This window comes from Pontibacter fetidus, assembly GCF_010119545.1.
GTDB lineage: Bacteria > Bacteroidota > Bacteroidia > Cytophagales > Hymenobacteraceae > Pontibacter > Pontibacter fetidus.
Window position 1 is genome coordinate 1 of record NZ_JAAEAA010000027.1, and the last position, 51,385, is coordinate 51,385.

A 51,385-nucleotide genomic window follows, 5' to 3' on the forward strand; every position below is an offset into this window, starting at 1 on the left:
TTAATCTGGTAGAGTCTACAAATGATGGAGAGGAACTGAAAGTAGAAGCACTGGAAAACAGTTATATATTGCTAGGCCACGCACTGCCGTTTAACGAACCTGTAGTATCGCATGGCCCGTTTGTGATGAACACCGAAGAAGAAATTCATGAAGCTTTCCGGGATTACCAACTTGGTAAAATGGGTGTCTGGAAGTAATGGCGCTACTATAGTTTGCGTATCATGGTTCAGACCTTTAACTTCTAAATCCACAAACTCTATAACAAAGAAGGTGCGGCTTTAAGCCACACCTTCTTTGTTATATAAGTTACCTGCCGCGTTTCGGTCCGCCCCCTGTTGTTTTGCGGCTAGCGCCAGGTGCCGAACTGCTTCTGCTGGCACCTGGCCTCGATGACGACGTTGGCCGGCTGGCCCCACGAGCTCCTTTAGCGTTGCCTGCACCACCTCTGGCTGCTTTGCTGTCTTTCGGTTTACTTTTGCCAATGCGGGGCGCACTTCCTGCTTTGGCAATTTTGTTAGTACCAGCTGTTTGCCTGTTATCTTCTTTCTTCGGCGGTCTGCCTCCTGCACTATAGCTGGAACCACGACCTCTGCCGGTTTCTTCTTTCGGAGCTTTGCCTGTGGCTATAGTTCGCAGTAATTCCACTTCAGTGCCGGTTAGCGTGCGCCAGTGGCCGGTAGGTAATTTGGTAAGGTTAATGTTCTCGATGCGGAGGCGCTGCATGTGTACCACTTTGTATCCAAAGCTTTCGCAAACCATTTTTATGTTGTGGTTGGTACCCGGGGTAAGCACAATCCGGAAACGGGTAGAGCCTTCTTTCGAGATAAAGGTCTTTTTCAGTTTTTCGCCTTTCTCGTCTTCGCCGCCACCAATCAGCTTAGCTATAAAATCAGCGGTGATCATCTTATCAACCGTAATAATGTATTCTTTCTCGAAGCGGTTATCGTTGCGTGTGATTTTACGCACCAGTTCCGTATCGTTACTCAGGAAAAGCAAACCTTCGCTGTCGCGGTCTAAGTAACCGGCAGGCTCCAGGGTGGCCGGGTAATTAATAGCCCGCACCACGTTGTCCCGTACGGCAGGGTCAGACTTGGCCGACATGCCAGATGGCTTATTGAATACTAAAAAAACCGGCAGTTCTTCGCGCACACGCACAATCTGGTCATCGATGCGTACTTTATCTTTAGGGGTAACCAACACACCAGGCACTGGTAATTTGCCATTTACCGTTACACGTTCTTCCTCAATCAGTCGGTCGGCTTCGCGTCTGGAGCAAAAACCGCTGTCGCTTATAAATTTATTTAATCTTTTTGGTTCCATGGTCAGTGTTTGGCGTTTGGTATTGGTACTGGTTTAAGCCCACGCCAGTTTAAATCAAAAAGCAAAATTACAGCAAAAGGATGGGTTTACCTTTTTTAATTGCAAATTCCTTTTCACGTCTGTCATTTCGAGCATTCTTGAGACGAGACTCGAAAAGAGACAGCGTAGCTGAGAGGAATCTTAAGTGTCCTATAGTTAGAGTTTATATTTCTTACTTTGTCATTCCGAGGATAGCCGAGGAATCTTATATGTCTTATAGTTGACATTACTTGCTATCTGAACCAAGCTATCCTTTCAAATTCCCTACAATCCTGGGAGCTCTACTTGCCTATAGTTCTATAGTTAGCTTTGGTGCCCTCACGGCCGGGAGGCCCCGTCTTCGGGCATCGCGCTGCTGCCTTCTTGCTATCCTCGTACCTCGGATTGGCTCACGCCACCGCAACAAGTCAAAGGCGCTCACCCCAAAGACTGCGATCTTTCTACAATGTACCGCTTAACTATAGTTTGAAACGGTAAGTTCCGCAATTGATCGTGGTTATAGTTCCGTAGGGACAGGTCGCGACCTGTCCGATCTTGGTCTGTACCTATAGAATTATACCTGCAACTATAGCAGTAGCAAAAAGTCCCCCTTTGAAGGCAGGGCCGTTAAGTTCTAGCAAATTCTCCCCTTGAGGGGAGCGCAGAGGGGTGTTTGTATTAGCGGGTGAATTTAAAACTGGCTAACAATAGGCTTTTTGGTCCTGAATAACACCCCTATAATCACCTCAAAGGGATAGTTCTCGGCAGAACTTAACGGCCCTGCCCCTTTGAAGGGGGCAGGGGGATGACAATCAGCAACTATAAAACTATAGCCCTCACTATAACAACTACAGAATTTCCCCTATTGAGAGGGGCAGGGGGATGTTATTGCAAAGACTAAATTTCCCTTCTCACAAGATCCTTCCAGGATGACAAAAGAAAAAGTAGAAGAAACTCCCTCTCCTGTTTTGGGGGGAGGGGCCCTCTTTAAAAGGAGAGGGTTGGGGTGAGGTAAAACGCTAACTATAGAACTATAAACTAATCCATAGTTAAGGCAAAGCAGACCCGCTAATGTGCATGTACCTCAGAGCGCCTTATGCCAATGCCTGAAATCTTGACTTACCTTCTCTTACCACCACTTCTTCCACCCGCTCTACCACCCGCATTTCCTTTTGATGCACCGCGGGATCCACGGTTGCTGGACGAAGTTTTTGGTTTGTCGCGTTTAGCGGATGAGGAGCTTTTACCACCACTTTTATGAGCACTACCTGAACGGGATGGCTTACCTGAAAAACCAGCTCCACTTCGTACTTTAGGCTTAGAACCAGAAGTAGAAGTGCTTTTGCCTGAGCTATTAGCTTTTTTACCTGATGAACCCTCTTCGGTTTTACTGGAGCTTTCTACCAGGCGCATCATTTCCGCAACTTCTGTTCCGGTCATTTCGCGCCACTGGCCCAGGGGTATTTTGTTAAGCGAGAGGTGCATAATACGGATACGTTGCAGTGTCTGTACCTCGTAGCCCAATGTTTCAGTCATGCGGCGGATCTGGCGGTTCATGCCCTGGGTCAGAATGATCCTGAACTTGTTGGCGCCCAGCTGCTCTACAAAACACTTTTTAGTGTTCACGCCAAGTATAGCTACACCATTGCTCATTTTCTCGACAAACGCCTGGTTTATAGGTTTATCTACCGTAACAATATATTCCTTTTCGTGCTTGTTGCCGGCCCGCAGTATCTTATTTACAATGTCGCCATCGTTGGTAAGTATAATCAGGCCTTCCGAATCCTTATCCAGGCGACCGACCGGGAAGATGCGCTCCGGGTAATTTACAAAACTGATGATGTTATCGCGTTGAGAGCGGTCGGTGGTAGTTTCGATGCCGGCTGGTTTGTTCAGCAGCAGGTATACAGGTTCCACGGCATCTACTTCCAGCAGATTCCCGTCTACGCGAATTTTGTCTTTGGCTGTAACTTTAGCGCCCACTTCGGGCTGTTTTCCATTTACGGTTACGCGGCCCTGTTCTATCAACTTGTCAGCCTCGCGTCGCGAGCAAACCCCGGAGTCACTTATAAATTTATTTAATCTGATGGGTTCCATAGGTTATAGTTTGTTAGAGTGGCACACCGCTTTATAGTATCCTGAATAAAGATCAAAGTTAAAGAAAACAGTTGGTTTACCTGCTTCCGGTAAAAACAGATGCTATAAAAATAAACAAGGCAATACACCAGTCTTAAAACTGATATATTGCCCTGTATGCAATTAAAATGGCTGTGGTTTTACTCGCTGGCCAATACAACTTCGCGGTTTCTGAGGGAAAACAGATACCCGATAAAGCCGCCAACTATAGCCGGAACCAACCAGCCCATACCTAAACTATAAAGTGGAAGATACTCGGCAAAAAGTTTACTGATCTCCAGTTCTAATCCTGCTGCATTCACGCCGTCTACCAGGCTAACGATACCTGCAAACAGCACCGACCAGGGATAAATACTGTTGCGTTTGCCAACTACAGGCGACAGCAACGAGAGTATAATAAGCACGATAACCATTGGGTAAATAGCTACCAGTACAGGCACCGAGAAAGAAATGATCTGGGTAAGGCCGACGTTTGAAATAATGGCGCTAACTATAGTTAACACCAATACATATGTTTTATAAGAGATGCCAGGACGTAACTTGTTGAAATAAGATGCACACGCAACTATAAGCCCTACGCTGGTGGTAAGGCAGGCAAAAATGATGGCAACACCAAGTAACAGGCTGCCAAATACCCCAAACTGTAACTGCGTAACCGTACTTATGATGATACCGCCATTCTCAACATGGCCCAGGGCAGTTACGCTGGTAGCACCCGTGTAAGCCAGCCCTACATAGACCAGTGCCAGTCCGCTTGCTGCTATCAGGCCAGCAGAGAGGCATACTTTGGCAATGCTTTTAGGCGCTTCCACACCTTTTGCCCGAATGGCATTTATAACGATAAGTCCGAAAATAAAGGAACCGATGGTGTCCATGGTAAGATAGCCTTCCTGGAAACCCTTAAAGAACGGTGCATACTCGTAAGCAGTGAGCGGAGCCTGTATGCTACCTAACGGATTCGTAATACTGACAATCAACAATACAAACAAGATTAGCAGCAACACTGGTGTTAAAATTTTGCCGATGCGGTCCACTACTTTTCCCGGGTTAAGAGAAAGCAGGTACGTTACCCCAAAATAGATAACAGAATATACCAATCCACCCAACCCGGAAGCACGCAAACTATCGGTCAGGAGCGGGGCGATACCGATCTCATACGATACTGTACCCGTTCTAGGCACAGCAAACAGGGGGCCTATAGTTAAGTAAATGATAACCGGAAACAGCAAACCGAAAACCGGGTGCACCCTGGCTGATATACTCTGCACATCTTCGTTCTTAGCCATCCCGATGGCAATAACGCCAAGCAGTGGCAAGCCAACACCCGTCAGTAAAAAGCCCAGTATAGCAGGCACAAGCTGGTCGCCGGCAGCCTGGCCAAGCGATAACGGGAAAATAAGATTGCCTGCGCCAAAGAATACAGCGAATAGCATTAAACCAATAAAAAAGGTTTCTTTTGGGGAGATGCCGGTACTTTTCAAAACGATAAAATTGGGTTGTAGATAATATTCTAACCGCAATTAAATACTCATAATATCAAAATACTACTAATCAGGTAATTATTTAATGTAGGTACAATGAATTATTGTTTTTTTGTAACCTATTTAAGTATTAATTATGAAAATAGGAGATAAGGAAGAAGGGGTGTCGTTATCAACTGATTGGTTTCAGTCGCAAAACTATAGTTGTAAGCTGGTCAGTTGGGTTATATTACTTCGGCTGCGCTGTTATAAGTAGCGAACATACTAAAGGGTAGAAAGCATTATTCAGAGTAAGTTCGGTTACAAAAACGGCGTTATTTCAAGTGCGTAGGTAAGGGGATATCGAGTTTCAGAATAGTAAATGGTGCTGAGGTTGTTTTGGGTTGTTGCGGAAAATGATGCCTTCTGTCATGCTTATGTATTGGATAAACCTGCTTTTTAACAGAACGGGCTACCTGAAAAGGTAGCCCGTTCTGTTTGATTATGGCTATAGTTAATCTAAACCACCTTTGCGGGTTGGTTCGCGCTGGGCTGGCCAGGTAGTTTGCTCACCGGTACGCGGGTTTACAGGCAATTTAATTTTTTCGCGGTTAAACAGTTCCGGTTCTTCGCTGGCCTTGTAGGCAAGTATAGCTACCAGTATGGCATTGCTGCGCACATCATCAAACACAATTTTGTCATAGGTGTCGCGGTTGGTGTGCCAGGTATAGTTGCCATACGACCAGCTAAGCGAGCTCAGCATAAAAGCAGGTGCACCCGCTGCCACAAACGAGGCATGGTCGGAGCCGCCGCCGCCTGGGAAGCCCGGAAACTGGGTCTGTATAGAGCTGGTAATTTCCTGTGGCGCAGCGCTTAACCAACGGCCCAGGTAATCATACGCATGTAAAAAGCCCTGGCCCGAAATGTTAGCCACACGGCCTGTTCCGTTATCCTGGTTAAATACTGCCTGCACGTTTTTCACAATTTCCGGGTGATCTGCCACAAACGCGCGGGAACCGTTCAGGCCTTGCTCTTCGCTGCCCCAGTGGCCAACCAATATCGTACGTTTCGGGTTAGGGTACATTTTTTTCAGGATGCGCATAGCTTCCATCATCACAATCGTTCCGGTGCCGTTATCGGTGGCGCCGGTTCCGCCATTCCATGAGTCGAAGTGCGCAGACAGGATCACGTATTCGTTTGGTTTTTCGGTGCCTTTTATTTCTGCAATTGTGTTAAAAGCAGGGGCGTTTTTCAGTTCTTTTGCCTCCGCCTGTATGCGTATCTGTGGTTTTTTACCAGACTCTACCAAACGGTACAGCATGCCATAGTCTTCCAGCTCGATGTCTACGGTAGGTATCTTTTTAGTGTAAGCGCCAAATATCTTGTTCACGCCAAATCCGCCAGACCAGTTAGACATAACCACACCAGCAGCGCCGGCTTTTTCGAGGGCAACAGGTAAGGTACGGCTTGTTTTACCTGTTTTCTGGATGCGTTTGTTCCAGGCTTCAGTGGCAGCAGTCTTTTCGGCTTGCATTTTTTTGAATGATTCTTCAGTAGCAAACTCTTTCCAGTTGTACTCCGGGCGGCCGGTTGGCTGGTTCATCGAGATCATCACCAGTTTGCCTTTAACTGCCGGCAACCACTTCTGGAACGCGATAGAATCTGTAAACTCAGGAAGTATAATAACCTCAGCGGTTACGCCTTTGCCTTTTGTGCCGGGGTTCCAGGCCAGTTGTACGCCATCCAGGGTTTGCAGGCGTGGGTGCACCATGTCGATGTGGGTAATGCCTCGTTGCCAGCCGCGCCACTCGCCCCACTTTTCGTTACGGGCATCAATGCCCCAGCTTTTATACTTAGCTACTGCCCAGTTGTTTGCCTGTTCCATTTCGGGGGTACCAACCAGCCTCGGACCTATGCCGTCTAGCAGTTCATGAGCCAGTTTCTCGAGCTGCGAGTTTTGGGTGGCCTCTTTTACAATGTTTTCTACTACCGGGTCTTTGGGTGCCTGTGCATGGGCAAGGCTACCAGAGAGCGCCAGTAGTACGACGAAGGCTTGTAATTTCTTCTTCATACGGGTTAAAAAGTTATAGTTTGGTTAGCGATATTTTCGGGGTTGGAGTAAATTTAGGCAACAAGGTTTAATATCAGAACCTGAATATTTAATTTTTAGTTTTCTGGCAACAGCGATCACAGCCTGTACGCCAACTATAGTTTGAAACTATTTGCCGGGGCTAGAGCTTATCTTTAAAAAACAGGAAACCGAACCATGCTGGAATATTCGATGTTTGAGCGGCTCCCATTCCGGAGCCAGGCAGAAGCCATAGCGAAAAACGGGACCATACTTGCCCGGCGCAAGTATAATACCTGGCATGTAACGCTCTATGAATTCAATGACACGTTTGTAGAGCTTTGGTCCGGTGATGCTGTTCAGGTATTCAGTACATTTAAAGCATCTGCCAGCAAAGTAGCCATTTTTGAGCCCTATTTGGATAGTGTGGATGTAGGGGAACTGGGCGTGTCGGAACTATAGATTACATCATAAGAAATGCCGCTGCCTTACTCTTTCTGGCAGCGGCATTTTTGTTTCTGTAGTAATGCAAAAACGTACACTATAACTGTTAGGTTAAGTAAACAGCCTTATCATGAACCACACCATTCCACTCTGGCTACCTGTAGTTTATACTTTGTTTTTACTGGTGCTGGTGCCTGTTTACTGGAAGAACTATGGTCCGGCTAATTTCCTGTGGTTTTCCGACATTGCGCTGTTCTCTATATGCATAGTGCTCTGGACCGAAAACCGGTTACTACACAGTATGATGGCTGTAGGTGTGCTGGGGCTGGAACTTGTCTGGAACGTTGACTATTTCGGAAGGCTGCTAACCGGAAAAAAACTGCTGGGGCTGAGCGGTTATATGTTTCAGTCTGAGCTGAGTCTTTTTCTGCGTAGTCTTTCGCTTTTTCATGTGGTGCTGCCGGCTATAGTTATCTGGTTACTTGCTGAGTGGGGATATGATACAAGGGCTTTATACTTCCAGACCGCGCTGGTATGGTGTATACTTATCATTACATATCTGTTTACGGATCCGAAAGAGAATATTAACTGGGTTTTTGGGTTAGGCATTCGGCCACAGCATAAAATAGCTCCTGGTTTATACTTTGCTCTGGTTATGATTTTCTTCCCGGTCTTTATATTTCTGCCTTCTCATTTATTGTTGAATTTGCTATTCAATTAATATCAACTTTGCGTTATATATCTTTAAATTAGCCGCAGAACCATCCTTATAAAACACACATACCGCAACAACGTAAAGCATTAACAATTCATTTATCCAGAACATCTATGAAAAAAGTGATTCTCTCTTTAGCATGTGTGGCGCTGTTAGTGTCCTGCGACTCTAAAAAATCAGAATATGATGCGTACTACACGCAAGAGTATAAAGACTCGATAGCTGCCGTAACACCTGAAAAGCCAACCAACACCCAGACAAAAGTGGGCTCTGATGCAGCTGTAAACGACATGACAGACTCAGGTGCGGTAGCCGCAGCACCTAAAAATGAGTACGAACTGGGTATGACCCTCATCTCGAAATCAGACTGCCTGGCCTGCCACAAAAACGACCAGAAAGTAGTTGGACCTGCCTACACCGATGTTGCTGCCAAGTATGAGTTTAACGACAAGAACGTCGATTACCTGGCCCAAAAAATTATAAAAGGTGGTGCAGGTGTTTGGGGTGAGATACCAATGCCTCCGCACGCTGACCTTGCCGTAAAAGATGCCCAGGAAATGGCCAAATACGTACTATCGCTTAAAAAATAAGGTAGGGTTTGCCTTAAAACTATAGCCGCAATAAATACCAACCGGGGTATTTATTGCGGCCTGTTTTATAGATATTACCAACAAAACAGCTTAGCCCCTGTTACACTTCCGATCATTTATCTAAACCAAACTATAAACTATGAGTCAAGCTAAAGCATATGCCGCCTTCGACCCATCCAGCCCGCTGGGGCCCTGGAATTTTGAGCGCCGCGAAGTAGGAGAGCACGATGTGCAGATCGAAATTAAATACTGTGGCGTGTGCCACTCAGACCTGCACCAGGTGCGCAACGAGTGGGGCGGCGCCATGTACCCGCTGGTGCCCGGCCACGAAATAGTGGGGGTGGTAACCAAAGTAGGAAGCAAAGTAAAAAAGTTTAAAGAAGGCGACCTGGCCGGTGTGGGCTGTTTTGTAGACTCGTGCCGCGAATGCCATAGTTGCAAAGAGGGCCTGGAGCAATACTGCGAAGTGCAGAACGTGGGCACCTATAGCAGCTACGAGCGCGATGGCAAAACAATTACGTATGGGGGCTACTCCTCGCATATTGTTGTGGATGAGAACTATACGCTTAAAGTACCCAAAAAACTGGACCTGGCCCGCACGGCGCCATTGCTTTGCGCAGGTATTACCACCTACTCGCCAATTATGCAGTGGCAGATAGGAAAAGGCCACAGGGTAGGTATAGTTGGCCTGGGCGGATTGGGCCACATGGCCGTTAAAATTGCTGCAGCCAAAGGCGCCGACGTTACGGTGTTAAGCACTTCGCCAAACAAAGAGCAGGATGCCCGCGACTTGGGGGCACATAATTTTGCCGTTACCAAAGACCCGGAAACGTTAAAGCAGCTCCGCAATTCTTTCGATTTTATAATTGATACCGTTTCGGCCCCGCACGACTATAACCTATACTTATCGATGCTGAAGCGCGACGGAACGATGATTTTGCTGGGTGCACCACCAGAGCCATCTCCTGTTGCAGGTTTCAGTCTGATTGCGCGCCGAAAGCGTTTGGCAGGTTCTATGATCGGGGGCATCCCGGAAACACAGGAAATGCTTGATTTCTGCGCCGAGCACAACATCATGTCCGACATAGAACTGATCCCAATCTCAGAGATAAACAATGCCTACGAACGCATGCTGCGCAGTGATGTAAAGTATAGGTTTGTGATTGACATGGCAAGTTTATAACAACTATAAGCTAACTTTGAGGCGGCTTCTGCAACATAGCAGGAGCCGTTTTATTTGATTAATACTTCCAATTATAATTTCAAAAATGAGCCACGTTTTTAAAGGCAAAGTAATGTGGGCGCATCTCGATGCCAACATGCACATGCGCCACTCTGCCTACGCCGATTTTGCTGCCCAGGCCCGTATCGAGATACTTGATGAATTGGGTTTGAGCATGAAGGTTTTCCAGAAGCTGCACATCGGCCCCATCCTGTTCAGGGAAGAAACAACGTACCTGCGCGAAGTAGGCGTAAATGAAACAATAACGGTAACTACCGAGTTGTTAAAAAGCAAAAAAGACGGTTCCCGCTGGGCTATCCGCCACGAACTGTTTAAGGAGGACGGTGTGAAAGCTGCTGTGATTATAGTAGAGGGTGCCTGGATAGATGTACTGAAGCGCAAGCTGGCAACACTGCCTGACGAACTAGCCGACCATTTTATGCACATCCGTAAAAGCGCCGATTTTGAAGAAATAGCGTGAATAAGCATGGCGCGAGTGTCCTCGCTCGTGACGAACTATAGTTGGGCGTCCCGCCCATTAGCATCATTCTAAAGATATATTAGTTCCTAACTATAGTTTGTAAAAAGGGGCCAGAGGCCCCACTATAGTAGACACGAGCGAGGACGCTCGCGCCATGTTCCATATTTTGATTTTATAGTTTCCGCAACACCCAGGTTGTCATACTTCTATCCTGTTCAACTATAGTTGTTTTCAGCGGGTCCAGCCTTTCAGCACCAAGTTGTTTTTCCAGTTCTGCCAGCATCTGTTCGTCAGCTAAAAACCAGATAGGCCCGTGTGCCATGCGGTAAAACCTGGCTTCCAGGTGTTGTAGTTTTCCTTCCAGGCCAATGGTTGTACTGAATCGGCAAAATAACATACCACCTGGTTTTAGCACACGCCATAGTTCAGCAACTATAGTTTTAAAATGCTCCTCGCTTCGGGCAAAGTGTAGCACAGCACTACATACCACTACATCAAAAAGGCCATCCTCAAAAGGCAGGTTATCCAGGTCGGCAACTATAAAATTGCGGACAGGCAGGGTAGGAGCCAGTTCTTTTGCCAACTGTTTTACTTTTTCTACGGCTGTTTCCGATACATCAGCGCCGTATACTTTAACGCCGGCCTGCAGCAGGTAAGAAATATTCCGGCCGTGACCACAACCGGCATCCAGCAAGGACATGCCTTTCTGGATGCGACCTTTCAGCAGTTGGTCGAACAGGTAAATGTCTATGTCGCCGAATTGTGATTTTAGGGAGTTGATGGGCAAATGGAACATAAGCTTATAGTTTGTACTATAGGTATACAGCCTAAATTAAGCATGATTTTGTTATCCTTTTTGCTTTATTTTTAAGAATATTGAAGAAGATTTTACGATAAAGCTAACTATGAATACTGCACCAGAAACAGAAACAATTCAGCGCTCAGGCCTGTCGGTGAGCGAGTTTATCCAGAAATACGCCAACCATCCAACCTATATTCCGCCAACCGGTCCGGAACTGAATGCTAAAAACTGGCAATCGGAGGCGGCGTTGCGCATGTTCCTGAACAACCTGACCGACGAAGTGGCTGAAGACCCTTCGCGTTTGGTGGTATACGGTGGCATAGGGCAGGCGGCGCGCACGGTAAAAGATGCACAGAAAATAATTGAAGTGCTGCTGAACCTGGAAGAAGATGAAAGTTTGCTGGTGCAGTCTGGTAAGCCGGTTGGTAAAGTAAGAACTCATGCTGAAGCGCCGCGCGTACTTATCGCCAACTCAAACCTGGTGCCGCATTGGGCAACCTGGGAGCATTTTAACGAGCTGCGCGAGCGTGGACTGATGATGTACGGCCAGATGACCGCCGGTAGCTGGATCTATATCGGTACGCAGGGCATTTTGCAGGGTACTTACGAGACCTTTGCAGCCTGCGGAAGAATACATTTTAACGGCGACCTGCGCCATAAATTGCTCGTAACGGGTGGTTTAGGCGGTATGGGTGGCGCGCAGCCACTGGCGGCAACTATAGCCGGTGCTACTTTCCTGGGTGTAGACATTGATCCGGAGCGTATCAAAAAACGCCTCGAAACCCGCTACATCGACAAAATGACCTACGACTACGAAGAAGCCAAGCGCTGGGCCCTGGAGGCCAAAGAAAAAGGCGAAGCGATCTCGATAGGTTTAGTTGGTGATATTGGTGATGTGCTGGAAAGACTGATCCAGGATAACATCACCCCAGAGATATTAACAGACCAGACCTCAGCACATGACCCTATAAACGGCTACGTACCAAACGGCCTGACACTGGAAGAAGCCAAGGCACTGCGCGAAAGCGATCCGCAGGCATACAAAGCCCGCTCTCTGAAAAGTATGGCCCGCCACGTTGGCTTTATGCTGGAATTACAGAAACGAGGAAGCCGCACTTTTGATTATGGCAATAACCTGCGCGAGTTTGCACAGCAGGGCGGCGAGAAAAATGCCTTTAACATACCGGGCTTCGTGCCGGAATACATGCGTCCGCTTTTCTGCGAAGGCAAAGGCCCATTCCGTTGGGCAGCCCTTTCCGGCGACCCGGAGGATATAAAAGTAACCGATGCTGCTCTGAAAGAACTGTTCCCGGAAAATACCCACATGATAAACTGGCTGAACGAGGCAGAAGAGAAAGTGGCGTTCCAGGGCTTGCCTTGCCGTATTTGCTGGCTGGGCATGGGTGAGCGCGAAAAAGCCGGCCTGATGTTTAACCAACTGGTGCGCGATGGCAAAGTAAAAGCGCCAATCGTTATCGGCCGCGACCACCTCGACTGCGGTTCTGTAGCGTCTCCGTACCGCGAAACCGAAGGCATGCTGGATGGCTCTGATGCCGTATCTGACTGGCCATTGCTGAACCTGATGTCGAACACTGCCGGTGGCGCAACCTGGGTATCATTCCACCATGGTGGTGGCGTTGGTATTGGTTATTCGCAGCATGCGGGTATGGTTATTCTGGCTGATGGTACCGACCGTGCCGACCGCTGCCTGAGCCGCGTGTTGCACAACGACCCGGCCATGGGCATCTTCCGCCACGCCGACGCCGGCTACGAAACTGCCCAGGAAAATGCAGAAAAGTTTGGTTTAAACATTTAACCTCACCCCAGCCCTCTACTAAAAGGAGAGGGAGTTTTTTTGCTACTGCTATAGTTGAAGTTATAGTTTTATAGTTTCAGACCAGGATAAGGACAGGTTTACCTGTCCCTAAAAAACTATAGCCACGATCAATCTCGAAGCAGGCAGGTTCAAACTATAGATAGTGGTCAATAGTAGAAAGATCACAGTCTTTGGGTTGAGCGCCTCGAGAGGTTCCGGTGCCGCAGGCATTGCGAGGTACGAGCAAAGGAAGCGAAAGCAGCGCGATGCCCAGAGACGGGGCCTCCCGGCCGTGAGGGAGCCAAGCCAACTATAGAACTATAGGGGAGTAAAGCTCCCAGGATTAGAGGAAGTTTGAAAGGATAGCTTGGAGAAAGGAAGTATAGACTGCAACTATATGGCACAGATTTCTCCCGATGGTCGAAATGACAAAAGAGAACTATATACTTCCTCTATAGGACACATAAGCTGCCTCGGCTAACGCTCGGAATGACAATTATTGCAAACGCAACTACAAATCCAATAACACCAGTATATAAAATAGCTTACTGACAACCAAAAACTATGAACCATCACGAAAACTTCACGCTGATCGGCCCTTTTACCCAGATCCTGACAATGACAAACCTACCGGAGGCCGGAGCTATTACCGACGATGAACTGGATGTGCTGGAAGATGGCGGAATTGTGGTGTGTGATGGTGTAATAAAGATGGTAGGTAAGTATAATGTGTTGCTGAAAGTAGCGCAGGAAGAGCATCATAATTTCGAAAAAATAACGGAACCGATGGTATTGCTGCCCGGCCTGGTAGATGCACACACGCATATTTGCTTTGCCGGCTCCCGCGCCAACGATTACGCTATGCGTGTGGCCGGAAAGTCGTACCTGGAAATTGCCAGAAACGGTGGCGGTATACTGGACAGCGTGCGCAAAACCCGCGAAGCAACTATAGTGGAACTGGTAGGATTGCTGAAAAAGCGCTGCGACCGGCACCTGGCCGAAGGCGTAACAACCTGCGAGGTAAAAAGCGGCTATGGCCTGACCGTTGACGATGAGTTGAAAATGCTGGAAGCTATAAAGCTGGTAAACAAACATCACGAGATCGACCTTGTACCAACCTGCCTGGCTGCCCATATGCGTCCGCCGGAATACTCGGATTCTAATGTATACCTGCAGCATGTTTTAGAGGAACTGCTGCCACAGGTAAAGGAACAGGAACTAGCAAACCGTGTGGATATTTTTATAGAAGACACCGCCTTTACCGAACGGGAATCCTTGGAGTATTTGCTGGCTGCCAAAGAGCTGGGTTTTGACATAACTGTACATGCCGACCAGTTTAGTACCGATGGCAGCAAAGTAGCTGCCGAAGTAGGTGCCGTAAGTGCCGACCACCTGGAAGCCAGCGGGGAAGCAGAAATTGCGTTGCTGAAAGAGGCAGGTGTAGTAGCGACGGTGTTACCGGGGGCATCGTTAGGCTTGGGAATGCATTATGCACCTGCCCGTAAAATGCTGGACGGTGGCCTGTGCGTAGCCATTGCTACCGACTGGAATCCCGGTTCTGCACCAATGGGCGATCTGTTGCTGCAGGCAGCTTTGATTGGAGCATCGGAGAAACTAACTATACCTGAAACAATAGCTGCCATTACTACCCGCGCTGCAAAAGCCCTTAACCTGAAAGACCGCGGTTGCCTGGCAAAAGGGCAGGTAGCAGATTTTATAGCTTTCCCTACCTCTAACTATAAGGAAATTTTATACTTCCAGGGAAAACTGAAGCCAACTATAGTCTGGAAACGGGGTGAAAAAGTACAGGTAACTATACCCTAAGTTACGGTTGCTCCAAACTACCGGTAGGCTCAAGAAACAATTTAACAATTCAGCCATTAAACCATTAACCCATGTATAAACCAACGGCACCCGGCACCTGGAAAGGCAGAGTAGATGCCCATGATGGCGAAGAAGGAAAACGCTGGCACCAGGGCATAAAGCTGTTGAACCTGACCGATGAGCCCGAAGCTGCTGTTGCAACACAGGCGATAGCGCTGCTGGGCTTTTGCTGCGACGAAGGCGTGCGCCGTAACCAGGGCAGGGAAGGAGCAGTAGATGGCCCGGCGGCGCTGCGGCAGGCCATGGCGTCGTTTGCGTGGCACCTGGATGAAGATGTGATGCTGTCTGATGCCGGCGATGTGTTTTGCACCAACCAAAACCTGGAAGAAGCGCAGAAACAGCTCGGCAAAAAAGTACATGCGTTACTATCAAATACTTATAAGACGATAGTGCTGGGTGGCGGTCACGAAACTGCTTACGGCCATTTCTTAGGTATAAAACAAGCATTACCGGAAGGCCAGCAACTTGGTATTATCAACTTCGATGCACATTTTGACCTCCGCAGCTACGAAAAGCAATCCAGTTCGGGTACGCCTTTTCTGCAAATAGCCGATGACCTGGCCGCTGCTAGTATCGATTTTAATTACCTGTGCCTGGGCATACAGCAAGCCGGGAATACGCAGAAGCTGTTTAACACCGCAGAGAGTTATGGGGCAGATTATGTGTTTGCACCCGCCTTGCAGGTTTATAACTTCCAGAATTTGCAGGAGAAGCTACAGCAGTTTATAGCTATAGTGGATGTGCTGTATGTAAGTATCGATATGGACGTTTTTGCAGCTGCCTATGCGCCCGGCGTAAGCGCGCCAGCGGCCTTAGGTGTAAACCCTGAGGTTGTATTGCTGCTGTTGCAAGAGATCATCAACAGCGGTAAATTATTAACGATAGATGTAGTAGAACTTAACCCGAAACTGGATATAGATAACCGGACTGCAAAACTGGGAGCAGCGTTGCTGTACCATGTGGTGCAGCAATGGAGCCAGGTATAAGCTGTAAAAACAGCGGCCCTGCACATTAAATGCAGGGCCGCTGTTTTTATGGGACAACTATAGTTATTGCCCTATCTTAAATTTGGTCCAGTAGGTGGTGTCGGAGGTTTTTACTTCAACCAAGTAGGTATCGGGTTTTAGTTTGCCTACGTTGTAGCTCCAGGCTTGCTGCTTTTTGGCTGTGCTTACAGGTTTTTCAAATACTTTCTGCCCTTTTGTATTGGTTATGGCCAGTACAGCGTCTTCTTTCAGTTGCTGCTCAAAATCGAGTTTAAAGGTGCCTTTGGGGGCAGGCGTTAAAAACAAACCGGATAAGGTTTCAGAATCGTTGGTGCAGGCGGTGTGTGGTTCGTGGTCTTTTTCGGTGGCTGCAGGAGTTTTTTCCTGGGTTTGTGCTGTTGCCGGCCATGCCTGCATCATAAACGGAACTGCCGCAACTATAGCCCATGCATACGTTTGTTTCATCTTCATAAATAGCTCACAGTTTAAAGTAAGTGTATAGCAAGTGCTACTACATTTTTGAGGCCAGTTTTATAGTTCGGTACTAATTTTTTTGATGTAGTTACGCAACTATAGCCTGCCTTAAAAAACGAAGGGCAACCAGCACATAAGCCGGTTGCCCCTCATCATGAAAATAGACTCTCTAATAACTAACGGAATAAGCTACTACGCTATTGCCCCGGAAGGTAGGAATGTATAATAATTTTGTTTCGTTGGAGTAAGTAATGTCTGCAGCATTCAGGTTTTTGTCTTTTGTATCCAGCACTTTCCACTTTTTGCCTTTCTGGTTTACGTAATACACTTCGCCGTCCCAGTTCGATATAAAATAACCTTCAGTTCCTGCTTTGGCTATGCCATCTGCATTAGGGATCTTATCGGTCAGGTCCTCAAATTTTTTAGTTTCCGGATCTAAAAAGCGTACCTCGCCGTTGCCCATAAACGCTACCACCAGGCGGTTTCCTTCGTAGTACAGGCCATTAGGTTGTTCATCTTTTGTATTACCAAGCCACTCGGTCATGCGCCCGTTGCGCAGTTGGTAAATTGTGTTTTTACCCATATCCGAAATGTATACATTGCCTTCTGCATCAGCAGCAACATCGTTCAGAAATTCTGCTCCTTCGGCTTTATAACGGCCAAGTATGGCACCTGTCTGGGCTGCTATAGTTATTACCTCATCCACATCCGACACATAAAGCACGTTGTTGTGCAGTGCCATGCCTTTGGGGTTGTTGAGGCTGGTTACCCAGTACAGTTCTTCTATCTGGCCTTGCAGGTTTAGTTTAGAAATAAAGCCATCGCCGTCTTTGGGGTCTTTGCTTTGGTTGATGTTGGAAACGTATAATACGCGTTGTTCGGGGTCGTAAAGTACAGATTCGGGAGTGCGCAAGGTGTTATCAGTTGCCCAGACCTGCTTCAGCTCTACAGGGCCTTTAGGAGTGTTCGCAGCACCACAGCCTTGCAACGCAGCAACTATAAACAGCACAAAAGTATAGCGGAGTATAAGACGCATGATATTATTTGTTTGGTTTACCCGCTAGTACGCTTACTTGCGGCAACTGTTTAGTATAGAACTTAGATAACCTCCAGGCCCAGTTTGCGGAGCGTACGCTGCTTAGAAACCTTACCGGTAGCGGTTTCGGTAAAGGCAGGGCAGTAATAGTATTTTTTAGGGCGCTCAAACTTTTTAAGTAGTGGCTTAATGCGGCTTTTAAGTTCTTTTTCTTCGGCCTCGGTAAATGGCTCGGTTTCCATCACCAGTATTACATGTTCGCCCAGCAGCTCATCGGGTTGCGAGGTTACAAAAAATCGAGGCATGGGGTCCAGATCAGCCAGGGCTTCGGCAACAGCTACTTCCACTACTTCGCTCTGCACTTTTACGCCCCCAGAGTTTATGGTATTATCTACGCGGCCAATCCAGCGGAAGCGGGTAGGCGTAAGCAGCTCAACTAGGTCGTTGGTAACGATAAGTTCGTTGTTTGTAACGTCGCCCTGAATGGTCAGGCAACCACGGTTGTCAAACCCAAGCCTGATGTTTTCCAGTACATCGTAATAGTCGGCTGCATTGGGGCCATTTAGCAGCCGGAGGGCTACATGCGATGCCGTTTCCGTCATGCCATAGGTGTGGTAGGCAGGGGTGGTTAAGCGCTGCAGTTCGCGTTTCAGGGTAAAGTTTACAGGTGCGCCACCAATCAAAATGCCTTTCATGTGGTTTATGCGGGCAGTGTTTTCGGGAGTATCCTGTAGTATCTTCTGCAGCTGCATGGGCACAAACGAGGCAAAATCAAACAGCATTTCCTCCGGAACCAGCTTCAGCGGATTACTGATGGGCTCAACTATAATCATCTGCAACTCTGCCATAAAGCCGCGAGCCAGCATCATCATGCCGGCAATATACTCGGTATTAAGGCACACCAGCATGGTATCGCCGGGCTGTAGTTTAAGTAGTTTTATAGTTTTGCGGGCACTGGCCTCCAGTTGCTGGCGGGTAAGGTGTATGGTTTTGGGCGTGCCCGTTGAGCCGGATGTTTGTATCGGGAATTCCTGCACGCCGTTTAGCCAGTTGCGGCAAAATTCGAGGGTTTTTGCTTCGTAACCGTTCAGTTCTATGCTGTTCCGGAACGAGTATTCCGCTATCTCATCAAAATAGAATTTTTTGCCGTTCAGCAGCAGGTAATTTTCAGGCATTGCTTTTATATTTTGCAGGCATTAGCACATACGCAAATGTACTAGTTGCGCTATACAAAATCGCAAAAAAGTGGTTTTAATGTTGGGTTATGATTGTTGATTGTTAATTGCTGATTGTTGGATGGGCTAAAGTATAAGCAAAATCAGAGACGCAAAAATATTGCGTCTCTACAGAAATCTGCTTTCTAATTTACAAACTCTTAAACTATCTAATTCCCAAACTCTTTAACTTAATACAGCCAGTCGCGTTTTGGTTTGCGAATCAGGTGATCGACAGAGAAACGGCCGGAACCAAAAATCAGAAAAGCGATCAGCACGATCAGCACAATGATGGAAGACCAAAGCTCGGTGTTCTCAGAATAAAAGCCGTGTTCGGGGTTAATAAAGAAAACGGCGCCCAGCAATATCGGGATCTGGAACAGGATGGCCACCCGCGTAATCAGGCCAATGGCAATAAATAAGCCGCCCACCAGGTGCGCAAAAGCCACATAATGTGCCAACCCAATCGATACCCACGGAAACTGGCTTTTCTGCATAATACTGAACAGGGCATCTGTATTTTGTACAAACATAATCCCTTTCATCAGCAGGAATATACCTAATCCTATTCTAATAAAGTCGAGCCAGATGGGGTGGTGGGTATCAGCCCAATGCTCAACGCGATGCATGTCGTGTGTTAAGTTCATGGCTAAAGTATTTTATGAAACAAATTGATTTATAATTATTTAAACGTTTTTATAGGATTTTCGGACAGGTTATGGAAGTGATATCTGTTAAAGAAGGTTGTTTAGGTACTAGGGGTATTTATAGTTGAGATAATTTATAGTTCTTACTTTGTCATTCCGAGCGAAGACGAAGGAGTCTTATGTGTCCTGTAGTCCGATCTTTTATTACTTGAACTAAGCTATCCTTTCATACTTCCTCTAATCCTGGGAGCTTTACTTGCCTATAGTTCCAATTGAGCTTTGGCTCCCTCACGGCCGGGAGGCCCCGTCTTCGGGCATCGCGCTGCTGCCTTCTTGCTATCCTCGTGCCTCGGATTGGCTCACGCCACCGCAACAAGTCAAAGGCGCTCAACCCAAAGACTGCGATCTTTCGCATAGTTACCTGTATCTATAGTTTAAACTTGCTCGCTTCGAAATTGATCTTAACTATAGTTTCGTAGGGACAGGTCGCGACCTGTCCGATCGTGGACTCTAACTATAAAACCATAAATCCAACTATAGCAAAGGCAGAGAGTCCCCCTTTGAAGGGGGTAGGGGGATGACTAACTTCAACTATGAAACTATAAAGCAAACTATAGCAAATGCAGCAATTCCCCTCTTGAGAGGGGCAGGGGTGTTACTCCCTCTCCTTGTAGGAGAGGGCTAGGGTGAGGTAAAAAAATCCCCGCCTTAGACTACCGAGAACGAGAGTTCGAAGAAGTGAGCATAGCGCTGAGGGTAATTGGATTAATTTACCTTTAAACCTATAACGCTTTTAACAAGGCCTGTTTATAGTTGGCAAAGGCAGCTGCATTGGCTTTACTGTTTGTAAAAATCTCTAAAATACCTGCTCCGGCATCTTCAGCAAAAAAAACAGGTAATGCCTTCTCAACCTCTGTTAAACTAAGGCAGGCGGTATAGCTCATTCCAAAATCCCGGGCAGTGTTGGCCGCATCTAACGCTTGTTTTGTCTCGAAAAAATCTTCCAGCTCAGGTTGCTGTTTGGGGCCATCTATCAACCGGAAAATTCCTCCTGCGTGGTTATTTAGAATTACGATGCGCAGGTTGTGTGGTAGGTAATTATGCCACAGCCCGTTACGGTCGTAGAAGAAGGCCATATCGCCGGTAACCAGGGTGGTAATGTTGGGGCTTGTAAGGGCGCAACCCACCGTAGTACTGTTGCTACCATCGATGCCGCTGGTGCCGCGGTTGGCGTATACTTCTATGTTTTTTCCGGCAGCAAGCCCGATAATGTTGGCGTAGCGCACGGCCATGCTGTTTGCTACATGTAGGTTACTCTGGCTGGGCAGGTGCTGTAATACTTTTGCTATAGCAGACATCTCGCTGAACTCAGCTTCCGAGGTATAGTGCTTTAAAAACGACGCTGCTTTATTTTCTATATTAGCCCATGCAGAACTATAGTTGGTATTTGAGGTAGCTTCTATTGCTTTAAAAAAAGCCTCCGGGGTGCAACGGATAATGCGTGAAAGCGACTGATAGGTATCTGCTACCTGGCCGGCAGGTTGTATGTGCCAGTGCGCTTTGGGCTTATACTTGCGCAGGTATAGTTTCAGGGCTTTGGAGATAATGGATTTGCCAAACGTGATGAGCAGGTCTGGTTGCAGTTTCGCTAACTTCTCAGGGTCAGGGCAGGCGAGTGTAGCGTCCTGGTGGCGGATAGTTTGCGGTAATTCATGCAGATTCGCGATCAGGTCGCTAACTACAACGGCACTACTTCTTTGGGCAAACTGCTGCAATACTGGCTGTAGTCCGGAAGTATGGTTTTGCTGACCGGCAACTATAAGTATGCGGTTATAGTTGCTGATCTCCTGCTGCAGTTGCTGTATTTGCGTAGCACTCAAACTATAGTCTGGTAGCTCTTCTTCAATAATTTTTACGCCTGCATCAAATGCTAATTCTTCGCCGGGAGCCGGGTAGAAGGGTTCGCGCAGCGGGATGTTGATATGTACCGGCCCGGCAGGGTAGGCCATCGTTTCATTCAGCGCTTCAGAAACAATGCGCTCGCTGTGCCACACGCTGTCTTTATGCGAAAAATCTGCGGGGAAAGTATAGCTCTGTTTTATGTGCTGGCCGAACACGTTTTGCTGGCGGATGGTTTGCCCGTCCAGCTGGTCAATCCACTCGGGTGGGCGGTCGGCGGTAAGTACAAGCAACGGCACCTGCTGAAAAAAGGCTTCGGCCACGGCAGGCGCATAGTTTAAGGCAGCTGTGCCCGATGTGCAGACAAGTACAGTTGATTTTCCGGTTGTTAAGGCCATGCCCAAGGCAATAAAAGCGGCTGCGCGCTCATCGCTCACTGTGCGCACCTTTAGCTTCGGGTGACGGGCAAATGCAATGGTTAAAGGCGCACAACGCGAGCCCGGCGACAATACCACATTTTCCACGCCTTTGCGGGCACAAATCTCGGCTATATTAACAACTGGCTGTAATATCACGGGTTACTTGTTAAATTATTGATTGTTAGATTGTTGATTGTTTAGAAATTCTGTTTTCATCTCGACGATAGGAGCGAACCTACCACCAGTACTTCAGATTTCTCGCTAAAGCTCGAAATGACAAATATGTAGCAATTAAACTATCAACAATTTAGCAATTTCTCTCATTTAAAATTCCGACAGGACTTTACCCATCGTCTGCATTTTGTGTTGGGTTTCCTGCCACTCTTTTTCGGCGTCAGATTCTCCGGTAATGCCGGCGCCGGCGTAAAGTATGGCTTCATTTTGGAGCAACTGCATGCAGCGCAGGTTTACGTACAAATGGGTGCCTTCTTCGGAATTAACCGGACCTAAATAGCCGCTGTAGTAACTACGGTTATAGCCTTCATGAGCCTTTATAAACTGTAGCGCCGGTTCTTTTGGTAATCCGCAGACAGCCGAGGTCGGGTGCAGCAACTCCAGCATATCAGTACCTAAGGTAGGGAAGTCCACTTCTTTCAGATCCACGCTGAAATCGGTTCTCAGGTGCATCAGGTTTCCGGCAACTATAGTTCTAGGGCCAACTTCGGTGTACTCGCGCAGGCGCAGCTTTTTAAAGCAGCTCAGAATGTAGCGCTCCACCATGCCTTGTTCTTCAATCTCCTTTTGCCGCCAGATCGCATTTCCAACCGGTTCGCCATCTATGGCAGGTTGTGTTCCGGCCAGTGCTACCGTCCTGAATATTTTCTGTGGATCTATAGTTACTAAAATCTCAGGCGAAGCGCCCAGCCATGTTCCAACTTCAGGCACCGAAACCAGCGACACAAAAGCTCTTGGATAAGTATCCAGAATAAAACTATAGGCAGCAACCACATCGAAAGCAGCAGGCAATGGTTTGGCAGCAGTGCGCGAAAGCACTACTTTCTCCATCTGGCCTGCATTTATACTTTTTACAGCTTCGGCAACGGCACTTTTAAAACCGGTTTCTGTTTGCTGATGAATTGTTTCTGACGCGTGCTGGTGCCAGCTATAGTGTACAGGTTGCGATGTTTCCAGGGCAACTATAAATTGCTGCTTTTGCGCTTCTGTTACAGTCGCATCAAAAGTAATTAAACGGCTTTCGGAACTATAAACGATAGCAGCTTTTATGAAAACAGGAACCTGCTCGCCAACTATAAACGGGCTGAAAAGAAAACCTGGAGCACTGTTTTCGAGGTGGGGTTGCGTTACTGTCTGTGCCTCGTCAAACGAAATGTAAACCAGTGTTTCGGAAGTTAAAGGTAATCGCCAGGCAGCTACGGGAAAGCCTAATGCCAGCGCCGCAACTATAACCTGATTTAAAGTATATGTAGGGGTATCTGCACCCATTTAGTCAATTATCAAATAACAGTTATCAGTTATTGCAAAACGGATAACTAAAGTTAAAAATGCGGACAACGAACAGCCAAAAACCAACAACTAACCTTTCTTGTCAATAACAGCTACTGTCATGCGACTGATGCATACCAGGTCGCCGGCTTCGTTGGTTATCTTGGTTTCCCATACCTGTGTGCTGCGGCCATTGTGCAACACAGTGGCTTTACCATAAACCCAGCCTTCTTTTACGCCGCGTATGTGGTTGGCATTTATCTCCAGTCCTACACAGGCTTTTGTAGACAGGTCTACCTGCAGGGCAGCACCTATACTTGCCAGTGTTTCGGCCAGCACTACCGATGCGCCGCCATGCAGCAGGCCCATAGGTTGGTGCGTCCGGAAATCGACGGGCATTTTGCCGGATAAAAAACCTTCGCCTACTTCGGTTACTTCAATGCCCAGGTGCTCCACCATGGTATTTTTATTCCACTCCTTTACGAGCGCTAACGTACTATTATTTTTATCCATGGGCTGCGATGGCTATTTTCGCGGTTGAAAAGTCCTAAAAAGCAAAAGTAGAAGAATTTTGAGTATCAAAAAAGTATACCTTATCCGCCACGGGCAAACAGATTATAACGTGCAGTGCATTGTGCAGGGCAGCGGCGTAAACTCGCAGCTAAATGACGAAGGCCAGCGCCAGGCCAGCCTGTTCTTCCAGCACTATAAACACATACCTTTCGATAAAGTTTATACCTCTACGTTGCAGCGCAGCATACAGTCGGTGCAGGGCTTCCTGGACCTGGGCATCCCCCATGAAACCCATGCCGGCCTGAACGAGATAAACTGGGGAACCCGCGAAGGAACCAGAATTACCCCCGAAGAAGATGCCTATTATCACAACATACTACAGACCTGGTGCGATGGCGAAACCCATGTTTGTATAGAAGGCGGCGAAAGTCCGGACTTGGTGGCCGAGCGCCAAAAGTCCGTAATCCAGACTATACTGAGCCGCCCGGAAGAAGAAACCATACTTATTTGTATGCACGGCCGGGCCATGCGCATTTTGCTGTGCCAATTATTAAGGTACCCGCTCCGCTGCATGGACCAGTTCGAGCACCGCAACCTGTGTTTGTATCAGCTCGATTACACAGGCAGCATGTTTACTGTTAAAAGCTACTGCGACACCGCCCACCTGCATGTGGCTAAACTGCCTGACCTGGCTGCACCAGGCACTCACGAACAAATTAGGTAGTATAGTTTGAATAAAATATTTTTAAATCTAATTTTGGGCGGATTATAAGATGCCCAGCTTTGGGCGCAAAACGATACGAGAAATATGGCTGAAGTAATAAGAATGCCAAAGATGAGTGACACAATGACCGAAGGGGTTATTGCATCTTGGCTGGTAAACGTAGGAGATAAAGTTAGTTCCGGCGATGTGCTGGCTGAAGTAGAGACCGACAAAGCAACTATGGAGCTGGAGTCGTACAACGATGGCACACTGCTTTACATCGGCCCAAAAAAAGGCGAAGCTGTACCTATTGATGCTGTAATAGCCATTATCGGTAAAGAAGGCGAAGACATTTCGGGCTTATTGAACGAAGCAGGCGGAAGCGCTCAGCCCGCTGAAACTGCCAATACAGAAGCTCCGAAAGAAGAAAAGAAAGAAGAAGCACAACCTGCTGCTCCTGCCAAAGCAGAAGCGCCGGCCGCTAAAACCACTGTAGATACCAGCAACATTAAGGCAACTGCTATCAGAATGCCGAAAATGAGCGATACCATGACGGAAGGCGTACTGGTTAGCTGGCTGAAAAAAGTTGGCGATAAAGTGAAGTCTGGTGATGTGCTGGCCGAAGTTGAGACTGATAAGGCTACGATGGAGCTGGAGTCTTACGAAGATGGTACCCTGCTTTACACGGGCGTAAATGCCGGTGATTCTGTTGCTATTGATGCTGTTATTGCCATTATAGGTGAAGAAGGTGCTGACTATAAAGCTTTATTAGAGGGTGGCAGCACTGCCAACAAGCAGGAGCGCCAGGAAAACCAACAGACAGATGCAGCCATAGATGCCAGCACAGGTGCTGTAACTGCTGATAAAGTAGAAGAGACCAAAGTGCCTGCCTCAGGCGAAACTACTGCTGAAGGTACTACTGCCGAAGGTGGCCGCATTAAAGCATCGCCGTTGGCTAAGAAAATGGCGCAGGACAAAGGCATAAATCTGGCGCAGGTAAAAGGTACCGGCGAAGGTGGCCGCATTGTGCAACGCGACATCGAAAACTTTAAACCAGGCGCTGCACCTGCACCACAACAGGCTCCGGCTGCAAAACCTGCTACTGCACCTACTACAACTATACCGGGCGCACCAGGCGAGGAGTTTGAGGAAGTAGCTGTATCGCAGATGCGAAAGGTAATTGCCCGCCGTCTGGCCGAAAGCAAATTCTCTGCACCGCACTTCTACCTGACCATGGAAATTGACATGGACAAGGCCATGGAAGCGCGTGTTTCAATCAATGAAGTTTCTCCGGTTAAGGTATCGTTCAATGACCTGGTAATTAAAGCGGCAGCTGCTGCGCTTCGTCAGCACCCTGCGGTTAACTCATCATGGTTAGGCGATAAGATCCGTTACAACAAGCACATTAACATTGGTGTAGCCGTAGCGGTTGAAGAAGGCCTGCTGGTACCGGTTGTGCGCAATGCAGACTATAAGTCGCTGTCAACTATAGCTGCCGAGGTAAAAGACCTGGGTGGTAAAGCGAAGAGCAAGAAACTACAGCCATCAGACTGGGAAGGTAACACATTTACCATCTCTAACCTGGGCATGTTTGGCATCGAAGAGTTTACTGCTATCATCAACCCACCGGATGCGTGCATTATGGCAGTAGGTGGTATTAAGCAGACACCTGTAGTTCGCGATGGAGAGATCCGTATCGGCAACGTAATGAAAGTTACTTTATCATGCGATCACCGCGTAGTGGATGGTGCTGTAGGTTCAGCTTTCCTGCAGACATTTAAGAACCTGCTGGAGAACCCTGTTAGAATACTGGTGTAGATCGCATCAAACTATAAACTACAAGAAAGCCTCTCCGGAAATGGAGAGGCTTTTTGTTTTATGGTTAACAGTAATTATCATGCTTCCTGAAAAGTAGCCACGGGTGTCTGGGATCCCTCAAATTTTTGGGCGCATGTAGTACCCCGTAGCGACTGAACGTATGTAGTATTTTATGGTTTGTAACATATTGTGGCTCAATGCATTCGGTTTGCGTATAATATACTATGAAAAAGTTATACATACCTACAATACTCATTTTGCTGTTGGTGCTTATTGGCAGTTTTCCGGCTATGGCACAATCAACCAACTCGAGAGCTGACGAAGATGCGCGCCGCCTTCATCTGGCCGACTCGTTATTTCAGGTGCGAAGTGCTTCAACAGAAGTAACCAAATCGGCGCTAAAAGAAGCAGAACGAGAGTTAAAACTGGCCCAGGATAAATATAAAGCTGCAAAAGAGGCGCATAAACGCAACACGGATGCTGCTAATGCGGCCAAAAAAACATACAAGCTCGAGCAAAAATCTATAAAAGCCCGCGAAAAAGCCGAGAAGCAATCTGCTAAGTCCGGCGATATGTAAAATACTACTCGGGAATTTGAGTGTAACGGTTGTATTAAGATAGTTCGTAGCAGTTGCAAAGGATAAAAAAACCTCTCCGGGGTAGGAGAGGCTTTTCTGTTTGTAAACTATAGCTTTTATACTTCAGCTTCGGTATTTATAATCTTAAGTGCTTTCGCGATCTTGTTACTCCATTTCTTTTGCTTAGCATAGTTGTTTCCGCCATAGGTTTCGCGGTCATAGCGGTCCTGGTGGGCCTGCATCAGCGCTATTTTATCCTGCAGCATCTTTTCTACCTGGTCTTTTTGTTTCAGCGTTTTTCTGTCCAAGCTATTCAGTTCTATTTCCAGGGTCTCGGCATACAGGTGGGCAATGTCGAAGTGTAGCTGCTCATGTTTTAAGGAGTAATCATCGCGGTAAGCAGGCTTTACCCACGACTCATCCTTAAAAGCCACGGCATACGCATCGTAAGTTACGCCCCCGGACCAAAAGCTGGTTTCCTTTACCTTTAAAAAGATGCTTACCGTAATTTCGGCGCCTTTATGTGCGTCAGATGGTTTGGGCCGGCCTTTAAAATCCTGCCAGGTCAGTTTTTTGCCGGGCTCATAGGCCAGTACATTAAAGCTCTGTGCAAAGCTGCTCAAAGAAAGTATAAGGCCTAACAGTGTCAGAAAGTAGCGTTTCATGTGGTTTCTCATAGTTGCTTTGGCTTACAGATGCATAAAACGAGCCAAACATACTTTACCTGCCGCCTTCAGCCCGAAAATATACACGCCGGCTGCCAACTATAGTTACAGATATGTACAAAAAAGTAAAACGTTTTTTCTGCCCAGACTTCCCGGCAACTATAGCTTACCTGAATAATTCCGGCAGCTGCTGAAGTAACGTATAACCGCCCATCCAGGCCATCACCAGCACTACCAACGCCCCGAAAACAGTGAGCCAAAGCGGGTGGCGGTAATCCCCGATGATTTTTCGGTTATGCGCTGCCAAAAGTATGGTACCTAACGTAACCGGCAGAATAAGGCCATTAAGCGAGCCGGCAAGTATAAGCAGGTGCACCGGTTTGCCTATCGTTACAAAAATAAGGGTGGAGATAACTATGAAGAGGATGATCACCCAGTTTTCGTACCTGGCAATGGTGCTGTTAAACGATTTTATAAAAGATACTGAAGTATAAGCCGAGCCAACTATAGAAGTTATAGCTGCTGAGAACATAACGATACCAAATAACTTATAGCCCACATTGCCTGCAGCCAGCTGAAAAACGGAAGCCGGCGGGTTGCTTTCGTCCAGCAACAGCCCTTTACTGATAACGCCCAGCGCAGCCAGAAACAAGAAAATACGGATTACAGAAGCGATGGTAATACCTGATACTGCACTGGTTGTTACCTCCAGCAGGGCAGCTTTCCCTTTTATACCGGCATCCAGCAGGCGGTGGCCACCTGCAAACGTAATGTAACCCCCAACCGTGCCGCCCACCAATGTTACAATGGCAATTATGTCTATCTTTTTCGGAACAAAGGTGCGGTGTAGGGCTTCGCCAACTGGTGGCGAGGACGTAACAGCCACGTAAACGATCAGCAGGATCATAAGCAGACCCATACCTTGCGCAAAACGGTCCATAACTTTGCCGGCTTCTTTTACCAGGAAAATACCGATAGCTATACCTGCCGAAAGCACAGCGCCTGCCTCCGTTGAAATACCGAACAACACATTAAAACCCAGCCCTGCACCGCCCACATTGCCGATATTAAACGCCAGCCCACCCAGCACGATAAGTATAGCGATGAATAACCCAAGCCCCGGCAGTATTGCATTGGCAATGTCCTGGGCACGTTTTTCTGAAACGGCAATTACCCGCCATACATTCAGCTGCACACCAATATCCAGGACAATAGAGGTAAGGATGACAAAACCAAAGCTGGCAGCCAGCGATTGCGTAAAGACAGTGGTCTGGGTAAGAAAGCCGGGACCAACTGCAGAGGTTGCCATCAGGAACGCAGCGCCCAGCAGCACGCTCCAGTTGCGGGGTTGTTTCATAAACTATAGGTTGGCGCTACGTTAATACGTTCGTTTTCAAGTACCTGCCTGATGTACCGGGCAAATTCCAGGGCATGCGGGCCATCGCCGTGTATGCAAATGGTATCAGCCTGTATAATTACATCGGTGCCCTGCTGCGATAGAACTTTTCCCTCTTTCACCATTCGTACTACTTGTTTTATAGCATCTTCGTGGTTGGTAAGCATGGCATTTGGTAAACGGCGGGAGGTAAGAGTGCCATCGGGCTGGTAAGTTCGGTCAGCAAATACTTCGTTGGCAGTTTTTAAGCCCAGCCTTTTACCGGCTTTTATCATTTCGCTGCCAGCCAGGCCATACAACACGGCATCCGGGCATACCTTGTAAACTGCCTCTGCTATAGCTTCGGCCAATCCAGCATTTACAGCTGCCATGTTGTAGAGTGCCCCGTGCGGTTTTACATGATGAAGAGATGCGCCTGCTGCAGTTACAAATCCATTGAGAGCCCCGACCTGGTACACGGTCATGTCAAAAGCCTCTTGTGCAGATATGGTCATTTCGCGGCGGCCAAAGCCTGCAAGGTCTGGTAAGCCCGGGTGAGCGCCTATGGCTACCTTATGAAGCAACGCCAGTTCAACCGTTTTCCGCATTACAGCAGGGTCGCCGGCATGGTACCCGCAGGCTATATTGGCTGAAGTAACATAGGGAAGTATAGCCGCATCGTTGCCAAGGGTGTAAGCACCAAAGCTTTCGCCCATATCGCAGTTCAGGTCTACGGTAAGTTGCATCGCATTTATAGTTTCATTTTTATCTGTAAGGCCCATTCCAGCTGTTCTAATTTTTGTTCCTGTTGCATGTATAGTTGCTGTGCTTTTTCCAAAGTAACTTCTTCAAATGTAATATATTTTCCAGGCTGTACCTGCGCCAGCTTCGGCAAATCGGCTGTGATAACCTGCGCCACACGCGGATAGCCGCCAGTGGTCTGGTGGTCGGCCATAAGCACGATAGGTTGCCCTTGGGGGGGGACTTGCACGGTGCCAAACGTAACTGCACTGGAAAGTAATTCTTTCGGTTCGGTTAGGGAAAGCGGAGAGCCCTGCAAGCGATAGCCCATCCGGTCCGATTCAGATTTAACCAGGTATTTTTCTGTCCGGAAGTGTGTCAGGTCGCTCTCTGCAAATAGTTCGTATTCGGGGCCTTTTACAGCTCTTATAGTTGGGTTTTCCTCATAGGTAGGGTAAAGTTCAGGGGCAGGGGACCAGGTGGCCTGGTTATAGTTTCCGGTTCTCTCTGGTAGCTCCAGTTCCCGCCAATAGGTTGTTAGGCGCGCATCAGGTTCGTTGACATTCAAAATATCATCGGCCTGCAACGCCCTGCCTTTATACCCCCCGATACCGGCACGCAGATACGTTGCAAAACTCCCCAATACCTCCGGAACAGCATAGCCACCGGCAATGGCTACATAACTACGGCAACCAAGTACAGGCGTCCCAAAAGCAAGTATAGCTCCTTTTTTTACTAAGGTTGGGCGCCATAGTTTTATCGGTTGCCCGTCTATAGTTGGCGATAGGTTTGCTCCGGTTACTGCTATCAGATGATCTGCGTCAAAGTATAGTTGGGGGCCAAGCAAGGTTATTTCTAAGGCAGCGGAATGTGGCGCGTTGCCTACCAGCAGGTTGGCTATTCGCAGCGCAATTTTATCCATGGCGCCGCTCACCACCATCCCATCCTTTTGGTAACCATACCTGCCCTCATCCTGGATAGTGCTTAGCAGGCCCGGTTTCAGAATTTTAATGGACATGCAGTTCCTTTCGCTGCTTAAACTCGTCCGGGGTAATGGCTACAAATTTTACGGTATCGCCGGCCTGCAGCAAACTGGGCTGCTTTCGGTTTGGGTTAAAAAGTGCTAGCGGTGTGCAGCCTATCAGCTGCCAACCGCCGGGCGTCTGGATAGGGTAGATACCTGTTTGCCTGCCGGCAATACCCACGGACCCTGCTGGTATAACGGCACGCGGCGTCTTTTTGCGGGGAGCAGCAATCCGTTCATCCAGGCCACCCAGGTACGGAAAACCAGGTGCAAAACCGATCATATATACCTGGTAGCTGCCGCTGGTATGTATGGCAATCACTTCTTCCGGAGTAAGGTGGTTATGGTTGGCTACATACGCCAGGTCAGGACCAAACTTGCCTCCATAACATACTGGTATATTTACCTCGCGCGAAGTATAAACCTGGCTTTCCTTTTTCAGATGTCGGAGCATATCCAGCATCAGTACCTGTATTCTTTCGTAGGGGCTCAGGGTGTCCTGTTCTGCCAATATCCAGGGGTTATAATAAACGGTAACGGTGGTAAAAGCAGGCACAAACTCGATCAGGCCCCGGAAAGGATGCAGTTGCAGGTAAGTTGCAAAACTTCGCACCAGGTTGTGTGTTTCGGTAGCTATCGTGTCGCCGAACTGGAGCACAACAGCTGCATCGCCAAGCGGGTACATTTGCAGCGAAGCCAGGTCCTGTTGTTTCATATGCCGGGAGTATACGCGTTAGTGTTGCCTTTAAAAATTTACCTAAGCTGGTAAGCTAAATATAGGCAATCCTATAGTTATACTGCAAGTAGCTGGTAGCAGGACCAAAAATAAAAGCCGCTCCAGCAGGGCGGCTTTTATTATACAAACTAATCTATACTATTTATGGAGCGGGTAATGCTTTAGTTCTATCACACTTTATGAGGCTAACGTAAATTTACCTTTAAAAGATATACTTTTTTATATATTCTGTTTTATAGATACCTGAACTGCCCAAATGGTTGCATGCACTTTTAGAATTTTTACCGACAATTTGGCGCAAACTATACGATTGGCTTTTTGTTTGAAGATGCCGTAGTTTTACAAACATACCGTGGCAAAGTATAAACTATAGCTGCGAACACTAACATTCAATTCAGGAACACATGACCAAGATAAGATCGACTACCGTTTTAGGCATTTACCACAACGGCGAAGTAGCCCTGGGCGCCGACGGCCAGGCCACCATGGACAAGCACATTGCCAAAAGCAACGTTAAAAAAATACGTAAGCTGCTGGACGGAAAAGTAGTAACAGGTTTTGCCGGCTCTACCGCCGATGCCTTTACCTTATTGGAGCGTTTTGAAGAAAAGCTGAATGCCTACCAGCACAACATGAAACGCGCCGCCATAGAACTAGCTAAAGACTGGCGCAAAGACCAGTACCTGCGCAAACTGGAAGCCATGATGGTGGTTGCCAACAAAGATGAGCTGCTGATTATTTCAGGTACCGGCGACGTGCTGGAACCAGACCACCAGATTGCAGCTATCGGTTCGGGAAGTATGTACGCGCACGCGGCCGCACTTGCCCTGCAGAAACATGCCCCGCACTTATCAGCCGAAGAAATGGTGCGCGAAGCTCTGAACATTGCCGCCGATATCTGCATCTATACCAACCATAACCTGATCATCGAAAAGCCGGCCAAATAAGTTTTGGAGTTAGAGAGTTGCGGAGTTAGAAAGTTTGGAAGTTAAAAAGGTATAACTATAAAACTATCATCCGAACTATAAATCTGGCTAAGAATCCCTGATTTAAATAAGGATGGATTGATAACAGCAACTTTGGAACCTTAACTTAAGCTGCTGTAATTATTAGAAATTCCCCTCTTGAGAGGGGTAGGGGTGTGTAACTTCGTTCCTTTGATCCGAATGGGGTTAAGCTTGTAAGGTTTATACTTTGTTCATAGTTAACCTTATAGCTCCGATCAACGAATAACGATTAATAAATAACGAAATATGTCTTAACTTGCCACCCGAAACAGCTCGTTGGGTTGTTAGGCTTTATGCTCCAAACTATGAACGTATCAGAATTCTTAAAGAAACACTACAAACATTTTAACGCAGCCTCTGTGATAGACGCTGCCGAAGGCTATAAAACCCACCTGAACAACGGTGGCAAAATGATGATCACGCTGGCTGGCGCTATGTCTACAGCTGAGATGGGGATTATACTTGCAGAGATGATCCGTCAGGACAAAGTGCATGCTATTTCGTGTACTGGCGCCAACCTGGAGGAAGATATCTTTAACCTGGTAGCCCACGATTACTACGAGCGCGTGCCGCATTACCGCGAACTTTCTGCGGCTGATGAGGAAGCCCTGCTGGAGCGCCACATGAACCGCGTAACTGATACCTGTATTCCGGAAGAAGAGGCGATGCGCCGTTTAGAGCATACGGTACTTAAGTTCTGGGAGAAAGCTGACCAGGAAGGCAAATCATACTTCCCACATGAGTTCTTTTACCAGATACTGTTATCAGGCGACCTGGAGCAGTATTACCAGATAGACCCGAAAAACAGCTGGATGCTGGAAGCTGCTAAAAAGAACCTGCCTATCATCTGCCCGGGCTGGGAAGATTCAACGTTAGGTAACATTTATGCAGGCCACGTAATTGCCGGCGACATCAAAAATGTGCATACCATGAAAACTGGTATCCAGTACATGATTTATCTGGCTGACTGGTATACTCAGAATGCGAAAGAAGAGTCAACTATAGGTTTCTTCCAGATTGGTGGTGGTATAGCCGGCGATTTCCCAATATGCGTAGTGCCAATGCTGCACCAGGATCTTCAGCGTACAGGTGTTCCGCTGTGGGGCTACTTTGCACAGATATCTGACTCTACTACCAGCTATGGTTCTTATTCTGGTGCTGTGCCAAACGAAAAAATTACCTGGGGTAAATTAGGTAAGAATACACCAAAATACATGATCGAATCGGATGCAACTATAGTTGCCCCACTCATTTTCGCGATCGTGTTGGATATGTAATTTAGCCCAAAGGCTATACTATAAAACAAAAGCGGCTGCAGGTTTATACTTGCAGCCGCTTTTGTTTTGTACTGGCTTGTTCTGTTGCTAAACGTATTAATCTGCATTGTTGCAATAGCCCAAGTCCCTTCTCCTTGAGGAGAAGGTTAGGATGAGGTGAAAATACAGGTGAACAAGCTTAGAAGGTAATACTTCCAGAGTTACCAAATTCATTCTCTATCGCCCAAACTACTCTCTGCAATTGAGTATATACCTCACTATTCTCAAATCTTAATACTCTAAACCCCTGTTGTCGTAACCATTCATCCCGAAGTATATCTGCATATTCTGTCCCTAAATTTTGATGACTCTGACCATCAAGTTCAATAATCAGTTTTTCTTCAAAGCAAAAGAAGTCTACAATATACTTACCTATAGTGTGCTGTCGTCTGAACTTACGTCCCTTTACCTGCCTGTTACGAAGAGCTTGCCATAGAATAACTTCCGCTGAAGTAGAGTCTCTTCTTAATTGTCTTCTGAATAAAAGATTGGTCATTAGGTTCTGGTTTGGCACATAACTTTAGCCTGTGGTTTTAAGTTCAGCTGATGTGCCCCTCATCCTAACCTTCTCCCCAGGGAGAAGGGACTTTTTGACCTTCTAACTTTCTAACTTTCTAACTTCTACCTTTCTAACTCACTTGGCAAGCTTCTCAGCCCGAAACAGGTTATCGGTAGCCTGTAGTATTTTACCGCGCAGCTTCGGGTTATAGTTTGGATGTTCCTGTAAAAATGTACGAACTATAGTTGCTGCTGCTGGTGTATGGTAAGAGCCGAATGTTGCATTTAGCCAGTTTGTCGGGAAGAAAATATCGCCGGTCAGCTGTATTTCCTCCAGTAAGTCCAGACTTTGCTTCAAGTATTTTTCTGATGTGTTAGCACGTAGTGGGTGGTGCAGGTAACTAAGGGCTGATGCGACCCAGGCCTCTTTCTCACGGTTCTGCTCCTGGCTTAGCGAAGCAAAAAAAGCATCACGCACCTGTACATCCGCTGATAGGGCAGGCATCATAAACTGCAATCTTTTTTGACGGTCGGGGTTGGTAATACGTTTGAGCTGCTCATCAAGAATCGTATTTCCTTTTGGGTATTCTCTCAGGGCAAGTGCCAAGGCCAGCGAGGTATAATCGTCTTCTGTTAGCTTTATGCCTTCCGGTGCTTTCTGTGTTTGCCATACCTGGTACAGGCGTTTGGTAGCTTCCGGGGTAAGGGCGATATCCTGGTAGATTTTAAAAAGCAGTTTTTTGGCGTTTGGTGCTTTTTGTTTTTCTATGTTCTTCCAAAGCTTCTGCTCAAAAGCTGGAGCCATCTTGGTTCTTACTTCCGGACTAAGAAATTTCCAGAAAATATCGCTCGTATAGTTGGTCAGTAGTTTCAGGTTCAACTCTTCCGTTTCCTTTTCAGACTCCAGCAGTGTGAATGCCAGCAACAGGTTTGGTTTGATTCCCTCGCCACTCAGCATATCCTCATACAGGTTAATGTAGGCCGCTGCGCGCATCACCGGGTCTTTCAGTTTCGGAATTGCCTCCAGGTTATTTTCATCTACCGGAAACTGCCCGTAGCCCTGCCCCGAAGAGTTAAACAGTACATACTCAGGTTTCGCCATCCCGATTGCTTTCTCAAGTATAACTTCCTGTTTGTCCATGTTCACGGTCAATTCTTCTATGCGATCCGGGTACACCAGGGCAACTTCAAAATACTGTGGCCATAGTCTGTCAGAGCCGTCTTCGCCTTTCTGAGCAATGCTGAACTGGGTAATTCTGTTGCCATCGGTTTTTAGCTGGTAACTGAACTTGGGCCTGCCTGCTTCATCAACCCATACTTTGTTCCAGGCCTGCAGATCTATAGGCGTGCGTTTATCCAGTATTTCAATTAACTGTGGCCAGGTGGCGTTGCCATTGGCATAGGTTTTCAGGTATTCTCGCAGGCCGTCTTTAAAAGCCGTTTCGCCCATCAGCCGCTCTAACTGGCGCATCATAATGGGGGCCTTGTGGTAAATAATGTTGCCGTAAAGTGTGCCGGCATCCTGCAGGTTATCGAGTTGCTGGCGTATAGGGTTGGCACCTGCCGTGCGATCTATACTATAAGCCGCAGGAAAATGGTCCAGCAAAAACTTCAGGTCATAGTTAGCGTCGGCCATAGTTACCTGCGAGATCTTATCAGCCATAAAGTTGGCAAACACTTCCTTCATCCATACATCGTTAAACCAGCGCATGGTTACCAGGTCACCGAACCACATATGTGCCGTTTCGTGGGCTATCAGGTTTGAGCGCGATACGCGTTGGTCTTTCGTAGCGCCTTCATCCAGGAACAGGGTAGATGCTTTGTAATCAATAGCACCCACGTGCTCCATGCCGCCATACTGAAAATCGGGGATAGCGATAAAGTCAAACTTCTTGAATGGATATGGAATCTGGGTATACTCCTCCATAAATGCCAGTGCATCGGCGTGTATCTTAAAGATCGGATCGGTGCTTAGCTTTAGTTTGCTGCTGTCGGTTTCGCGGTGGTAAAAGTGCATGGGCCTGCCTGCCTCTGTTCTGCTGATCTGCTCAAAATCACCAGCCACAAATGAGAAAAGGTACGTGCTTACTTTATCAGACTCCTGGAAACTATAGATGCTGCGGTCGCCTTCTGTTGTTTTATTTTGTAGCGGGGCATTGGCAACGGCTTTCCAGTCCTGGGGTACATTCAGGGTTAAGGTAAAGGTAGCTTTAAGGTCGGGCTGGTCAAACACCGGGAAAACAGTGCGGGCTCTGTCAGGTACCAGCAAGGTGTACAGGTAATCATCGTTTCGGTTCAGCGACAGGTTGCCTGCTATAAAGCCAATCTCGATCTTATTCTCACCTTTGCGCATGTATTTTTTATCTATTAGGATATGTTCTTTCTCGAATGTAATAGGCGTATTTTTACCATTCACTTTTATAGTTTTCAGGTTAGCCGGTTGCTCTTTAAAGTCTATCTGTAGGGATTGGTTGTTTTTATTTAGCGAAAAAGTGATAACCTCTGAGGCAGTAATGAGCTGTTCTCTTTTACCCGGTATAGTTAAGTGCAGGTTATAGTTGATATTGCCTAGCATCAGCTTTCGGTACTCGGCCAGGCGCAGCGATACCCCGGTTTCAAGAGGAACTATACTTGATTCGGGAGCTAGTTGGGTGCAGGAAACAGCCGAGAAAAGTGCCAGCGACAAAGCCCCGGCTTTAAAAACGTTTATAGAAGACATGTGGTAAGACAACGCTAAGTGTAAAGTAAATATACACCATAGCAGTGGCTTAAAACAAGAGTGGCTGCAAGTATAAACCTGCAGCCACTCTTATTCTATAGTTTAGCTGATCAGTTCGCGCCGGCCGAACCTGAATTCTTCTTCTTTCAGGTAATAATCGCCGCATTGCTGCAGTATGGTAATATTATCCAGGGTTATCTCCCAGGTAAAGTTATAGTTGCACAAAAATGACAGCACGGGGCCAAGCATGGCGGGTGTAGTATCGCCGAGGGCAAGTGTAATATGCGGCAGCCACATGTTGGGGTTATAGTATACGCCCATTTCGCTGCTCATTTCTGAGATATCGCGGTGCAGTTTGTTGTGTAGCTGGTTTAGGGGCGGCGTGCGCAGCACAGGAATATACACTACTGGCGACGGCCCTGGAAAAATGCCAAGCCCGGTCGTTCGGATAGTAAAGTCAGGTGCCTCAAAGCAGGTAAGCTCCAGGTATTGCTTCAGCTCTTCCATGTCCGGAATTTCGGCCGTCAGCAAAGTCAGGTGGGGGTAAGGGGTGATTTTTACGCCACTCAATCCGAATTTGGTTTCCAGGTGTTCTGTAAGTTCAGAAACGCGCTCAGAATGGGTTTTGTCTAACAGCGAAGTGATCGCGATCATAGTTACCTGCTAAATAAAAGGTCTGCCATCTGGCAAAAGTATGCATTTATAAGTGCATTTGAATATCAAACGGCTTGTATTTGTATTTGTTTACCTTAACAGGGTAAAACGCCGGTTCTGTTGCTTTAGTATACCGGATTTGCCCGTTAACCTCTCTTTAACTATAGGATTGTGTTGCTGCTGCGCGGTATACGTTTATTTAAGTACCTTTGTAGCCTGAAGTAAGATTTCGATTAGATGATCTCCATAAACAACCTTAGCTTTCATTTCGGCAGCCGCCCCATGTACGACGATGCCAACCTGCACATCCGTCCGAAAGATAAAATCGGTCTGATTGGCCTGAACGGTACCGGTAAGTCTACGTTGCTGCGCATTATAGTGGGCGAGTACAAACCCGACAGCGGCAGCATACAAATGAGCAAGGAAACCACCATCGGCTTCCTGAACCAGGATTTATTGAGTTACCAGACCCACGAAAGCATACTGTCGGTGGCGATGCAGGCCTTTGAAGAAGCGTTGAGTTTGCAAAGCGAAATTGATAAGGTGCTGGTAGAGTTTGAGCATAATTTTGATGATAAACTGGTAGAAAGACTGGCCAACCTGCAGGAGCGTTTTGAGGCGCTGGGCGGTTATACCATGCAGGCCGAAGCCGAAGCTATTCTGGAAGGTCTTGGCTTTAGCACCGAAGAATTGCAACAGCCGCTAGCATCATTTTCGGGTGGGTGGCGCATGCGCGTAATGCTGGCTAAAATTCTCCTTCAGAAACCATCATTGCTGCTACTCGATGAGCCTACCAACCACCTTGACTTACCCTCTATTAAATGGCTGGAGACTTACCTGGAGCGTTTTGAAGGTGCTGTGATCATCGTTTCTCACGACCGCGAATTCCTGGACCGTACAACCAATATTACAGTAGAAGTATCTGGTGCCAAGCTGAATGTATACCCGGGTAACTATAGTTTTTACCTAGAAGAAAAGGCCATGCGCAACGAGATACAAAAAGGCGCTTACGAGAACCAACAGGCCCAGATTCGCCAGACCGAGCGCTTTATCGAGCGTTTTAAAGCCAAAGCAACCAAAGCCAAGCAGGCCCAAAGCCGCATGAAGCAACTGGAGCGACTGGAAAGAATTGAAGATGTAGCACCCGAATCAGCAAAAGTTAACTTCAGCTTTAAATTTAGTGTGCAGCCGGGCCGTCATATTTTTCGCCTGGAGCATATGAGCAAAGCGTTTGGCAACAAGGTTATTTTCCGGGATACGAACGTACACATCGAGCGTGGCGATAAAATTGCCTTGGTGGGTGCGAACGGTAAAGGTAAATCTACGCTGCTACGCATTATTGCCGGTACCGAACCAATACAAGGCAAACGCGAACTGGGCCATAACGTCATCATGTCGTTTTATGCGCAGCACCAGCTAGAGTCCCTGAACGTAGACAACGAAATTCTGCAGGAACTGCAGCAGGCAGGCTCTAAAAAATCTGAAGTAGAACTGCGTACTTTGCTTGGTTCTTTCCTGTTTACCAACGATGATGTTTTCAAGAAGATAAAGGTATTATCGGGTGGGGAGAAGAGCCGCGTAGCGCTGGCAAAAACGCTTATCTCCGAAGCCAATTTCCTGATGCTCGATGAGCCTACCAACCACCTGGATATGCAATCGGTTAACATCCTGATACAGGCATTGGAGCAGTATGAAGGTACATTTGTCATCATTTCCCACGACCGTTACTTTGTAGAGAACGTGGCCACCAAGATCTGGTACATCGAGGATTACCAGTTAAAAGAATACCCGGGCACGTACCACGAATATGAGGCTTTCCAGGAGAAGCGCGAAAAGGAGGCGAAAGCACAAGCTATAGTTGCGCCTGCCCCTAAAAAAGAAGCCCCAAAACCACAGCGCAGCAACAGCGAATACAACCAGCTAAGTAACCAGCTTAAACAGGCCAACAAAAAATTGACCGAGCTGGAAAAGAAAGTACAGCAACTGGAGCAGGAACTGGCCAAGTATGAAACTGAACTGGCTGACCCCAAAGTTTATGGCAACGTAAGCCTGCTGCAGGAAACCTCTAAAAAGTTTGAAGCCGTGCAGAAAGAACTGCAACAAGCCAATAGCCAGTGGGAAGAGCAGATGCTGGAAGTAGAGGAACTGGAAGGTAAATTAAGTTAGTTTTGTTTTAAGACCTAGCAGCGTGCGAAGCTCCTGCTAGCGTCTGGCCATAGGTTCAGTTTTGTCTTTTCAAGAGTAGCGAGGAATCTTATATGTCCTATAGTTGACATTACTTGCTATCTGAACCAAGCTATCCTTCCAAAGTTCCTGTATTCCTAGGAGCTTTACCTGCTTACAGTTTCAAACCAGCTTTGGTGCCCTCACGGACGGGAGGCCCCGTCTTTGGGCATCGCGCTGCTGCCTTCTTGCTATCCTCCTACGTCGGATTGGCTCACGCCACCGCAACAAGTCAAAGGTGCTCAACCCAAAGACTGAGAAGTTCCTCATAGCTAAAGCTATATTGAATGGAGAACTATAGTTATATAGCTTTATCGTTGCTATAGTTCCGTAGGGACAGGTCGTGACCTGTCCGTGAATAGGCTGTAACTATAGAACTATGCAATCAACTAAAGCAAAGGCAGAAGCTCCCTCTCCTGTTTTTAGGAGAGGGTTGGGGTGAGGTAAAACAGTAACTATAAAACTATAAACCCAACTATAGCAGAGGCAGAAATTCCCCTCTTGAGAGGGGTTAGGGGTGTGTTAATCCTTCTCCTGTTTTAAGGAAAGGCTGGGCAGGATCAAAATTCTCCTCTTGGCAGGTGAAGTAAGAGTTATACGTGCGTGATCTCTAACTCGAAATACTATAAAAGTATCGGCCCAACTATAATGCTATAGTTGGGCCGATACTTTTATAGGTAATAAACTGGCTGTTATTCAGCTACCACTTTTATCAGCATTCCTTTATCAACACGGTCGTTAAGTTGCATACCGTTTAGCACTGCCAGTTCTTCCAGGCGGTTACTCGGCATCCCAAACGACTGCAGCGCCTGCGAAAGGGTAGTAGCATTAGCTACAGTTTTAATACGCACACGCTCAGGTTTTTTGTTGATCTTCGACTGATCTGTCAGCGCCTTAAAGTTGGTCATGGTGCCAGAGAAGGTGTTGAAGTAGTTGTTAAAGTCGTTAGCAGTGGTAATGCCCATCACACTATAAATGTTGTTGCCGTACTGTATAAAGTAGGTCAGCGTACGGATAGTACCTTGTTCCTGCTGCTGATCAGCAACCATAGCCAGGGCATTATTGCCGTTTACCGTTACGTTTTTCGATTCTACAGCTGTTAACTTGTAGCCTTCCAGTGTTTTGCGTGCCGCATCTTCCAGCGAAGTGCCTGGTGCCAGCGTCAGGTTCATGATCGCTTTACCGTTAGGTTCAGCCATCTGGAATGCCTGCGGCGAGTTTAGATATTTCCAGCCTTGTGGTATCGGGAACTGAAATTTAAGCTCCGGATGATAGAATATCTGGTTCTCTACAAAGCCCTGTTTCGGGTCTTCGCCATACACAATACCGTCTATCATGCGCAGGTAAGAGTTACGGCCTACTTCCAGGTTGGTGGCGTTTGTTTTTTTCTGCCACTGTTCTGCCAGCTGGTGTACGGTAGTGTAACGGTTGCCCGGGTCAGGGTGGGTAGACAGGAATTCAGGGATCGATTGGCCACTTTCTTCCTGTTTGCGTTGCAGTGTTAAAAAGAAATCTGCCATCTGATTGGCATCGTAGCCTATTTTAGTAGAGTACTCAACCCCTAACTGATCAGATTCGCGTTCATCATCGCGGCCAAATTTCAGGAAAAGCAAACCCAGGCCCTGCGAGGCCAGATCTCCGAATTGTGCCAGTTCCGGGGCAATCACCATACCGGCAATTAACCCTACCTGCGCCAGTATCGACTTGCTTTGTTGTTGCGCAGAGTGGCGTGCGGCAATGTGCCCGATCTCGTGGCCAAGTACACCGGCAAACTGTGCTTCGTTGTTAAAGTGCGCCATTATACCACGCGTAAAATACACATAACCCCCTGGTACGGCAAAAGCGTTTATCACCGGCGAGTCCAGTACCTTAAAGTCGTATTTTATGTTGCTACGGTGCGAAATAGCAGCCATTTTCTGGCCTTTTTCATCTATAAAGCGCTGTATGGCCGGGTTGTCGTACATCCCAAACTGGGCTACAATCTGCGGGTCGGCCTGCTGGCCCATGGCCAGTTCCTGCCCCTCCGACATCAGGATCACGTCTTTTTTACCTGTTACCGGGTTGGTAGAGCAGGAGTTAAAGAGCATAAGTACACTGGTTAATATAACCGTTATCGATATTCTTTTCATTGCATTTCGTTTTTAGCTTAAAGGTTTGGTATCAGATGGTTAAAATCTTTGAAAACCTATATTCTACTTGCAACGATTATGAAATTGATTAGTTACAGATTGTACTGTTTTGTAATGGCTCCGCGTGATTTTAGAAGTTAGTTATTGTCTGCAGCGAACCATTCGGCAAATGAGTTCTCGGTTTCCCAGAGCCGTAAACTATGCAATTTTATAGTTTGGGGTAAGTGTTGGGTCAGCTTATTTTTGAAATCGATGAGCATGTGCTCGCAGGTAGGCTGGTACGGGGTAAGCACCAGTTTATGGTTTAGCTGCTGCAATACGTTTATCAGTGCCGGATCAGTGTCCTCGCGCAGTATAAGGGCGTGGTCTAGTGGCGAAACGATATGCTCCTGCACCAGCTTTTTCAGGTCACCGAAATCGATCACCATGCCATATTTCGGGTCGGTTGTATCAGCGATGGGTTTGCCAACTATAGTTACCTGCAGTTTGTAAGAGTGCCCGTGTATGTTTTTACACGGGCCATTATAGTTCAGCAGGGCATGTGCCGTTTCAAACGTGAAATGGCGGGTAAGTCTGATGTACTCCATTGCGTTTTAAACTATAGCTGCCGCTCGTACCAGGCGCGCATCCATCAATACATCTTCCGCTTCCAGTAATTCATCCAGCATCAGTACCTGGCGCTCCAGCTGGTTCCGGAAAAGCTCAGGCAACAGTTGTTTGTAGTAAGTAATACCATCCTGCATGTTCTGCCAGAAGCTGTTCAGGTATTTTTCCTGCTTGTCGGTCAGGTTTTCCAGCTGTTCGGCTTTCTTGTTCTTCCAGTAGTCTACATACATTTTCAGCTCGTTCATGAACATGTGCGGTCGGTAGGTCTGGTTCAGCGCGTTAAAGCGGCCATAAATGTGGTCTACCATTTCGTGCAGCTTAAACACCCCCGAAAAATAAGCCAGGTTAGGGCCCGGGCAGATCGTTACTGCTTTGGTAGCTGCTTTTTTACCGATGTTAAAGATCTGCAGTGCCGAGTTTGCCAGGCCTTCGCATAAACATTCTTTAGCCAGTACGCTGGTTTTCTCGGCCTCGTATAGTTCAGGCGTAAGCACCTGTGTATTTAGTTGCTCGTCCAGTTGTTCCAGTTTGCGGCGTTGGTATTTGCGCGATGCCGTACAGATCGCTTCGTCAGTAAACTCGGTGTTCGATACTAAATGTTTTTTAATACATGGGCTGCCAGGCTTGCCTTTATCGATGCGCATTTGCTTCAGCTCTTCGCTGGATGTGCCGCGCAAAGCATTAAAAGGTACACCCAACGGCGAAATCGGGCTCAGGTACAGGTCTTCGGCTTTGGCATCGGATAGTTGTTGCAGGGTGGGCTCGTCTACAGTAGTGGCTTCGGGTACTAACAAAAAAGGAGTTCCCCAACCGGTGGCGTCTATGCCGTAATATTCCTGCAGAAAATCATGCTCTGCTGCCGTGCCAATACCGCCCTGCATGGTTATGCGCTGCGCCGGAATTTCGCCGGGCACATGTATGCCTTTGCTGGCAAGTGCCGAACTGAACAAACTATAAAGCTCAGCCTGCAGTGCCTGGCGGTTTTGTTTAAATTCTTCCAGTATCGGGCCGATCAGGTAACCATCGGTTGCAAACGCGTGGCCACCGCAATTTAAACCAGATTCTATCCTGAATTCCGATACCCAGATGCCTTTTTTAGCCAGTATTTTGCCCTGCACCATCGCCGAGCGGTAATCACTTACTTTAATGATAACTGTCTTCTCAAACCGGCCTTTAGTATCCGGTAAAAAACAAGGAAACTGCTCCAGGTAAGCAAACAAACGCATGTTCATCCCTGCCGAAAAAACCACCGACGAGTTAACTGTACTGTTGGCAAAACCACGCAAAGCGGCCAGCGCATCCGAGTATTCCTGCGGCAAGGCCTCACCAGACTTGCTATAGTTTGTCTTGTCCAGTTTTGTCATAATGTTTACGTCAATTTTACCGGCTACCAGGGCGCTGCGCAATTCATCCTGCAACAGTTGTTTCTGGGCAGAGTCTGTTGTTGCCAGCATTTCGTTGTAGCGCACGCGTAACGGTGCATTGTCAGGCAACATGGTAAAATACCTGGTGATCTCGGCATCAGGGGTAAATTCCTGCATCCGCAACGTTTCAAGTTGCTCTTTTACGATCTCATCTACCAGGTTCAGGAACGCGGTGGTGCGTTTGGCGCGGTAGTCTTCTTCTTTGTCGGTAATTGGTTCGTAAGGGCGATTATATACCTTTGCATAATGTGAACGGGTGTGCTCCAGTAGGGCATCGTCGCTGAGCGAGGCTACCGATGAAATACCGAAACGCGCTACTTTTATAGGCGAGTCGATGGAAAAGGCAAGGCCCATAACAGGCAAATGAAAGTTGTGCGGTGTTGTTAGTTGCATTGTAAAAAGGTTATAGGTAAACCATAGCCATGGTATCGTTATCTGTTGCAGATCAAGCTGCATCTATGCCGTATAGTTTATGGCGGATATAGCTTAAGCGTACCGCAAGGTAGGCACTTACCCACTGCTTATTAATGAGCAGCATCAGCCCAAAAAATGACAAGAATCATTGTGGGTATAGGATAGGTTTAATATAGGTTTTTGAAGGTTGCGGCTATAGTTGGCCGCTATATGCTATAGTTTAAATGCTGTTGATACTTAGGCTGATAGCCAGTTGCGCGCAATATGTCGTATTTTAGGCAGCACATACAGGTTTTGCCATTACAGCCAGAACCCTTATATTTAGTAAAATACTTTTGAATTGGAAGAGAACCAGGACAATACATACAGCATCGGTAGCCAGGCACGTTTAAAGGCTATTATCGACACAGCTATTGACGGCATCATTACCATCGATAACAGAGGAAGGGTAGAAACCATGAATCCCGCCGCTGCTAATATTTTTGGCTATGAGCCGGAAGAAGTGATCGGTAACAACATTAAGATGCTGATGCCGGAGCCGGACCATAGTCTGCACGATGTATACATCGATAATTACCACCGCACCGGCGTAGGCCAGATCATTGGTATCGGGCGCGAGGTGCTGGGCAAAAAGAAGAACGGTACTATTTTCCCGTTTCTGTTAAGTATAAGCGAAGTAAAGCTGCAGGACAAGCAGATATTTACCGGCATTGTACACGACATTACCGAGCTGAAAAAAACCGAAGCTGCCCTGCGCGAAAGCGAAAACAAATTCAACTCCATCATCAAAACAGCTGTAGACGGTATCATCACCATCGATACCCATGGCCTGATGGAAATGGTGAACCCGGCAGCCCAGAAACTTTTCGGGTATGCAGAAAGCGAATTGCTTGGCCGCAACATTAGCATGCTGATGCCGGAACCGGACAGCAGCCAGCACGATGGGTACATGGAGCGCTACCACAAGACCGGTATTCCGCACATTATTGGTATTGGCCGCGAAGTGTCGGGGCTGCGAAAGGATGGCTCTGTTTTTCCGTTTTTCCTAAGTATAAGCGAAGTACAGCTGGCCGACCGCAAAGTATACACCGGTTTTGTGCACGATATTACCCAGCAGAAAGTAAGCGAAGAGCGCCTGCGCCGCTATGCCGCCGAATTGGAACGAAGCAACCGCGAACTACAGGATTTTGCCTACGTATCGTCGCACGATTTGCAGGAACCGTTGCGTAAAATACAGGCCTTTGGCGACCGCCTGAAAACCAAAGAATACGACAAGCTAAGCGACCAGGGCAAAGATTATATTGACAGGATGCTGAATGCGGCTTCACGTATGCAAAACCTGATAAACGACTTACTCGATTTCTCGAGGGTTACGTCAAAATCCAAAGCTTTTGTAAAAGTAAAACTGGATACGATACTGACCGAAGTGCTGTCAGATCTGGAGGTAAGTATAGAACAGGCCGGCGCTGTAATTGAGCGCTCGCCGCTGCCAACTATAGAGGCTGAACCAACCCAGATACGCCAGCTTTTCCAGAACCTGATCAGTAATGCCATTAAGTTCCGGAAAGACGGTGTTACCCCTGTGGTTAAAATTTCATCCAGAAGTGTGCAGCTGCACGCCCACCTTACCTCAACGCCCGGCGACGAAATGGTGGAAATTTGCATAGAAGACAATGGCATTGGCTTCGACGAAAAGTACCTGGACCGCATCTTTAACATTTTCCAAAGGCTGGAAGGGCAGAAGTACGAAGGCTCGGGCATAGGGCTGGCTGTTTGCCGCAAAATAGCGGTGCGCCATGGCGGCGACATTACTGCCCATAGCAAGCCCGGCGAAGGCACCCAATTTATTATTACCTTAGCAAAAAAACACCTCCAGGAATAAACTATAAGCACATGAGTCATAAGAAAAGATCGATCATTATACTTATTGCCGACGATGATGCCGAAGACCGGATGCTGGTAAAAGAAGCACTGGAAGAAAGCCGCCTAAACAATAACATACAGTTTGTAGAGAACGGAGAAGAACTGCTGGATTACCTGCACAATAAAGGCATGTTTGCCGACACCGAGAAGTACCCGACGCCGGGCCTTATTTTACTGGACCTGAACATGCCAAAAAAAGACGGCCGCGAAGCCCTGAAAGAAATTAAAACCGATGAAGCCCTTCGCATGATTCCGGTGGTGGTGCTTACCACTTCCAAAGCCGAAGAAGATATTTTAAGAACCTATGACCTGGGCGTTAGTTCCTTCATCACAAAACCAGTAACCTTCAGCTCGCTGGTAGATGTCATGAAAACCCTGAGCAAATACTGGTTCGAAATAGTAGAACTGCCGAAATCATAGTTAGAAAGTTAGAAAGTTAGAAAGTTTAGAAGTTAAAGGCTTACAAAATCGGAAGTTATAGTTTGTAATCTTGTGATCTATAGTTGGTTTTGAGAAAGCCTACTTTAACTATAAACCACTTTCTAACTTTTTAACTTTCTAACCTCCAAACTCAAAAATCTATGCCTGATACCAAGACACGTGTGCTGCTTATTGATGATGATGAAGATGACTTTATCATTACCAGGGATACGATAGAAGATATTCCGGGGCGCAACTATGTGCTCGAATGGTCGGCGTCTTTCGGGGAGGCATTGGAGTTGATAAAGGAAGGAAAGCACGATGTGTACCTGGTTGACTACAGGCTTGGGGCGCATGATGGCCTGGAGCTTATATCGCAGGCTGTAGAAGGTGGCAGCGAGGCGCCGTTTATCCTTTTAACCGGACAAAGCGATCGCGAAACCGACGAAAAAGCAATGCACGTTGGCGCATCAGATTACCTGGTAAAAGGTACTTTCGACCCGTTTAGTTTAGAGCGATCGATCCGCTATAGTATAGAGCATGCCAAAAGCTTAGCTGAAATTCAGAAATTAAATACCGAGCTGGAGCAGCGCGTTGAAGCCCGTACCTGCGAGCTGGGCGAAGCAGTCCGGAAACTGGAAGACACCAACCGCAGCCTCTACGAAGCACAGGTAGAGATCCGAAAAGCGCTGCAGAAAGAGAAAGAACTACACGAGCTAAAATCCCGGTTTGTAACGATCGCTTCGCATGAGTTTCGAACCCCACTGAGCACGGTACTTTCGTCGGCCTCTTTAATTGGTAAGTACAAAACTACCGAAGATGATGAGAAACGCCAGAAACATGTGGAGCGCATCAAATCGGCAGTAAGTAACCTGACAACTATACTGAACGATTTCCTGTCTATAAGCCGCATAGAAGAAGGCAAAATTTACAACGTGCCTACCACTTTTGATCTGAAAGAATTTACAGCTGAAATTGTAGATGAAATGCAGGGCCTTGTAAAGATTGGGCAAAAGATACATTACCACCACAACAGCCCCGAAACTATAGTTACCCTGGATAAGCAGCTGCTCAAAAACATTATCCTGAACCTGCTATCCAACGCCAGCAAATATTCAAGTGAGGGCAAGGCTATTTTTATAGATACTGAAGTTGCTAAAAGTGTAATATATTTAACTGTTAAAGATGCTGGTATTGGTATACCTGAAACAGATAAAGCCCATTTGTTTACGCCTTTTTTCAGGGCACAAAACGTAACTAACATACAGGGCACCGGCCTCGGGCTTAATATTGTAAACCGCTACGTAGACATTATGGGCGGCACTTTAACCTACGAAAGCGAGCTGAACGAAGGCACTACTTTCCGCATCATATTCCCTAACACAACCGCATAAGCATGAAAAAAATATTGCTGATAGAAGACAATCAGGAAATCAGAGAAAACACTGCTGAAATACTTACCCTGGCTAACTATACTGTTTTAGAAGCCGAGAACGGAAAAGTAGGCGTGGAGCTTGCCAAAAACGAACACCCGGACCTGATCATCTGCGACATTATGATGCCCCAGCTCGATGGCTACGGTGTACTGCACATGCTCAGCAAGAACCCGGTAACATCCAGCATTCCGTTCATTTTCCTGACTGCCAAATCAGAGAAAGAAGACTTTAGAAAGGGTATGAACCTGGGTGCCGACGACTATTTAACCAAGCCGTTTGATGACCTGGAACTGTTGGATGCCGTGGAAATGCGTCTGAAGAAAAATGAAATTCTGAAGGCTGAATTTACGAAGAGTGTTGAAGGAATAGATAACTTTATAGAAGAAGCGCGCGGCTTTGAAGACCTGAACAAACTGCTTTCGGATAAACGCAAAGTAACAGTGTTTAAAAAGAAACAGCACCTGTTTATGGAAGGCTACCGCCCTACAGCACTATACTTCCTGAACAAAGGTAAGATCAAAACATTTAAGGCAAACGAAGAAGGCCGCGAGTATATAACCAACCTCTACAAAGACGGCGACTTTATAGGGTACCTGGACCTGTTGGAAGAAACGCCTTACCGCGAATCGGCTGTGTCGCTGGAAGATTCGGAAGTGTACATCATCCCGAAAGAAGACTTTTTCTCGCTGCTGAACCACAACCGCGACATCGCCAACAAATTCATAAAAATACTATCCGATAACCTAGCTGACCGCGAAGAACGCTTGCTTAAACTGGCGTACAACTCGGTGCGCAAACGTGTAGCCGAAGCCCTGCTTTTAGTAGAGAAACAATACCAGCAACAAGCCGGAAACACATCGCAAATAAGTATAACCCGCGAAGACCTGGCAAGTATAGTTGGCGCTTCCAAAGAAACCGTAATCCGTACCTTAGCCGACTTTAAAGACGAAAAACTGATCGACAGCCAAGGCAGCCGCATTTTTATACTTAACTCTGAAAAGCTGGCTAAAATGCGGAATTAAGCTATAGTTGAAAACTATAAGCAATGCCCTTGCTGCGTGTTTTCACCAGCAAGTATAAACTACAGTAGCACTAATTGTTGGTGAAAACACCAAAAGTGGTTGGATGGCCGAATAAATTTATCCCACTAACTGTCATTCTGTTAAGAAACTTGGTTGAAGGTAGGTTAAGCCTGTACTAAAAGCCAACAAGCTATAAACTATGGCCCGGACATCTGAAATGAAGTTCGGGCTATAGTCTTTTATAAAGTTGACATCAATCTTTTCGATAAGTGACTATCGTCATGTTTCTGTTGGGTAGCATTTCGCAACTTTGCAATGTAATCTGACAGAAGAAGATGCAAAACAACTTTAAAGCCCTCACCTTATCCTACAAACATGCACCTATAAACGTGCGCGAAGCAGTTGCGCTGAACGAGATCGGTTGCCGTAACCTGCTGGATAAGATAAAGGAGTTTACTGATGCCCAGGATGTACTCGTACTTTCGACCTGCAACCGCACCGAAGTATACTATAGCGCAGAAAAAGCACTGGACCAGGTGATCATTAAGCTGATCGCGATGGAACGCGGCTTTATATCAACTAAAAATATTACTCCATATTTTAAGCACATTACAGAACCAGCATTAGCTGTTCAGCACCTTTTCTATGTTGGCCTTGGCCTGGAGTCGCAGGTGGTGGGTGATATGCAGATACTGAACCAGGTAAAGAAAGCTTACCAGTGGTCTGCAGATGCGAACATGGCTGGCCCGTTCCTGCACCGCTTGCTGCACACCATTTTCGCTACCAATAAACAGGTTTTCAATGAAACTGCCTTTTTCGATGGTGCTGCGTCGGTATCCTATGCTACTGTAGAGTTAGTAGAAGAACTTATTGCTAACCTAGTTGATCCACGCGTGCTAATGATTGGGGTAGGAGAGATTGGTGCAAACGTTTGTGATAACTTTCAGAAGTCAACTATAAATAATGTGGTGATCGTTAACCGTACACATCACAAAGCACAGGCTTTGGCTGAGAAGACCAACGCTACCGCTGTGTATTGGGAAAACGTGTGGGAGGAAATTACCAAGGCAGATGTAGTAATCTCATCTGTGCCCGGTGACTGCTTTTTCATAAGCAAAGAAGTGATAGAAAAGCAGGGTGTAAAAGCTCCAAAATTCTTCCTGGACCTATCCATGCCACGCAGCATCGACAGCACATTAGAAGAGATAGCAGGTGTAGAAGTTTACAATGTAGATACTATCAAAAACCGCGCTTCTGAAGCCTTGGAAATGCGCCTTGCAGCCATCCCACAAGTGCAGCAGATCATAGCAGAAGCTATCACCGAGTTCAGCACCTGGACCCGTGAAATGGCAATGTCGCCGGCCCTGCAGCAGTTCAAAAGCAAGCTGGAAGAGATCCGTCAGCAGGAACTAAACCGCTACCTGAAAAACCTTGGCGAGGCAGAAAGAGAAGTTGTAGAGAAGTTAACACAGAACATCCTGAATAAAATTGTGAAATTGCCTGCCCTGGAGTTAAAAGCTGCCTGTATGCGCGGTGAGTCGGAAGCATTGGTAGAAGGATTAGCCGCTTTGTTTAGTTTAGAGAAAGAAAAAGTTTAGAAGTTTAGTATAGGTGAATAGATAAAACGGCTCCTGCTTCAGGAGCCGTTTTTGTTTTAGCACAAATGGCATTTCGGGCTTAACTGAGTAACTTAAATGTTCTATTATTTGCTTTTTTGTCATTTCGAACATATTGAGAAATCTGAGTTCTATAATTGGTAAAGACCTCACAGTGTGCGCAGCTCCTGTGAGCGTCTAATGCTATAATTTGTATAGCTGCAACCCGAACCAAGCTATAGTTTCAAACTACCTGTAATCCTGGGAGCTTTAGTTACCTATCGTTTCAAATCAGCTTTGGTGCGCTCACGGCCGCGGGGCCCCGTCTTCGGGCATCGCACTGCTGCCTTCTTGCTATCCTCGTTCCTCGGATTGGCTCACGCCACCGCAATAAGTCAAAGGCGCTCAACCCAAAGACTGCGATCTTTCTACTATTTACTGCCTATCTATAGTTTGAATTGATTAGCTTCGCCCTTTTTATCAGCAATGCATTTCCGTAGGGACAGGTCGCGACCTGTCCGTGCTATGTCGGTAACTATAGAACAATAGTTTGTGAATTGGCAACGGCAGAAAAGTCCCCCTTTGAAGGGGCAGGGCCGTTAAGTTCTATTTTTCGTAAACTAATATGTTTAGGAAAGGGGGAGCAGATGCAAAATAGTGAAGTAAGTTTACTAGCCTGTCTGCGTGAGGTACCTGATTTTCGTCGCCCGCA

At 47.0% G+C, this 51,385-nt stretch carries 43 protein-coding genes; 20 read left to right on the forward strand and 23 right to left on the reverse strand.

From position 1 onward, the window contains the following. Positions 1-197: pirin-like C-terminal cupin domain-containing protein (locus GWO68_RS16080; protein WP_317164538.1), on the forward strand; the 197-nt coding region annotated here is incomplete at its 5' end. Between the two features lie 109 nt (positions 198-306). Here the strand turns inward: GWO68_RS16080 and GWO68_RS16085 are convergent. The 4 genes from GWO68_RS16085 to GWO68_RS16100 form a co-directional block, all read right to left on the reverse strand. Beyond that, a complete protein-coding gene (locus GWO68_RS16085) occupies positions 307-1,320 on the reverse strand; it encodes a pseudouridine synthase (protein ID WP_162347496.1) in 1,014 nt (337 codons plus the stop codon). Positions 1,321-2,457: 1,137 nt separating this feature from the next. Continuing rightward, positions 2,458-3,435, reverse strand: a complete 978-nt coding sequence (gene rluF / locus GWO68_RS16090; RefSeq protein WP_162347497.1) for a 23S rRNA pseudouridine(2604) synthase RluF — start codon at positions 3,433-3,435, stop codon at positions 2,458-2,460. 179 nt (positions 3,436-3,614) lie between these two features. Further along, a complete protein-coding gene (gene brnQ, locus GWO68_RS16095; protein ID WP_317164539.1) occupies positions 3,615-4,994 on the reverse strand; it encodes a branched-chain amino acid transport system II carrier protein in 1,380 nt (459 codons plus the stop codon). Between the two features lie 454 nt (positions 4,995-5,448). After that, positions 5,449-7,005, reverse strand: a complete 1,557-nt coding sequence (locus GWO68_RS16100; protein WP_162347499.1) for a M20/M25/M40 family metallo-hydrolase — start codon at positions 7,003-7,005, stop codon at positions 5,449-5,451. Positions 7,006-7,200: 195 nt separating this feature from the next. Here GWO68_RS16100 and GWO68_RS16105 point away from each other — a divergent pair, with 195 nt between their 5' ends. The 5 genes from GWO68_RS16105 (at position 7,201) to GWO68_RS16125 (ending at position 10,454) form a co-directional block, all read left to right on the forward strand. Next, on the forward strand, positions 7,201-7,464 hold the full coding sequence (locus GWO68_RS16105; protein WP_162347500.1) for a hypothetical protein: 264 nt from the start codon (positions 7,201-7,203) through the stop codon (positions 7,462-7,464). Between the two features lie 112 nt (positions 7,465-7,576). Continuing rightward, complete coding sequence (locus GWO68_RS16110; RefSeq protein ID WP_162347501.1) at positions 7,577-8,167, forward strand: membrane-associated protein; 591 nt, start codon at positions 7,577-7,579, stop codon at positions 8,165-8,167. A 107-nt stretch (positions 8,168-8,274) separates the two neighbouring features. Further along, entirely contained in the window at positions 8,275-8,751 is a 477-nt protein-coding gene (locus GWO68_RS16115) for a c-type cytochrome (RefSeq protein ID WP_162347502.1), read from the forward strand. A gap of 139 nt (positions 8,752-8,890) precedes the next feature. Continuing rightward, positions 8,891-9,934: an NAD(P)-dependent alcohol dehydrogenase gene (locus tag GWO68_RS16120; protein ID WP_162347503.1), complete on the forward strand. Its 1,044-nt coding sequence runs from the start codon at positions 8,891-8,893 to the stop codon at positions 9,932-9,934. A gap of 85 nt (positions 9,935-10,019) precedes the next feature. Next, positions 10,020-10,454, forward strand: coding sequence for an acyl-CoA thioesterase (locus tag GWO68_RS16125; RefSeq protein ID WP_162347504.1), 435 nt, complete (start codon positions 10,020-10,022; stop codon positions 10,452-10,454). Positions 10,455-10,626: 172 nt separating this feature from the next. Here the strand turns inward: GWO68_RS16125 and GWO68_RS16130 are convergent, their stop codons facing one another. Then, on the reverse strand, positions 10,627-11,250 hold the full coding sequence (locus GWO68_RS16130) for a class I SAM-dependent methyltransferase (RefSeq protein ID WP_162347505.1): 624 nt from the start codon (positions 11,248-11,250) through the stop codon (positions 10,627-10,629). Positions 11,251-11,359: 109 nt separating this feature from the next. Here GWO68_RS16130 and hutU point away from each other — a divergent pair, with 109 nt between their 5' ends. From hutU to hutG, 3 genes are all read left to right on the forward strand, one after another. Next, positions 11,360-13,072, forward strand: coding sequence for a urocanate hydratase (hutU, locus tag GWO68_RS16135; RefSeq protein ID WP_162347506.1), 1,713 nt, complete (start codon positions 11,360-11,362; stop codon positions 13,070-13,072). A gap of 564 nt (positions 13,073-13,636) precedes the next feature. After that, positions 13,637-14,896, forward strand: coding sequence for an imidazolonepropionase (gene hutI / locus GWO68_RS16140; RefSeq protein WP_162347507.1), 1,260 nt, complete (start codon positions 13,637-13,639; stop codon positions 14,894-14,896). A gap of 71 nt (positions 14,897-14,967) precedes the next feature. Further along, positions 14,968-15,942, forward strand: a complete 975-nt coding sequence (gene hutG, locus GWO68_RS16145; RefSeq protein ID WP_162347508.1) for a formimidoylglutamase — start codon at positions 14,968-14,970, stop codon at positions 15,940-15,942. A gap of 63 nt (positions 15,943-16,005) precedes the next feature. Here hutG and GWO68_RS16150 read toward each other — a convergent pair whose 3' ends face one another. The 7 genes from GWO68_RS16150 to GWO68_RS16180 all read right to left on the reverse strand — a co-directional run bounded on the left by GWO68_RS16150 (position 16,006) and on the right by GWO68_RS16180 (position 23,647). Further along, entirely contained in the window at positions 16,006-16,413 is a 408-nt protein-coding gene (locus tag GWO68_RS16150; RefSeq protein WP_162347509.1) for a T9SS type A sorting domain-containing protein, read from the reverse strand. 172 nt (positions 16,414-16,585) lie between these two features. Next, complete coding sequence (locus GWO68_RS16155) at positions 16,586-17,452, reverse strand: SMP-30/gluconolactonase/LRE family protein (RefSeq protein ID WP_162347510.1); 867 nt, start codon at positions 17,450-17,452, stop codon at positions 16,586-16,588. A 62-nt stretch (positions 17,453-17,514) separates the two neighbouring features. Next, on the reverse strand, positions 17,515-18,627 hold the full coding sequence (locus GWO68_RS16160) for an AMP-binding protein (RefSeq protein WP_162347511.1): 1,113 nt from the start codon (positions 18,625-18,627) through the stop codon (positions 17,515-17,517). A 230-nt stretch (positions 18,628-18,857) separates the two neighbouring features. Next, a complete protein-coding gene (locus GWO68_RS16165; protein WP_202923790.1) occupies positions 18,858-19,313 on the reverse strand; it encodes a DoxX family protein in 456 nt (151 codons plus the stop codon). A gap of 782 nt (positions 19,314-20,095) precedes the next feature. Next, a complete protein-coding gene (gene menD / locus GWO68_RS16170) occupies positions 20,096-21,787 on the reverse strand; it encodes a 2-succinyl-5-enolpyruvyl-6-hydroxy-3-cyclohexene-1-carboxylic-acid synthase (RefSeq protein WP_162347512.1) in 1,692 nt (563 codons plus the stop codon). A gap of 168 nt (positions 21,788-21,955) precedes the next feature. Then, positions 21,956-23,134, reverse strand: coding sequence for a chorismate-binding protein (locus GWO68_RS16175; RefSeq protein WP_162347513.1), 1,179 nt, complete (start codon positions 23,132-23,134; stop codon positions 21,956-21,958). A gap of 90 nt (positions 23,135-23,224) precedes the next feature. Next, positions 23,225-23,647: a hotdog fold thioesterase gene (locus tag GWO68_RS16180; protein WP_162347514.1), complete on the reverse strand. Its 423-nt coding sequence runs from the start codon at positions 23,645-23,647 to the stop codon at positions 23,225-23,227. Between the two features lie 58 nt (positions 23,648-23,705). Here GWO68_RS16180 and GWO68_RS16185 point away from each other — a divergent pair, with 58 nt between their 5' ends. The 3 genes from GWO68_RS16185 to GWO68_RS16195 all read left to right on the forward strand — a co-directional run bounded on the left by GWO68_RS16185 (position 23,706) and on the right by GWO68_RS16195 (position 26,746). Next, on the forward strand, positions 23,706-24,371 hold the full coding sequence (locus GWO68_RS16185) for a histidine phosphatase family protein (RefSeq protein ID WP_162347515.1): 666 nt from the start codon (positions 23,706-23,708) through the stop codon (positions 24,369-24,371). 84 nt (positions 24,372-24,455) lie between these two features. Then, complete coding sequence (locus tag GWO68_RS16190) at positions 24,456-26,168, forward strand: pyruvate dehydrogenase complex dihydrolipoamide acetyltransferase (RefSeq protein ID WP_162347516.1); 1,713 nt, start codon at positions 24,456-24,458, stop codon at positions 26,166-26,168. 224 nt (positions 26,169-26,392) lie between these two features. Further along, positions 26,393-26,746 carry a hypothetical protein gene (locus GWO68_RS16195; RefSeq protein WP_162347517.1) on the forward strand — a complete coding sequence of 118 codons (354 nt, stop codon included), beginning with the start codon at positions 26,393-26,395 and terminating at the stop codon, positions 26,744-26,746. A gap of 116 nt (positions 26,747-26,862) precedes the next feature. Here the strand turns inward: GWO68_RS16195 and GWO68_RS16200 are convergent, their stop codons facing one another. The 5 genes from GWO68_RS16200 to pxpB form a co-directional block, all read right to left on the reverse strand. Further along, complete coding sequence (locus GWO68_RS16200; RefSeq protein ID WP_162347518.1) at positions 26,863-27,411, reverse strand: DUF922 domain-containing protein; 549 nt, start codon at positions 27,409-27,411, stop codon at positions 26,863-26,865. Positions 27,412-27,577: 166 nt separating this feature from the next. Beyond that, positions 27,578-28,768, reverse strand: a complete 1,191-nt coding sequence (locus GWO68_RS16205) for an NRAMP family divalent metal transporter (protein ID WP_162347519.1) — start codon at positions 28,766-28,768, stop codon at positions 27,578-27,580. Further along, the gene (locus GWO68_RS16210; RefSeq protein ID WP_317164540.1) at positions 28,765-29,568 is read right to left on the reverse strand and encodes a LamB/YcsF family protein; all 804 of its coding nucleotides are present in this window, start codon (positions 29,566-29,568) and stop codon (positions 28,765-28,767) included. The genes GWO68_RS16205 and GWO68_RS16210 overlap by 4 nt, the downstream gene beginning before the upstream one ends. Continuing rightward, positions 29,538-30,545 carry a 5-oxoprolinase subunit C family protein gene (locus GWO68_RS16215; RefSeq protein WP_162347520.1) on the reverse strand — a complete coding sequence of 336 codons (1,008 nt, stop codon included), beginning with the start codon at positions 30,543-30,545 and terminating at the stop codon, positions 29,538-29,540. Before GWO68_RS16215 ends, GWO68_RS16210 begins: the two co-directional genes overlap by 31 nt. Further along, positions 30,535-31,266, reverse strand: a complete 732-nt coding sequence (pxpB, locus tag GWO68_RS16220) for a 5-oxoprolinase subunit PxpB (protein ID WP_162347521.1) — start codon at positions 31,264-31,266, stop codon at positions 30,535-30,537. Before pxpB ends, GWO68_RS16215 begins: the two co-directional genes overlap by 11 nt. 425 nt (positions 31,267-31,691) lie before the next feature. On the opposite strand from pxpB, the gene hslV reads away from it, so the two are divergent. Together hslV and GWO68_RS16230 are read left to right on the forward strand one after the other, a co-directional pair. Continuing rightward, positions 31,692-32,234 carry an ATP-dependent protease subunit HslV gene (gene hslV, locus GWO68_RS16225; RefSeq protein ID WP_162347522.1) on the forward strand — a complete coding sequence of 181 codons (543 nt, stop codon included), beginning with the start codon at positions 31,692-31,694 and terminating at the stop codon, positions 32,232-32,234. A 365-nt stretch (positions 32,235-32,599) separates the two neighbouring features. After that, positions 32,600-33,571: a deoxyhypusine synthase family protein gene (locus GWO68_RS16230; RefSeq protein WP_162347523.1), complete on the forward strand. Its 972-nt coding sequence runs from the start codon at positions 32,600-32,602 to the stop codon at positions 33,569-33,571. Between the two features lie 178 nt (positions 33,572-33,749). On the opposite strand, the gene GWO68_RS16235 is transcribed toward GWO68_RS16230, so the two are convergent. From GWO68_RS16235 to GWO68_RS16245, 3 genes are all read right to left on the reverse strand, one after another. Beyond that, positions 33,750-34,106: an endonuclease domain-containing protein gene (locus GWO68_RS16235; protein WP_162347524.1), complete on the reverse strand. Its 357-nt coding sequence runs from the start codon at positions 34,104-34,106 to the stop codon at positions 33,750-33,752. A gap of 138 nt (positions 34,107-34,244) precedes the next feature. Beyond that, positions 34,245-36,827, reverse strand: coding sequence for a M1 family metallopeptidase (locus GWO68_RS16240; RefSeq protein ID WP_162347525.1), 2,583 nt, complete (start codon positions 36,825-36,827; stop codon positions 34,245-34,247). Between the two features lie 102 nt (positions 36,828-36,929). Continuing rightward, a complete protein-coding gene (locus GWO68_RS16245; protein WP_162347526.1) occupies positions 36,930-37,481 on the reverse strand; it encodes a 2'-5' RNA ligase family protein in 552 nt (183 codons plus the stop codon). Positions 37,482-37,718: 237 nt separating this feature from the next. Between GWO68_RS16245 and GWO68_RS16250 the strand changes: the two genes are divergently transcribed. After that, entirely contained in the window at positions 37,719-39,647 is a 1,929-nt protein-coding gene (locus GWO68_RS16250; protein ID WP_162347527.1) for an ABC-F family ATP-binding cassette domain-containing protein, read from the forward strand. 749 nt (positions 39,648-40,396) lie between these two features. Here GWO68_RS16250 and GWO68_RS16255 read toward each other — a convergent pair. The 3 genes from GWO68_RS16255 to GWO68_RS16265 form a co-directional block, all read right to left on the reverse strand. Then, positions 40,397-41,791 (reverse strand): M48 family metalloprotease, encoded by a 1,395-nt coding sequence (locus GWO68_RS16255; protein ID WP_235942104.1) that lies wholly within the window; start codon positions 41,789-41,791, stop codon positions 40,397-40,399. A 179-nt stretch (positions 41,792-41,970) separates the two neighbouring features. Then, positions 41,971-42,420 carry a 6-pyruvoyl trahydropterin synthase family protein gene (locus GWO68_RS16260; protein WP_162347529.1) on the reverse strand — a complete coding sequence of 150 codons (450 nt, stop codon included), beginning with the start codon at positions 42,418-42,420 and terminating at the stop codon, positions 41,971-41,973. Positions 42,421-42,426: 6 nt separating this feature from the next. Next, positions 42,427-44,319 carry a nitronate monooxygenase family protein gene (locus tag GWO68_RS16265; protein WP_235942105.1) on the reverse strand — a complete coding sequence of 631 codons (1,893 nt, stop codon included), beginning with the start codon at positions 44,317-44,319 and terminating at the stop codon, positions 42,427-42,429. Between the two features lie 298 nt (positions 44,320-44,617). Here GWO68_RS16265 and GWO68_RS16270 point away from each other — a divergent pair, with 298 nt between their 5' ends. The 5 genes from GWO68_RS16270 to hemA all read left to right on the forward strand — a co-directional run bounded on the left by GWO68_RS16270 (position 44,618) and on the right by hemA (position 50,676). Continuing rightward, the gene (locus GWO68_RS16270; protein ID WP_162347530.1) at positions 44,618-46,159 is read left to right on the forward strand and encodes a PAS domain-containing sensor histidine kinase; all 1,542 of its coding nucleotides are present in this window, start codon (positions 44,618-44,620) and stop codon (positions 46,157-46,159) included. Positions 46,160-46,170: 11 nt separating this feature from the next. Further along, the gene (locus tag GWO68_RS16275; protein WP_162347531.1) at positions 46,171-46,620 is read left to right on the forward strand and encodes a response regulator; all 450 of its coding nucleotides are present in this window, start codon (positions 46,171-46,173) and stop codon (positions 46,618-46,620) included. A gap of 161 nt (positions 46,621-46,781) precedes the next feature. After that, positions 46,782-48,014: a hybrid sensor histidine kinase/response regulator gene (locus tag GWO68_RS16280; RefSeq protein WP_162347532.1), complete on the forward strand. Its 1,233-nt coding sequence runs from the start codon at positions 46,782-46,784 to the stop codon at positions 48,012-48,014. Between the two features lie 2 nt (positions 48,015-48,016). Continuing rightward, on the forward strand, positions 48,017-49,078 hold the full coding sequence (locus GWO68_RS16285) for a response regulator (RefSeq protein WP_162347533.1): 1,062 nt from the start codon (positions 48,017-48,019) through the stop codon (positions 49,076-49,078). A 335-nt stretch (positions 49,079-49,413) separates the two neighbouring features. After that, the gene (gene hemA, locus GWO68_RS16290; RefSeq protein WP_162347534.1) at positions 49,414-50,676 is read left to right on the forward strand and encodes a glutamyl-tRNA reductase; all 1,263 of its coding nucleotides are present in this window, start codon (positions 49,414-49,416) and stop codon (positions 50,674-50,676) included. The last annotated feature ends 709 nt before the right edge of the window (positions 50,677-51,385 follow it).

Excerpts from the sequence above, each read along its gene's own strand:
- GWO68_RS16240 (WP_162347525.1), bottom strand. The coding sequence starts at position 36,827 with ATGTCTTCTATAAACGTTTTTAAAGCCGGGGCTTTGTCGCTGGCACTT.
- GWO68_RS16215 (WP_162347520.1), bottom strand. The coding sequence starts at position 30,545 with ATGTCCATTAAAATTCTGAAACCGGGCCTGCTAAGCACTATCCAGGAT.
- GWO68_RS16255 (WP_235942104.1), bottom strand. The coding sequence starts at position 41,791 with ATGCTCTTTAACTCCTGCTCTACCAACCCGGTAACAGGTAAAAAAGAC.
- GWO68_RS16155 (WP_162347510.1), bottom strand. The coding sequence starts at position 17,452 with ATGCGTCTTATACTCCGCTATACTTTTGTGCTGTTTATAGTTGCTGCG.
- GWO68_RS16195 (WP_162347517.1), top strand. The coding sequence starts at position 26,393 with ATGAAAAAGTTATACATACCTACAATACTCATTTTGCTGTTGGTGCTT.
- hutI (WP_162347507.1), top strand. The coding sequence starts at position 13,637 with ATGAACCATCACGAAAACTTCACGCTGATCGGCCCTTTTACCCAGATC.
- hemA (WP_162347534.1), top strand. The coding sequence starts at position 49,414 with ATGCAAAACAACTTTAAAGCCCTCACCTTATCCTACAAACATGCACCT.
- GWO68_RS16160 (WP_162347511.1), bottom strand. The coding sequence starts at position 18,627 with ATGCCTGAAAATTACCTGCTGCTGAACGGCAAAAAATTCTATTTTGAT.
- GWO68_RS16165 (WP_202923790.1), bottom strand. The coding sequence starts at position 19,313 with ATGAACTTAACACACGACATGCATCGCGTTGAGCATTGGGCTGATACC.
- GWO68_RS16245 (WP_162347526.1), bottom strand. The coding sequence starts at position 37,481 with ATGATCGCGATCACTTCGCTGTTAGACAAAACCCATTCTGAGCGCGTT.
- GWO68_RS16200 (WP_162347518.1), bottom strand. The coding sequence starts at position 27,411 with ATGAAACGCTACTTTCTGACACTGTTAGGCCTTATACTTTCTTTGAGC.
- GWO68_RS16120 (WP_162347503.1), top strand. The coding sequence starts at position 8,891 with ATGAGTCAAGCTAAAGCATATGCCGCCTTCGACCCATCCAGCCCGCTG.
- GWO68_RS16250 (WP_162347527.1), top strand. The coding sequence starts at position 37,719 with ATGATCTCCATAAACAACCTTAGCTTTCATTTCGGCAGCCGCCCCATG.
- GWO68_RS16125 (WP_162347504.1), top strand. The coding sequence starts at position 10,020 with ATGAGCCACGTTTTTAAAGGCAAAGTAATGTGGGCGCATCTCGATGCC.
- GWO68_RS16235 (WP_162347524.1), bottom strand. The coding sequence starts at position 34,106 with ATGACCAATCTTTTATTCAGAAGACAATTAAGAAGAGACTCTACTTCA.
- GWO68_RS16265 (WP_235942105.1), bottom strand. The coding sequence starts at position 44,319 with ATGCAGCTTGATCTGCAACAGATAACGATACCATGGCTATGGTTTACC.
- GWO68_RS16275 (WP_162347531.1), top strand. The coding sequence starts at position 46,171 with ATGAGTCATAAGAAAAGATCGATCATTATACTTATTGCCGACGATGAT.
- hslV (WP_162347522.1), top strand. The coding sequence starts at position 31,692 with ATGACCAAGATAAGATCGACTACCGTTTTAGGCATTTACCACAACGGC.
- pxpB (WP_162347521.1), bottom strand. The coding sequence starts at position 31,266 with ATGAAACAACAGGACCTGGCTTCGCTGCAAATGTACCCGCTTGGCGAT.
- GWO68_RS16110 (WP_162347501.1), top strand. The coding sequence starts at position 7,577 with ATGAACCACACCATTCCACTCTGGCTACCTGTAGTTTATACTTTGTTT.
- GWO68_RS16115 (WP_162347502.1), top strand. The coding sequence starts at position 8,275 with ATGAAAAAAGTGATTCTCTCTTTAGCATGTGTGGCGCTGTTAGTGTCC.
- GWO68_RS16130 (WP_162347505.1), bottom strand. The coding sequence starts at position 11,250 with ATGTTCCATTTGCCCATCAACTCCCTAAAATCACAATTCGGCGACATA.
- hutU (WP_162347506.1), top strand. The coding sequence starts at position 11,360 with ATGAATACTGCACCAGAAACAGAAACAATTCAGCGCTCAGGCCTGTCG.
- rluF (WP_162347497.1), bottom strand. The coding sequence starts at position 3,435 with ATGGAACCCATCAGATTAAATAAATTTATAAGTGACTCCGGGGTTTGC.
- GWO68_RS16180 (WP_162347514.1), bottom strand. The coding sequence starts at position 23,647 with ATGGATAAAAATAATAGTACGTTAGCGCTCGTAAAGGAGTGGAATAAA.
- hutG (WP_162347508.1), top strand. The coding sequence starts at position 14,968 with ATGTATAAACCAACGGCACCCGGCACCTGGAAAGGCAGAGTAGATGCC.
- GWO68_RS16205 (WP_162347519.1), bottom strand. The coding sequence starts at position 28,768 with ATGAAACAACCCCGCAACTGGAGCGTGCTGCTGGGCGCTGCGTTCCTG.
- GWO68_RS16285 (WP_162347533.1), top strand. The coding sequence starts at position 48,017 with ATGAAAAAAATATTGCTGATAGAAGACAATCAGGAAATCAGAGAAAAC.
- GWO68_RS16280 (WP_162347532.1), top strand. The coding sequence starts at position 46,782 with ATGCCTGATACCAAGACACGTGTGCTGCTTATTGATGATGATGAAGAT.
- GWO68_RS16230 (WP_162347523.1), top strand. The coding sequence starts at position 32,600 with ATGAACGTATCAGAATTCTTAAAGAAACACTACAAACATTTTAACGCA.
- GWO68_RS16175 (WP_162347513.1), bottom strand. The coding sequence starts at position 23,134 with ATGGGTGCAGATACCCCTACATATACTTTAAATCAGGTTATAGTTGCG.
- GWO68_RS16105 (WP_162347500.1), top strand. The coding sequence starts at position 7,201 with ATGCTGGAATATTCGATGTTTGAGCGGCTCCCATTCCGGAGCCAGGCA.
- GWO68_RS16260 (WP_162347529.1), bottom strand. The coding sequence starts at position 42,420 with ATGGAGTACATCAGACTTACCCGCCATTTCACGTTTGAAACGGCACAT.
- GWO68_RS16100 (WP_162347499.1), bottom strand. The coding sequence starts at position 7,005 with ATGAAGAAGAAATTACAAGCCTTCGTCGTACTACTGGCGCTCTCTGGT.
- GWO68_RS16085 (WP_162347496.1), bottom strand. The coding sequence starts at position 1,320 with ATGGAACCAAAAAGATTAAATAAATTTATAAGCGACAGCGGTTTTTGC.
- GWO68_RS16210 (WP_317164540.1), bottom strand. The coding sequence starts at position 29,568 with ATGGGCCTTACAGATAAAAATGAAACTATAAATGCGATGCAACTTACC.
- GWO68_RS16190 (WP_162347516.1), top strand. The coding sequence starts at position 24,456 with ATGGCTGAAGTAATAAGAATGCCAAAGATGAGTGACACAATGACCGAA.
- GWO68_RS16150 (WP_162347509.1), bottom strand. The coding sequence starts at position 16,413 with ATGAAGATGAAACAAACGTATGCATGGGCTATAGTTGCGGCAGTTCCG.